We start from the raw sequence: 55,567 nt of genomic DNA on the forward strand, positions 1-55,567 counted from the left end.
CGTGGCCCAGGAGGCCGAGGACCGGCAGAACATCGACTCGACCGCGACCCCGGTTACCCCGGCTACAGTCCCGGGCACAACACCGGCACCTGCCCCGGCTGCAACGACCCCGGCGCCAACGCCGGCCACCCAAGCCCCGGCGACTCAACCCGCAAGGCCCGCGGCCAAACCGCCTGTCTCCACGCCGGCCACCGCGCCAGCCACCAGGGGAGCACGAGAATAATGAGCAGTACACATTCCGGTAACGGCTGGATGGTCTGGCTGACGTTCGCCATCGGCCTGTTGCTCAGCGTTTCGCCGCTGCCACAATTCATGGAAATCCTGCGCCCGCTGTGGCTGGCGCTGCTGCTGGCATTCTGGGCGCTGGCGCTGCCGCACAAGGTCGGCATGGTCACCGCCTGGTGCCTGGGGCTGGCTGAAGACGTGCTTTATGGCACGTTGCTGGGGCAGAACGCGCTGATCCTGACGCTGATCACGTTCCTGGTGCTATCGCTGCAACAACGCCTGCGGATGTTCCCCATGTGGCAGCAGTGCCTGGTGATCCTGGTGATTTTCGGCCTGGCGCAGCTGGTGCAGCTGTGGCTCAGCGCGCTGACCGGCAATCGCCAGCCGACCCTGGCGCTGGTGTTGCCGGCACTGGTCAGTGCCTTGCTCTGGCCGTGGGTCAGCTTCGGTTTGCGTGGCTTGCGCCTGCGTTTCAAAATCAACTGATTCGGTCAGGCATTGGCCCGCACCTTGAGAGGGAGATGTCTTGATGAAACCGCTTTACCTCGCCTCGGGCTCGCCGCGTCGGCGTGAGTTGCTCACGCAGATCGGTGTGCCATTCACCGCCGTCAGCGCAGACATCGACGAAACTCCCCTGGATGACGAAACCCCTTCGGCCTATGTCGAACGTCTGGCGCGCGGCAAGGCTGAGGCCGGGCGACGTGCTTTGCCCGCAGGCATGGACGGCTGCGTGCTGGGTGCCGACACCGCCGTGGTGCTGGACGGGCGGATTCTGGGCAAGCCGCTGGATCAGGCCGACTCAATGGCGATGCTTTTGAGCCTGTCCGGTCGTGACCATGAGGTGCTGACCGCCATTGCGGTACTGGACGGACAACGTTGTGAATCCTGTGTGGTGCGCAGCCGGGTCAGCTTTCGCTCCATCACTGAGCAACAAGCGCTAGCCTATTGGAACAGCGGTGAGCCCCGGGACAAGGCCGGCGGCTATGGTATTCAGGGCTTGGGGGCGGTATTCGTCGCCGGGCTTGAAGGCAGCTATTCAGCTGTGGTCGGCCTGCCGCTGTGCGAAACCTCGGAGCTGTTGGGCCATTTCGGCATACCCTGTTGGCAAACCCTGAGCGCGCGCTGAGCGCCGTCTGACTTGATGCGGCCATTATCGTGAACACGCCTGAACGAGACCCTGCCATGAGTGAAGAGATCCTGATCAACATCACGCCGATGGAATCGCGCGTGGCGGTGGTTGAAAACGGTGTTCTGCAAGAAGTTCACGTCGAGCGCACGCAAAAACGTGGCATCGTCGGCAATATCTATAAAGGCAAGGTGGTGCGGGTGTTGCCGGGCATGCAGGCGGCGTTCGTCGATATTGGCCTGGATCGTGCGGCGTTCATTCATGCCTCGGAAATATCCATGCGTGAAGGCCCGGCCGTGGAGAGCATCAGTGCCCTGGTTCATGAAGGCCAGAGCCTGGTGGTCCAGGTCACCAAGGACCCCATCGGTTCCAAGGGCGCGCGCTTGACCACGCAGCTGTCGATTCCGTCGCGCTACCTGGTGTACATGCCGCGTACCGCTCACGTCGGCATTTCCCTGAAGATCGAAGATGAAGCCGAGCGCGAGCGCCTCAAGCAGGTGGTCAGCGATTGCGTGGAGAAAGAGGGCATCAAGGAAGCTGGAGGTTTCATCCTGCGCACCGCCGCCGAAGGGGCCGGGGCCGATGAAATTCTCATGGACATCCGCTATTTGCGCCGGCTCTGGGACCAGATTGCCGATCAGATCAAGACCATCGCCACCCCCAGCGTGATCTACGAAGACCTCGGTCTGGCATTGCGGACCCTGCGGGACCTGGTCAGCCCCAAGATTGAGAAAATCCGCATCGATTCCCGGGAAACCTTCCAGAAAACCACCCAGTTTGTGGCGGAGCTGATGCCGGAAATCGCTGATCGTCTCGAGCATTACCCCGGCGAGCGGCCGATTTTCGACCTGTACGGCGTCGAAGACGAAATCCAGAAGGCCCTGGAGCGTAAGGTGCCGCTCAAGTCCGGCGGCTACCTGGTGGTGGACCCGGCCGAGGCCATGAGCACCATTGACGTCAACACCGGGGCGTTCGTCGGCCATCGCAACCTCGAAGAAACCATCTTCAAGACCAACCTGGAAGCGGCCACCGCCATCGCTCGTCAGCTGCGCCTGCGCAACCTGGGCGGAATCATCATCATCGACTTCATCGACATGGAGCATGAAGAGCACCAGCGCCAGGTGCTGCGGACCCTGGAGAAACAACTCGAGCGCGACCACGCCAAGACCAACATCATCGGGATCACCGAACTGGGCCTGGTGCAGATGACCCGCAAGCGCACTCGCGAGAGCCTTGAGCAGGTGCTGTGCGAACCGTGCAGCAGTTGCCAGGGCCGGGGCAAGCTCAAGACCCCGGAAACCGTGTGTTACGAAATCTTCCGGGAAATCCTCCGGGAGGCACGCGCTTACCAGGCCACAGGTTATAGAGTGTTGGCGAACCAGAAAGTGGTGGATCGCCTGCTCGATGAAGAGTCAGGGAACGTTGCGGAACTGGAGGCCTTTATCGGTCGCACGATTCGCTTTCAGGTGGAAACCATGTATTCCCAGGAACAATACGACGTGGTGCTGCTCTGAAGTGGCTTCATGAGCGGCAGCCCCGCGGATTTGAATACTTTTGCCAGGGGAGCCCGCTGACATGGAGCGTCTGACACGCATTTTGGCCGCGCTGACCCGTTGGGGCCTGGGCCTGTGCGCGCTGCTGTTGGTGCTGGTGGCACTGTATGTCAGCCTCGGGCGAGAACTGGCTCCGCTGGTGGCCGAATACCGCGCCGAGGTCCAGACCCGCGCCAGCGAAGCGTTGGGCATCCCCGTGCATATCGGCAGCCTGGACGGTAGCTGGAGCGCCCTGGCCCCCATCCTGCTGGCCCACGACGTGATGGTCGGCGAGGGCGCCAATGCCTTGCATCTGGATCAGGTGCGGGCCGTGCCGGACTTGTGGGGCAGCCTGGTGGCGCGTCAGGTGCGCATTGCTCACCTGGAAGTCAGCGGCCTGAAGATCAGCCTCAAGGAAGGCGCCGACGGCAAGTGGGCCCTGGAGGGGCTGCCAGTGCAGGACGATCAGCCCTTGGATCCCCAGCAACTGCTCGAGCGCATGCAGATGATCTCGAAGCTGTCGGTGCTCGACAGCCAGGTGACCTTGCAGCCGCTGGAACAACCACCGCTGACCCTGACCTATGTTGGCCTGAGCCTGCGCACTGGTGTTGCCCGTCAGCGTCTGGATGCCCGACTGACCCTGCCTGACGGCCAACCCGTCGCGATCAACCTGCGCACCCGTATCCGTGCCAGCGACTGGCAGAACGGCCAGGCTGATGTCTACCTGAGTCTGCCGCAAAGCGATTGGTCCACATGGCTGCCGGAACGCCTGACCCGACAATGGCATTTTTCCCGGATCAAGGCTGGCGCAGAGTTCTGGCTGAGCTGGGGCGCGGGCACCGTGCAAAGCGCGGCCATTCGACTGAACGCGCCGGACATCCAGGGCGCCTATGCCGAGCGCAAGCCGGTGCAGATCCATAACCTGGCGCTCAACGGGTATTTCCAGCGCAGCGACCAGGGATTCAGCGCAACCTTCGATTCCCTGGCAATGAGCCTGGGCGAAACCCGTTGGGAATCGCGCCTGCAGTTGCAACAGAACAACGCCACCGAAAAAACCGAAGAACTCTGGCACGTGCAGGCTGATCGCCTCGACCTCACGCCGCTGACGCCGTTGCTCCATGCCCTGGCGCCGTTGCCCGAAGGCGTTGCCACGGCAATCGACCGGCTCAAGTTCACGGGCGGCCTGCGCAACGTGCTGGTGGACTACCGCCCGCAGAACAGCGGTGATCAGAAAGTCAGCTTCGCCACCAACCTGGACACCGTAGGCTTTGATGCCTATCGCGGCGCCCCGGCGGCGCGCAACGTGTCCGGGAGCCTGAGCGGCGACCTGGGCGGCGGTGAGCTGCGCATGGACAGCAAGGATTTTTCCCTGCACCTGGACCCGATCTTCGCCAAGCCCTGGCAATACTTGCAGGCTAACGCCCGGCTGACCTGGAAATTGGACAAGCAGGGTTTCACGCTGATTGCGCCGTACCTGAAGGTACTGGGGGAGGAGGGCCGGATTGCCGGTGACTTCCTGATTCGCCTGCATTTCGACCACAGCCAGGAAGACTACATGGACCTGCGGGTCGGCCTGGTGGATGGCGACGGTCGCTATACCGCCAAGTATCTGCCTGCTGTCCTGAGCCCTGCGCTGGATGAGTGGCTGCGCACGGCAATCGTCAAGGGCGCGGTGGATCAGGGTTTTTTCCAGTATCAAGGTTCGCTGAACCACGGTGCCGAAGACGCGGCACGCAGCATCAGCCTGTTTTTCAAGGTGCATGATGCCGAGCTGGCCTTCCAGCCGGGGTGGCCTTCGGTGAGCAAGGTCAGCGGGGATGTTTTCGTCGAAGACAGCGGCGTGCGCATCTTTGCCAGCCAGGGGCAGTTGCTGGACACCCAGGTCAGGAATGTTTCGGTGAACATCCCCCATGTGCCCAGCGGCCAGAATTCCCATCTGCTGTTGGACGGCGAGTTCGCCGGTGGCTTGGGCGACGGTTTGAAGATCCTGCAGACGGCGCCGATCGGTACGGCGCAGACATTCGCCGGCTGGGAAGGCGAGGGCGACCTGCAAGGCAGTGTGAAGCTGGATATTCCTTTGGCGAAAGGCGAGCAACCGAAGATTCTGGTGGACTTCAAGACCGACAAGGCCCGGCTCAAGCTCAGCGAGCCGGTGCTGGAGCTGACGCAGCTCAAGGGCGATTTCCGCTTCGACAGCAACAAAGGACTGAGCGGCAAGAATATCGCGGCCCGAGCGTTCGACCGGCCCGTGACCGCGCAGATTTTTGCCGAAGGCCGTGCCGGTGAACTGACTACGCGGGTGGCCGCCTCCGGACAGGTGGAGGTCAAGAAACTCACTGACTGGCTGAAGGTTACACAACCATTGCCGGTGACTGGCGTGGTGCCGTATCAGTTGCAGGTGATCCTCGACGGTGCCGACAGCCAACTGTCGGTCAGTTCCAGTCTCAAGGGCGTGGCCGTGGATCTGCCCGCGCCCTTCGGGTTGGCTCCCGATGCCGGGCGTGACACGGTGTTTCGCATGACCTTGCAAGGCGCGGAGCGCCGTTACTGGGTGGATTATGGCGACCTGGCCAGCTTCACCTACGCGGCGCCGAACGGACAGGTTGCAGACGGTCGCGGTGAACTCTTGCTCGGTAACGGTGATGCGATTCTGCCGGGAGGCAAGGGCCTGCGCCTGCGCGGGACGCTGTCGCAGTTGGATGTGAGTCCGTGGCAGGAGCTGGTGGGCAAGTATGCGGGGCAGGATCCGGGCGGTAGCGCCAAACAACTGCTTAGCAGCGTCGATCTGAACATCGGCAAGCTCACCGCCATGGGCACGACCCTGGACCGGGCTTCGGTGCAACTGGACCGCAAGCCTGACGCCTGGGCTTTGCGACTTGCCAGCGAGCAGGCCAAGGGCACCGCCAGTCTGCCGGACGCGAAGGCCGCACCGATCGGTATCAAGCTTGACTACATTCGCCTGCCGGCCGCCGACCCGACGGTCCAGACCGACGAAAACGCGCCGGACCCGCTGGCTTCGGTCGATCCTCGCAACATTCCGGCCATGGATATTGTCATTGACCAGTTGTTCCAGGGGCCCGACCTCATTGGTGCCTGGTCGTTGAAGGTGCGTCCGACAGGCAAGGGCATTGCCTTGAACAACCTGGACATGGGCCTCAAGGGCATGGTCTTGAGCGGCAACGGTGGCTGGGAAGGCGTCCCCGGCTCCACCAGCAGTTGGTACAAAGGCCGCATCGGTGGCAAGAACCTGGCCGATGTGCTCAAGGGCTGGGGCTATGCGCCGAGCGTGACCAGCGAGAAATTCCGCCTGGACGTCGATGGTCGCTGGCCTGGCTCGCCAGCGTGGGTCGCCACGAAGCGCTTCTCCGGGAGTCTGGATGCGTCGCTGAGCAAGGGCCAGTTCGTCGAGTTGGAAGGCGGCGCCCAGGCGCTGCGGGTATTTGGCTTGCTGAACTTCAACTCCATCGGCCGCCGATTGCGCCTGGACTTCTCTGACCTGTTCGGCAAAGGCTTGAGTTACGATCGGGTCAAGGGGCTGCTGGTGGCGAGCGACGGTGTTTACGTGACCCGTGAACCCATCACCCTGACGGGACCGTCGAGCAACCTGGAGCTCAACGGCACACTGGACATGGTGGCCGATCGGGTCGACGCCAAGTTGCAGGTGACGCTGCCGGTGACCAACAACCTGCCGATTGCTGCGCTGATTGTCGGCGCGCCAGCGGTGGGTGGGGCGCTGTTTCTGATCGACAAACTGATTGGCGACCGTGTGGCGCGCTTTGCCAGCGTAAGATACGACGTCAAGGGGCCGTGGAAAGAACCGAAGATAACCTTCGACAAGCCGTTCTGACAGGCGATGACATCCCCCTTGTGGGAGCGAGCCTGTGGGAGCAAAGCTTGCTCGCGATTGCGGTGTATCAGCCAGCCTATATGTTGGATGTAACTGCCTCATCGCGAGCAAGCTTTGCTCCCACAGCCGCCTCGAGCGAGGATAAAAAAGAGGGAAGCACCATGCCAGTGGCAGTGATTCAGATGGTCAGTCAAAGCGATGTGCTCGCCAATCTGGCCCGCGCTCGTGTGCTGCTGGAACAGGCTGCCGCTGGCGGCGCAAGGCTGGCGGTGCTGCCTGAAAACTTCGCGGCCATGGGCCGGCGGGATGTGGCGGACATCGGTCGTGCCGAGGCCTTTGGTCAGGGACCGATCCTGCCCTGGTTGAAACAGACCGCCCGTGACCTCAAGTTATGGATTGTGGCCGGCACGTTGCCGTTGCCGCCGATGGAACAACCGGACGCCAGGGTGCATGCCTGTTCGTTGCTGATCGATGATCAGGGCCAGATTGTCGCGCGCTACGACAAGCTGCACCTGTTCGATGTGGACGTGGCAGACAATCGCGGTCGTTATCGCGAGTCTGATGACTATGCTTATGGCTACAACGTGGTAGTGGCCGATACACCTGTAGGGCGGGTTGGTCTGACGGTTTGTTATGACTTGCGTTTCCCGGAACTCTATAGCGAGCTGCGCGCCGCCGGGGCTGAATTGATCACCGCGCCTTCGGCGTTTACCGCAGTGACGGGCGCTGCCCATTGGGAGGTGTTGATTCGCGCCCGGGCCATCGAGACCCAGTGTTATGTGCTGGCAGCCGCTCAGGGCGGGCTGCATCCAGGGCCACGGGAAACCTTTGGCCATGCAGCGATAGTCGATCCATGGGGCCGCGTGCTGGCGCAACAGGATCAAGGCGAGGCCGTTTTGCTGGCCGAGCGCGACAGCAGCGAACAGGCGTCCATCCGGGCGCGTATGCCGGTGGCTAGCCATCGGCGCTTTTTCTCGCAGGGCGCTCGACAGCGGCCTGTCCAAGACGACGAATTCAAGGCGTAGAACATATGAGCGGGTTGTTATCCTCAGTCAGTGAACACCTTTTAGCCCCCGGTGGCGTCACCCTCGAAAGCCTGCAAGGGGTGCTGGGCGACTTGGCCGGCCCGGGCATCGATGCAGCCGACCTGTATTTCCAAGGGATGATCTCCGAGTCCTGGTCGCTGGAAGACGGCATCGTCAAGGAAGGCAGTTTCAACCTTGACCAGGGTGTGGGTGTGCGTGCCCAGTCCGGGGAAAAAACCGGCTTTGCCTACAGCAACGCCATCACCCTTGAAGCACTGGGCGCCGCAGCCCGTGCCGCTCGTTCGATTTCCCGGGCCGGGCAGAACGGCAAGGTACAGGCCTTCAGCAGCCGGGACGTGACGCAGTTGTATGCGCCGGACAACCCGCTGGAAGTCATGAGCCGCGCCGAAAAGGTCGAGCTGCTCAAGCGCATCGACGTCGCCACTCGCGCCCTTGATCCACGCATCCAGCAAGTATCGGTGAGCATGGCCGGGGTCTGGGAGCGGATCCTGGTGGCGTCCACCGACGGCGGTCTGGCGGCGGACGTCCGGCCGCTGGTGCGTTTCAATGTCAGTGTGATCGTCGAGCAGAACGGTCGTCGCGAGCGCGGCGGCCATGGTGGCGGCGGACGCACCGATTACCGTTATTTCCTCAGCGAAGATCGCGCCATGGGTTACGCCCGCGAAGCGCTGCGCCAGGCCCTGGTCAACCTTGAAGCGATCCCGGCGCCGGCCGGCACATTGCCGGTGGTGCTGGGCTCCGGCTGGTCCGGTGTGCTGCTGCACGAAGCGGTGGGGCACGGTCTGGAAGGCGATTTCAACCGTAAGGGCAGCTCGGCCTACAGCGGCCGCATGGGCGAAATGGTCGCTTCGAAACTCTGCACCATCGTCGATGATGGCACCCTGGCCGGGCGTCGCGGCTCCCTGAGCGTCGACGATGAAGGCACCCCGACCGAATGCACCACCCTGATCGAGAACGGCGTGCTCAAGGGCTATATGCAAGACAAGCTCAACGCCCGCCTGATGGGCGTGGCCCGTACCGGCAATGGTCGCCGCGAGTCTTACGCGCATCTGCCGATGCCGCGCATGACCAACACCTACATGCTGGGCGGTCAGAGCGATCCGGCGGAAATCATCGCTTCGGTGAAAAAGGGTATTTACTGCGCCAACCTCGGCGGCGGCCAGGTGGATATCACCAGCGGCAAATTCGTGTTTTCCACCAGTGAGGCTTACCTGATCGAAGACGGCAAGATCACTGCGCCGGTCAAGGGCGCGACCCTGATCGGCAACGGGCCGGAGGCGATGAGCAAGGTGTCGATGGTCGGTAACGATCTGGCGCTGGACAGCGGCGTGGGGACGTGCGGCAAGGATGGGCAGTCAGTACCGGTGGGTGTCGGTCAGCCGACCCTGAAGATTGATGCGATTACCGTGGGTGGCACGGGCGCATGACGGGAGCGCTGGGTGGAGTGCGAGGCCTCCACCCACGGTCGTTACTCAGCGCAGGCCGCGTTGAGTTTCGTCCAGCTCACGAATGTATTTGAAGATTTTACGGCTCGAGGCCGGTGGCTTGTTTTGCGCCAACTCGTGCTGGGCCTGACGGATCAGGGAGCGCAGTTGCTGACGGTCAGCCTCCGGGTAGTCGATGACGAATTTTTCCAGTACGCCGTCATCGCCTGCGATCAGGCGATCGCGCCAGCGCTCCAGGTTATGGAAGCGTTCGTTGTACTGCCGGGTAGAGGCATCGAGTTGATCGAGCAGAACCAGGATGGCGTCAGTGTCCTGGTCGCGCATCAGTTTGCCGATGAATTGCAGGTGCCGTTTACGCGCGATATTCGCGGTGTGCTTGGGCGCATCGGCCAGGGCCCGGCGCAAGGCGTCGGTCAGAGGCAGTTTGGCCAGCAAGTCAGGCTTGAGTGTTGTCAGGCGCTCGCCGAGGTCAACCAGAGCATGCAGCTCGCGTTTGACCTGGGATTTGCTTTTTTCACCCTCGTAGAGGGAGTCGTCGTAAGAATCAACCATGGTGGCAGTCCGCAAAGAAACGCCGCCATGATAACCAGTCGGGGGCCGCTTGTCCGGCCCGGTCGCTCGAAGGCCTCAGGTTTGTACGCAAAGTCGCGAAGGCACTATTCGTACAAACCCTGACCGAAAGCAGAATTTGAGTGGAGATACACCATGAGTGCAGTTCAGAGCGTCGGCCCGCAAGCATTGCCGGCACTGCAGGAACAAGTCGAGCAGATCCTTGCCGAAGCCAAGCGACAGGGCGCCAGCGCGTGTGAGGTGGCGGTCTCTCTGGAACAAGGTTTGTCGACATCGGTACGCCAGCGCGAGGTGGAGACCGTCGAATTCAATCGCGACCAGGGGTTTGGCATCACGTTGTACGCCGGCCAGCGCAAGGGCTCGGCCAGCACGTCGGCCAGTGGTCCTGACGCCATTCGTGAAACCGTTGCCGCTGCGCTGGCGATCGCCCAGCACACCTCCGAGGACGAAGCTTCGGGCCTGGCCGATGCTGCGCTGATGTGCAAGGAACTGCGAGACTTCGACCTGTTCCACGCCTGGGACATCACCCCGGAACAAGCCATCGAGCAGGCGTTGCGCTGTGAAGCGGCGGCTTTCGACGCCGACCCGCGAATCAAAAACGCCGACGGCACGACCCTCAATACCCATCAGGGCTGCCGTGTATACGGTAACAGCCACGGTTTTATCGGTGGTTATGCGTCGACCCGGCACAGCCTCAGTTGCGTCATGATCGCCGAAGCCAACGGCCAGATGCAGCGCGACTACTGGTATGACGTGAACCGCCAGGGCAATCGTCTGGCAGATCCGGTGAGTATTGGCCGCAAAGCCGCGCAGCGGGCGGCCAGCCGCTTGGGTGCGCGGCCGGTGCCGACCTGTGAAGTGCCGGTGCTGTTTGCCGCCGAACTGGCCGGCGGGTTGTTTGGCAGCTTTTTGTCGGCGGTCTCCGGCGGCAATTTGTATCGCAAATCATCGTTTCTCGAAGGGGCACTCGGCCAGAAACTGTTCCCGGAGTGGATGACCATCGATGAGCGTCCGCACCTGATGCAGGCCATGGGCAGCTCGGCCTTCGACGGCGATGGCCTGGCCACCTACGCCAAGCCATTCGTGGAGAATGGCGAACTGGTGTCCTATATTCTCGGCACCTATTCCGGTCGCAAGCTTGGCATGCCCAGCACCGCCAATGCCGGTGGCGTGCATAACCTGTTCGTGACCCATGGCGAAGAGGACCAGGCAGCCTTGCTGCGTCGCATGGGCCGTGGCCTGCTGGTGACGGAACTGATGGGGCATGGCCTGAACATGGTCACCGGGGACTATTCTCGCGGCGCGGCGGGGTTCTGGGTCGAGAACGGCGAGATTCAGTTTGCCGTCCAGGAAGTCACCATCGCCGGTAACATGCGCGATATGTTCAAGCAGATCCTGGCGGTGGGTAACGACCTGGAACTGCGCAGCAACATCCGCACCGGCTCGGTGTTGATCGAGCGAATGACGGTAGCGGGTAGCTGACCTTCAGCGCAGTAAAAAAGGCGCGTCATCCAAGTGGATGACGCGCCTTTTTATATTTAGAGGAACCTTGTGGCGAGGGGATTTATCCCCGTTGGGGTGCGAAGCGCCCCATTCAAACTGCCTGACTCATCGCCGTGTCAGGTTTTGGGGCTGCTTCGCACCCCAGCCGGGATAAATCCCCTCGCCACAATGAATCTGCTTCAGAGCTTAAGGCTATTCGCCTTCATCGAAGTAGTTGTTGATCAGCCCCACCAACGCATCCAGCGCCTCCTGCTCCTGTTCACCTTCGGTTCGCAGATGGATTTTGGTGCCTTGGCCGGCTGCCAGCATCATCATGGCCATGATGCTTTTGCCATTGATCATTTTCTCGGGGTCACGGCCCACGAGTATCTCGCAAGGAAACTGACCTGCCACACCGACGAACTTGGCTGACGCGCGGGCATGCAAGCCCAGCTTGTTGATGATTTCAATTTCCAGAGCGGGCATCGCGATGTGAATCCTTTAGCTGAGGTCGCGGTGGCGAACCTGGACGTTCTTCAGGGACTGTTGCAGGAGCTGACCCAATCGTTCGGTCAGGTAGACGGAGCGGTGATGGCCACCGGTACAGCCAATGGCAATCGTGACGTAGGCGCGGTTGCTCGCGGCAAAGCGCGGCAGCCATTTGAGCAGGTAGCTGGAGATGTCCTGGTACATTTCCTCGACATCCGGCTGGGCGGCCAGGTAGTCGATCACCGGCTGGTCGAGCCCCGATTGTTCGCGCAGCTCCGGTTTCCAATAAGGATTGGGCAGGCAGCGCACATCGAACACCAGGTCGGCGTCTACCGGCATTCCGCGCTTGAAACCGAACGACTCCACCAGAAATGCCGTGCCTGGCTCCGGCTGGTTCAGCAGACGCAACTTGATGGTGTCGCGCAGTTGATACAGGTTCAGGTGGGTGGTATTGACCTTCAGGTCCGCCAGGTCGGCGATCGGCCCCAGCAGCTGACTCTCGTCATGAATGGCTTCGGCCAGGGAGCGGCTTGCGTTGCTCAGGGGATGACGCCGACGGGTTTCGGAGAAACGCTTGAGCAGCGTCTCCTCATCGGCATCCAGATACAGCACATCGCACTGGATGTGCCGATTGCGCACTTCCGCGAGCAGCTCCGGGAACCGCGACAGGTGGCTCGGCAGATTACGTGCATCGATGGAGACCGCCACCAGCGGTTGCGCCAGTTCGGTGTGGATCAGGGCGCGCTCGGCCAGTTCCGGCAGCAGGCCGGCCGGCAGGTTGTCGATGCAGTAGTAGCCGCTGTCCTCAAGCACGTTAAGCGCCGTGCTTTTACCGGAGCCGGAGCGTCCGCTGACAATGATCATGCGCATGTTTAATGACCGTTCTGCTCGTCCAGGACAACCTGATACAAGGCTTCGTTGCTCGGCGCGCTGCGCAATTTCTCGCGCACTTCCTTGCGGTCCAGCATGCTGGCGATCTGGCGCAGCAGCTCAAGGTGCGCATCGGTCGCCGCTTCCGGTACCAGCAGTACAAACAGCAGGTCGACCGGTGCGCCGTCGATGGCGTCGAAATCTATGGGGGCTTCAAGGTGCAGCAGCGCACTGATCGGCGCTGTACAGGCCTTGAGGCGGCAATGGGGAATGGCGATACCGTTGCCAAAGCCGGTGGAGCCCAGTTTTTCACGGGCAAACAGGGCCTCGAAGACATCCTGCATTTCCAGATCCGGTACCTCTCGGTGGATCAGGTTGGCAATTTGTTCGAGGGCTTTCTTTTTACTGCCACCCGGCACGTTCACCTGGGAACGGCCGGGGGTCAGGATGGATTCTAGTCGGATCATGGATTAGGGGGGTTAACGACCGGTCGCGCCCTGGAGGAGGCTCTGGGTCTTTTCCTTATGCTTTTTGAGTTGGCGATCCAGCTTGTCGGTCAGCAGGTCAATCGCGGCATACATGTCTTCATGCGCAGCATTGGCAACCACCTCTCCGCCGGGGATATGCAACGTGGCTTCGATTTTCTGCAGCAGCTTCTCGACGTTCATCGTGACTTGCACGTTGGTGATCTTGTCGAAATGCCTCTCCAATCGTTCGAGTTTTTCGCCGATGTATTCGCGAAGAGGTTCGGTCACTTCCAGTTGGTGTCCACTGATGTTGACTTGCATACAGCTTCTCCTTCGTTGCCAGTGCATAAAGCGGCAGGCAGAAATGCCTGCCACTGGAACGCTGTGGCGTGGCCTGTTACATCAACCGCTTGCGTTCGCTCGAAGGTGCGATCCCGAGGGATTCACGGTATTTGGCGACGGTACGGCGGGCCACCTGAATGCCTTGTGCCTCCAGTAAACCAGCGATCTTGCTGTCACTCAACGGCTTTTTCTGATTTTCCGCGGCCACCAGTTTTTTGATGATCGCGCGGATGGCTGTGGACGAGCATTCACCGCCTTCGGAGGTGCTGACGTGGCTGGAGAAAAAGTATTTCAGTTCATATATGCCCCGGGGGGTATGCATGAATTTCTGGGTGGTCACCCGCGAAATCGTCGACTCGTGCATGCCCACTGCCTCGGCAATGTCGTGCAGGACCAACGGCTTCATGGCTTCGTCGCCGTACTCCAGGAAGCCGCGCTGATGCTCGACGATCTGGGTGGCTACTTTCATCAGGGTTTCGTTGCGGCTTTGCAGGCTCTTGATGAACCAGCGCGCTTCCTGCAACTGGTTGCGCATGAAGGTGTTGTCGGCGCTGGTGTCCGCGCGCTTTACGAAACCGGCGTACTGGGCGTTGACCCGCAGCTTGGGCACCGATTCCTGGTTCAGTTCCACCAGCCAGCGGTCGTTGTGCTTGCGCACGATCACATCGGGAACCACGTATTCGGGTTCGGTGGACTCGATCTGTGAACCTGGGCGCGGGTTGAGGCTCTGGACCAGCTCGATCACCTGGCGCAGTTCATCTTCCTTGAGCTTCATGCGACGCATCAACTGGCTGTAGTCGCGACCGCCCAGCAAGTCGATGTAATCGGTGACCAGTCGCTTGGCTTCGGCCAGCCAAGGCGTCTTGGCGGGTAACTGACGCAGTTGCAACAGCAGACACTCGCCCAGGTTGCGAGCACCGATGCCGGCGGGTTCGAACTGCTGGATGCGGTGCAGGACAGCTTCGATTTCGTCCAGCTCAATGTCCAGCTCGGGGTCAAAGGCCTCGAGGATTTCTTCAAGCGTCTCGTCCAGGTAGCCCTGATTGTTGATGCAGTCGATCAGGGTCACGGCAATCAGACGATCGGTATCGGACATCGGCGCCAGGTTCAGTTGCCACAGCAAGTGGCTCTGCAGGCTTTCGCCGGTGGAGGTGCGGGTAGTGAAGTCCCACTCGTCGTCATCGCTGCTGGGCAGGCTGCTGGCGCTGGTCTGGTAGACGTCTTCCCAGGCAGTATCCACGGGCAGATCGTTGGGGATGCGTTCATTCCATTCGCCATCCTCAAGGTTATCCACCGTCGGGGCGGTTTCCTGATAGGACGGTTCCGGGATTTCGGTGTTGGTCTTTTGCTCGACGTTATCGGCCAGCGGATCGGTGTTGTCGAAGTCGTCGCCTTCTTCCTGGCGTTCGAGCATCGGATTGGACTCCAGGGCCTCCTGGATTTCCTGTTGCAGGTCCAGGGTCGACAATTGGAGCAGGCGGATGGCCTGTTGCAGCTGCGGTGTCATCGTCAGCTGCTGGCCCATTCTCAAGACTAGCGATGGTTTCATGGCTGGGGCTTAACACCTTATTCGCCGGCGCACATGCGCCATCCACTACAGGGCGCCGAAGCGCCAAACTTAAGCAAATTATATGCCTGAAACTGAAGTGTTTGCCTAGGGCGTCACGTAATAAAATTAGCGACGCCGAGGTGATTGACCAGACACTTTTCGCTTACAGGCGGAACTCATGGCCCAAATACACTTCCTTGACCAGTTCATTGGCCAGGATGGTCGCGGAGTCGCCTTCGGCAATCAACTGGCCATCATTGACGATATAGGCGGTTTCACAGATATCCAGCGTCTCGCGAACGTTGTGGTCGGTGATCAATACGCCGATGCCCTTGGCCTTGAGATGGTGGATGATCTGCTTGATGTCGCCGACCGAAATCGGGTCCACGCCAGCGAATGGTTCGTCCAGCAGGATGAATTTCGGTGCGGTGGCCAGGGCGCGAGCGATTTCCACGCGGCGCCGTTCGCCACCGGACAGGCTCATGCCCAGGTTGTCGCGGATGTGGCTGATGTGGAATTCCTGCAGCAGGCTTTCCAGTTCCTGGCGGCGACCGGCTTTGTCGAGTTCCTTGCGGGTCTCGAGGATCGCCATGATGTTGTCGGCAACCGACAGTTTGCGGAAGATCGACGCTTCTTGCGGCAGATAGCCGATACCGGCCTTCGCCCGGCCATGCATCGGCTGGTGGCTGACGTCCAGGTCGTCGATCAGGACGCGGCCTTGATCGGCCTGAACCAGGCCGACGATCATGTAGAAGCAGGTGGTCTTGCCCGCGCCGTTGGGGCCGAGCAGGCCGACGATCTGGCCGCTGTCGATGGACAGGCTGACATCACGCACGACTTGGCGGCTCTTGTAGCTCTTGGCCAGGTGCTGAGCTTTCAGAGTTGCCATTACTGGGCCTTCTGCTCGTCGGTTTTCTTTTTCGGCTGGATGACCATGTCGATCCGTGGACGCTGCTCGGTGACCTTGCTGCCAGTGGCGCGACCGGCGCTGGCCAGCTTTTTGTTCGTGTCGTAGACGATTTTCTCGCCCTGGGTGGTGTTGCCGTCCTTGTCGATGACCTTGGCGCGATCGATCAGCACCACGCGGTCTTTGGCGGCGTGGTACTGAATGGTTACCCCGTAGCCTTGAACCGGCTTGGTGTCGCCCGCGGTTTGCATCTGCTCGAAGTAGGCCAGGTTGCCCACCGAGGTGACGACGTCGATGTCGCCGGACTGGGTGCGGGTGATGGTCACGGTGTTGCCGGTGACCTTCATCGAACCCTGGGTGATGATCACGTCACCTTTATAGGTGGCTACACCGTTCTTGTCGTCCAGTTGGGCGTCGTCGGCCTGGATGCGGATAGGCTGGTCGCGGTCGGTGGGGAGGGCCCAGGCGCTCGCGCTTCCCAGTGCTGCGCCCAGACTGAGCAAAATAGGGAGGGTTTTAGCGAGCTTCATACTGTCCTCTTACGTTCGATAGCAGGTGTATCCTGCTTTCCTTCAAATACGCTTTCATTCCCGTGCCGGTCGACACACCACCGGCGCCGTCGATTCTAACGGGTTGCTCGGTCTGCGCATATTCTCGCTGCGGGAAGACTGTCATACGACTGCTGGTAATGATGGTCGTACGGTTCTTCTCATCGGTCCGGGCGATGCGTACCGAATCAATCAGTTCCACTTCGGTGCCGTCGGGATTGACCTCGGCGCGTTCGCTCTGCACGTGCCACGGAAACTCGGTGCCCCTGAACATATTCAGGTCTGGCTTGGTGACCAGTGTGATTTCGCTGGCCTTGACGTGGTCGACTTTGTCGGACGTCATTTCATACTGCACTTTGCCATCGGGCAGGTATTGCAGGGTATGCGTGTTGGTCGCATACCAGTCGATATCATTTTCCTGGACCTTGACCGCAGGGCGGTCGAGGAAGCGTTCCGGGCTGATGTTCCAATAGCCGACCGCCGCGAAAATCGCTGCGATGCAGCCGAACACCACGATGGTGCGAATTTTCTTGCTTAGCATAAATGGCTCACAGATACGCGGCGTTGGCCGCCTCGAGGCGGCCTTGGGCGCGCAGGATCAGTTCACAGAATTCACGAGCGGCCCCTTCGCCGCCTCGCGCCGTGGTGATGCCGTGGGCGTGCTCGCGCACGAAGCCGGCCGCGTTTGCCACCGCCATGCCCAGGCCGACCCGACGAATCACCGGCAGGTCCGGCAGGTCGTCACCGAGGTAGGCGACCTGTTCATAGCTTAGGTTGAGTTGCCCCAGAAGCTCGTCCAGCACCACCAGTTTATCTTCTCGTCCCTGATACAGGTGGGGGATGCCGAGGTTCTTCGCGCGCCGCTCGACCACTGGGGTCTTGCGGCCACTGATGATGGCGGTCTGCACGCCGGCGGCCATCAGCATCTTGATGCCCTGGCCGTCGAGGGTGTTGAAGGTCTTGAATTCGCTGCCGTCTTCGAGGAAATAAAGGCGGCCGTCGGTCAGGACGCCGTCCACGTCGAACACGGCCAGTTTGATCGCTTTGCCACGTTGCAGCAGGTCTGTGTTCATTTACATGACTCCCGCACGCAGCAAGTCGTGCATGTTCAGGGCGCCCACTGGGCGGTCTTCGTCGTCGACCACCACCAGGGCGCTGATCTTATGGTCTTCCATGATTTTCAAGGCCTCGGCGGCGAGCATCTCGGCGCGGGCAGTCTTGCCGTGGGGGGTCATGACCTGCTCGATGGTCGCACTGTGAATGTCGATCGAGTGGTCCAGGGTGCGACGCAGGTCGCCGTCGGTGAAGATCCCGGCGAGTTTGCCGTCAGTTTCGAGAATGACCGTCATGCCCAGACCCTTGCGGGTCATTTCCATGAGTGCATCCTTGAGCAGCGTGCCGCGTGGCACCTGTGGCAGCTCCTGACCTGCGTGCATCACGTTTTCCACTTTCAACAGCAGGCGACGGCCCAGGGCGCCGCCGGGGTGGGAGAACGCGAAGTCTTCAGCGGTAAACCCCCTGGCTTCCAGCAACGCCACGGCCAGGGCATCACCCATGACCAGGGTGGCGGTGGTGGAAGAGGTCGGCGCCAGGTTCAACGGGCAGGCTTCGTGCTCGACATGAACATTGAGATTGACCTCGGCGGCTTTGGCCAGGGGCGAATCCGGATTGCCAGTGACACTGATCAGTTGGATCCCCAGGCGCTTGATCAGCGGCAGCAGGGTGATGATCTCATTGGTCGAGCCAGAGTTGGACAGGGCCAGGATGATGTCTTCCCGGGTGATCATGCCCATGTCACCGTGGCTGGCTTCGGCCGGGTGGACAAAAAATGCCGGAGTGCCGGTGCTGGCCAGGGTGGCGGCGATCTTGTTGCCGATGTGTCCGGATTTTCCCATGCCGACCACGACCACCCGACCCTTGCTGGCCAGAATCATCTCGCAGGCACGTACGAAATCAGCGTCGATATGGGGCAGCAAGCCTTGTACGGCTTCGAGCTCGAGGCGGATGGTACGTTGTGCCGATTGAATCAGGTCGCTGGTTTGGTTCATGTCAGAGATCGCATGGCTCGATGAAAAGGCGGCGATTATAGCGGCAATGAACAATTCCCTCACGTTAGTTCGTCATGCTTTGTTCGAGCGATTCACATGGCTTGATACAAAGTCTCTTCTTTTAGCGGTATCCGGACTGAACGGGCGCGGGCTTGGGCCTTGGGCGCTTGGGTGTTGCAGTGATATAGTTCGCCGCCGGTTCGGGTGCCCGGCAGTCCGGCGTTTGTCGGTTGGCCAGGGCATTCGGATGTGAGGCTGCATCGCAAGGAGTTTAGATGAGTGCCGACAACGCCTACGCGGTCGAGCTGAAGGGATTGTCCTTCAAGCGAGGGGCGCGCAGCATTTTCAATGACATCGATATCCGCATTCCCCGTGGCAAGGTCACCGGCATCATGGGGCCTTCCGGGTGCGGCAAGACCACGCTGTTGCGGCTGATGGGTGCACAGTTGCGCCCCAGTGCCGGCGAAGTCTGGGTCAATGGGCAGAATCTTCCAAAGCTGTCGCGCAGCGATCTGTTCGATGCGCGCAAGCACATGGGCGTGCTGTTCCAGAGCGGGGCCCTGTTCACCGATCTCGACGTGTTCGAGAATGTGGCGTTCCCCTTGCGGGTCCATACCGACCTGCCGGAAGAGATGATTCGCGACATCGTCCTGCTCAAATTGCAGGCGGTCGGGCTGCGGGGTGCCCTGGACTTGATGCCGGACGAACTGTCCGGTGGCATGAAGCGCCGCGTCGCTCTGGCCCGGGCGATTGCCCTTGATCCGAAGATCCTCATGTATGACGAACCCTTCGTCGGCCAGGACCCGATCGCCATGGGCGTGCTGGTGCGCCTGATCCGTCTGCTCAACGATGCGCTGGGTATTACCAGTATTGTGGTGTCCCACGACCTGGCCGAAACCGCGAGCATTGCGGACTACATCTACGTGATCGGCGATGGCCAGGTGCTGGGGCAGGGTACGCCCCAGGAATTGAAGGCCTCGGACAGCCCGCGCATTCGTCAATTCATGAAGGGTGATCCGGACGGGCCTGTGGCGTTCCATTTTCCGGCCACGGATTACCGCACCGATCTGCTGGGGAAGCGCTGATGCGCAAGAAATCACTGATAGAAAGAGTTCGCCTGTTTGGTCGTTCCGGCATCGATGTGGTGGCAGTGCTGGGCCGTTCCTCGCTGTTTCTGATGCATGCCCTGCTGGGGCGCAACACGACGGGTGGCGGGTTTGGGCTGCTGGTGAAGCAACTGCACTCGGTGGGCGTGATGTCCCTGGTGATCATCGTGGTCTCCGGGATCTTCATCGGTATGGTCCTGGCGCTGCAGGGGTTCAACATCTTGTCCAGCTACGGTTCGGAGCAGGCGGTTGGACAGATGGTCGCGCTGACATTGTTGCGTGAGCTGGGACCTGTGGTGACCGCGCTGCTGTTTGCCGGGCGTGCCGGTTCGGCGCTGACGGCCGAAATCGGTAACATGAAGTCCACCGAACAGTTGTCCAGTCTGGAAATGATCGGTGTCGACCCGCTCAAGTACATCATTGCCCCGCGCCTGTGGGCCGGTTTCATTTCCCTGCCGGTGCTGGCGATCATTTTCAGCGTCGTGGGGATCTGGGGCGGCTCGTGGGTGGCTGTAGACTGGCTGGGGGTCTATGAAGGTTCCTACTGGTCCAACATGCAGAACAGTGTCGATTTTCTCGACGACGTGCTCAACGGCGTTATCAAAAGTGCCGTATTCGCTTTCGTGGTGACCTGGATCGCCGTGTTTCAAGGCTATGACTGTGAGCCCACGTCAGAGGGGATCAGCCGTGCCACAACCAAGACCGTGGTGTACGCCTCGCTGGCGGTCCTGGGCCTTGACTTTATTCTGACCGCCTTGATGTTTGGAGATTTCTGATGCAAAACCGCACCCTGGAAATCGGTGTCGGCCTTTTCTTGCTGGCTGGCATCCTGGCTTTGCTGTTGTTGGCCCTGCGGGTCAGTGGCCTGGCGCCGACCGCAAGCACCGACACTTATAAACTTTATGCTTATTTTGACAATATCGCCGGTTTGACGGTCAGAGCCAAAGTGACCATGGCTGGTGTAACCATCGGCAAGGTCACGGCAATCGATCTGGACCGCGACAGTTTCACCGGTCGGGTGACGCTGCAGCTGGAAAAGCGCGTGGATAACCTGCCGACTGACTCCACTGCATCGATCCTCACTGCTGGGCTGCTGGGCGAGAAATACATCGGTATCAGCGTTGGCGGTGAAGAAGCTTTGCTCAAGGATGGCGGGACCATCCACGATACGCAGTCGTCGCTGGTGCTTGAGGACCTGATCGGTAAATTCCTGCTCAATACCGTTAGCAAAGACGCCAAATGAGGAGCTTTTGAATGATCTCTATCTTGCGACGTAGCCTGTTGGTGCTGCTCGCGGCGCTGCCGCTGATGGCCAACGCCGTGGCCGCGCCTTCGGCCCATGAAATCATCCAGGACACTACCACCCGGTTGCTGGCAGACCTGGCCGCCAACAAAGAGAAATACAAGCAGGATCCGGGGGCGTTCTACGACGCGCTGAACGGCATCGTCGGTCCCGTGGTGGATGCCGACGGTATTTCCCGAAGCATCATGACCGTCAAGTACTCGCGCAAGGCGACCCCGGCGCAGATGACGCGCTTCCAGGAAAACTTCAAGCGCAGCCTGATGCAGTTCTATGGCAACGCCTTGCTCGAATACAACAACCAGGGCATCACCGTTTCGCCGGCCAAGGACGAAAGCGGCAACCGCACCAGCGTCGATATGCAGGTCAAGGGCAATAACGGCGCGATCTACCCTGTGTCCTACACGCTCGAGAAAATCAACGGCGAGTGGAAGGTGCGTAACGTGATCATCAATGGCATCAACATCGGCAAGCTGTTCCGCGATCAGTTCGCTGATGCGATGCAGCAAAACGGCAATGATCTGGACAAAACCATCGACGGTTGGGCCGGTGAAGTCGCCAAGGCCAAGGAAGTTGCCCAGGATGCTCAAGAGAAGCAGGCGCAATGAGTGAGTTGGCGAGTGAGTCGGCCGTTCGTTTGGGCGAATCTGGCGAGCTGTTGCTCAGTGGCGTGCTGGACTATCGCACTGGCCCGGTCTTGCGCAAGCAGGGCCAGGCGCTGATCGGCTCTGCCGGCGCCGCAGAGCTGGTCATTGACTGCTCGGCGGTGCAGAAGTCCAGCAGTGTCGGCCTGTCCCTGCTGCTGTGCTTCATGCGTGACGCCAAAGCTGCCGGAAAAACCTGGAGCATCCGTGGGATGCCCGAAGACATGCGCGAAATAGCCCAGGTCAGCGAACTGACCGAGCTGTTGGTGCACTCCTGACCCACATCCCTGAAAAAGCCCCCCGTCAGAGTCCTGCTTCGCGGGGTTCGCAGGCGCGGGGCTTTTTTGTATGATGTGCGACCCGTGCGCACAGGGCGCCGATAGAGGTTGAGCATGCAGGCCGTAGAAGTGAAGAGCTTCCTTGAAGGAAAGCTGCCCGAAACTGTCATTGAAGTTGAGGGCGAAGGCTGCAACTTTCAGCTGAACGTGATCAGCGATGAACTGGCGGCGTTGAGCCCGGTGAAGCGTCAGCAGCAGATCTATGCCCATTTGAACCCGTGGATCGCCGATGGCAGCATCCATGCGGTCACTATGAAATTTTTCAGCCGCGCGGCCTGGGCCGAGCGCACCTGAGCCCAAGGGCGTCGAGATTCTTATGGATAAACTGATTATTACCGGCGGCGTTCGTCTTGATGGCGAAATCCGCATCTCCGGGGCAAAGAACTCCGCCCTGCCGATCCTGGCCGCGACGTTGCTGTGCGATGGCCCGGTGACCGTGGCGAACCTGCCGCACCTGCACGACATCACCACCATGATCGAGCTGTTCGGTCGCATGGGCATTGAACCGGTGATCGACGAAAAGCTCAGCGTCGAGATCGACCCCCGCACCATCAAGACCCTGATCGCCCCGTACGAACTGGTGAAGACCATGCGTGCGTCGATTCTGGTACTGGGACCGATGGTCGCCCGTTTTGGTGAAGCCGAAGTTGCCTTGCCGGGTGGTTGCGCCATCGGCTCGCGTCCGGTGGACCTGCATATCCGCGGCCTGGAAGCCATGGGTGCGGTGATCGACGTCGAGGGTGGCTACATCAAGGCCAAGGCGCCTGAAGGCGGCCTGCGCGGCGCTCACTTCTTCTTCGATACCGTCAGTGTGACCGGTACCGAGAACATCATGATGGCGGCCGCACTGGCCAAGGGCCGCAGCGTGCTGCAAAACGCCGCTCGCGAGCCTGAAGTGGTCGACCTGGCGAACTTCCTGATCGCCATGGGCGCCAAGATCAGCGGCGCCGGCACCGATACCATCACCATCGATGGTGTTGAGCGCCTGCATTCGGCCACTTACAAAGTGATGCCGGACCGGATCGAAACCGGCACCTATCTGGTGGCTGCTGCTGTCACCGGTGGCCGCGTCAAGGTCAAGGACACCGATCCGACCATTCTTGAAGCCGTCCTGGAGAAACTCAAGGAAGCCGGTGCCGAAGTCACCTGCGGCGAAGACTGGATCGAAGTGAACATGCACGGCAAGCGGCCTAAAGCCGTCAACGTGCGGACCGCCCCGTACCCGGCGTTCCCGACCGACATGCAGGCGCAGTTCATCTCCCTCAACGCCATTGCCGAAGGCACCGGTGCGGTGATCGAGACGATCTTCGAAAACCGTTTCATGCACGTCTACGAACTGCACCGCATGGGCGCCAAGATCCAGGTCGAAGGCAACACCGCCATCGTGACCGGTACCGAGAAACTCAAGGGCGCGCCAGTGATGGCCACCGACCTGCGGGCTTCGGCCAGTCTGGTGATTTCGGCCCTGGTTGCCGAAGGCGACACCCTGATCGACCGTATCTACCACATCGACCGTGGTTACGAGTGCATCGAAGAGAAACTGCAGATGCTCGGCGCCAAGATCCGTCGCGTACCGGGCTAGGTCCGGCTGCATGGGCGCAGGGACGCGCCTGTTGATTTCGTTTCAGGTCGAGGGTGGTAACACCCTCGATGTGTGTCCGGCGCCGCTTGCGACCGGGCATGAGTACCTTGATAAGGACTGACGTTTCCCATGTTGACCATTGCACTGTCCAAGGGCCGCATCCTTGATGACACCTTGCCGCTTCTGGCTGAAGCGGGCATCGTGCCGACCGAGAATCCGGACAAGAGCCGCAAGCTGATCATTCCTACGACTCAAGCCGATGTGCGCTTGCTGATCGTGCGCGCCACCGATGTTCCGACTTACGTTGAACATGGTGCCGCCGACCTGGGCGTTGCCGGTAAGGACGTGCTGATGGAGTACGGCGGCCAGGGCCTGTACGAGCCCCTGGACCTGCGGATCGCCCGCTGCAAGCTGATGACCGCCGGCAAAGTCGGTGCGCCAGAGCCCAAGGGCCGTTTGCGGGTGGCGACCAAGTTCGTCAACATTGCCAAGCGTTATTACGCCGAGCAGGGCCGTCAGGTCGATATCATCAAGTTGTACGGTTCGATGGAGCTGGCGCCGCTGATCGGCCTGGCGGACAAGATCATCGATGTGGTCGACACCGGCAACACCCTGCGGGCCAATGGCCTGGAGCCCCAGGATTTCATTGCCGACATCACCTCCCGGCTGATCGTCAACAAGGCTTCGATGAAAATGCAGCACGCCCGTATCCAGGCTCTGATCGATACCCTGCGCAAGGCAGTGGAATCGCGACACCGCGGCTGATTCACCTGCGCGACCTTGAGTCGCGCCCGTCTATCCGTGTCATAGCCAATTTTCTCAGGTGCCCACGCGAATGGACTGGTAGCTTAGGGCGCCTGAGCATTTGCCATTAATGAGGCCCTCGCTATGACCGCTCCCACTTCGATTCGCCGACTCAACGCTGCCGACCCGGATTTCGCACATCATCTGGATCATCTGCTGAGCTGGGAAAGTGTGTCTGACGACTCGGTCAATCAGCGGGTGCTGGACATCATCAAGGCTGTGCGCGAGCGTGGCGATGCAGCTTTGGTGGAATTCACCCAAAAATTCGATGGCCTGCAAGTGGCATCCATGGCTGATCTGATCCTGCCGCGCGAGCGCCTGGAACTGGCCCTGACCCGGATCACGGTGCCGCAGCGCGAAGCCCTGGAAAAAGCCGCATCGCGGGTGCGCGACTATCACGAGAGGCAGAAACAGGACTCCTGGAGCTACACCGAAGCCGACGGCACGGTGCTGGGCCAGAAGGTCACGCCGCTGGACCGCGCCGGCCTGTACGTGCCGGGTGGCAAGGCATCGTATCCGTCCTCGGTGCTGATGAACGCGATTCCGGCCAAGGTTGCCGGCGTGACCGAAGTGGTCATGGTGGTGCCGACCCCGCGCGGCGAAATCAATGAACTGGTGCTGGCCGCTGCCTGCATCGCCGGGGTGGACCGGGTGTTCACCATTGGTGGCGCCCAGGCCGTGGCTGCGCTGGCCTATGGCACCGAGAGCGTGCCGCGGGTCGACAAGGTGGTGGGGCCTGGCAACATCTATGTCGCCACCGCCAAACGCCACGTGTTTGGCCAGGTCGGCATCGACATGATCGCCGGGCCTTCGGAAATTCTCGTGGTGTGCGACGGCCAGACCGACCCGGACTGGATCGCCATGGACCTGTTTTCCCAGGCCGAGCACGACGAAGACGCCCAGGCGATCCTGGTCAGCCCGGACGCCGAGTTCCTCGACAAAGTGGCTGCCAGCATCGACAAGCTGCTGCCGACCATGGACCGCGCCGAGATCATCAACACCTCGATCAACGGCCGTGGCGCGCTGATCAAGGTCGAGAACATGGAACAGGCCATCGAGGTCGCCAACCGCATCGCGCCGGAGCACCTGGAGTTGTCGGTCGCTGACCCGCAGGCCTGGCTGCCGCAGATCCGCCACGCCGGTGCGATCTTCATGGGCCGCCACACCAGCGAAGCCCTGGGTGACTATTGCGCAGGTCCCAACCACGTCTTGCCGACTTCCGGTACGGCGCGTTTCTCGTCGCCGCTGGGGGTGTATGACTTCCAGAAACGTTCGTCGATCATCTTCTGCTCCGAGCAAGGTGCGTCCGAACTGGGCAAGACCGCTTCGGTGCTGGCCCGTGGCGAGTCGCTGAGCGCCCACGCCCGCAGTGCCGAATACCGCATCCTTGATGAGCGCTCCATTGAAGGGCAGGGGAAACTGAAATGAGTAAATTCTGGAGCCCGTTCGTCAAGAACCTGGTGCCTTACGTGCCGGGCGAACAGCCGAAGCTGACCCGCCTGGTCAAGCTCAACACCAACGAGAACCCCTACGGCCCGTCGCCCAAGGCCCTGGCGGCGATGCAAACCGAGCTGAACGACAACCTGCGCCTGTACCCGGATCCCAACAGCGACCTGCTGAAAAATGCCGTGGCCCGCTATTACGGCGTGCAGAGCAACCAGGTGTTCCTGGGTAACGGTTCGGACGAAGTGCTGGCGCACATTTTCCACGGGCTGCTGCAGCACGATCAGCCGCTGTTGTTCCCGGACATCAGTTACAGCTTTTATCCGGTGTATTGCGGGCTGTACGGCATCCAGTTCGACGCAGTGCCGCTGGACGCGCAGTTCCAGATCGACCCGGCGGACTATGCCAAACCAAACGGCGGGATCATCTTCCCCAATCCGAACGCTCCCACCGGCTGCCTGCTGGCCCTGGAAGCGGTCGAGCAGATCCTCAAGGCCAGCCCGGACTCGGTGGTGGTGGTTGATGAAGCCTATATCGACTTCGGCGGCGAGACCGCCATCAGTCTGGTGGACCGCTATCCGAACCTGCTGGTGACCCAGACCCTGTCCAAGTCCCGCTCATTGGCAGGATTGCGGGTGGGCCTGGCGGTGGGCCATCCGGACCTGATCGAAGCGCTGGAGCGGATCAAGAACAGCTTCAACTCCTACCCCCTGGATCGCCTGGCGAATGTCGGGGGCGCGGCGGCGTTCGACGATCGGGAGTATTTCGAGCAGACCTGCCGGTTGGTCATCGAGCACCGTGAATGGGTGGTGGCGCAGTTGCAGGCCAAGGGCTTTGACGTGTTGCCTTCGGCGGCCAACTTCATCTTCGCCCGTCACCCCCGGCACGATGCGGCAGGGCTGGCGGCGAAATTGCGCGAACAAGGCGTGATCGTGCGGCACTTCAAGCAGGAGCGGATTGCCCAGTTCCTACGAATCAGCATCGGCACGCCGGAGCAGAACCAGGCGCTGATCGAAGCCCTGGGTGAACTCTAAAGTTAGGAAGGGGGCTGATGGCCTTATCGCGAGCAGGCTCGCTCCCACAGTAGAGTCGTTGCGAATACAAATTTTGTAACCAGCAGAGGCACCCTGTGGGAGCGAGCCTGCTCGCGATGGCGTAGTGTCAGTCAACATCCATCTGGCTGATCCACCGCCATCGCGAGCAGACTCGCTCCCACAGTTGTTGGGCCTTACTCGTGATGCTCTTCACCCAGGAAGGTCAGCGAGGTGAACACCCCGCGCGTGGCCACGTCCTTGTTGTCCTTGAGCGCAATTTCCATCTGCGCGGCGATCACATTCAACCCTTCGTTACGCACCAGCACCTTGGCCCGGCCTTCGGCGTCGGTTTCTGCTGATACGGTGTCCGGTGCGCTGCGGTAATCACCCACCAGCTTCACCCCGGCGGCCGGTTTCCCGTCCAGCAGCACCCGTACCGGCAGTGACTGGCCCGGGCCTACGGTCAGCGGGTCGACTTCCGGCAGGATCAGGAACTTGACCTGATCAAGTTTCGGCAACTTCGCTCCCGGCTCGTAGATCGCCAGGCTGTACTTGAAGGTGTGGGTCGATTCAATCGCCCCGGGCACCTTCGTGCGGCCTTCGTTGATCCATTTCTTGTCAGCGGTCTGGGACCACATGCCATTGTCCAGTTCCACGGCCATCACGGCCGGTGGCTTGAGGGGTTGCAAGCGAGCATGGTCGGGCAAGCGTTCGACGGTGACCGGGATCATCTTGCCGCCCAGGTCATAGGCCCACGCACCGCTGATTTTCTGCGCCTTGAAGGCATTGTCCTCGGCGCCGTGGCCGTAGATCACTTCGATGTTGCCGCGCCGTTGTTCGGTCCACAGGCCATGGGCCGAGGCTTGTGTGGCCAGGAACAGGCTGAGAAGGGCGAAGGTCTTGGGGTATTTCATTGATTTTCCTTTTTACAGATCAAGGGTGAGGCTGACGGTAAAGTTGCGTGGCTCGCCGGGGTTGACCCAGTAGTTGCTGTACGAGCGCTCGTAGTATTTTTCGTCGAAGACGTTGTTCAGGTTCAGGCCCACGGTGACGTTGTCGCTGGCTTTGTAATGGGCCAGCAGATCCACGGTGTGGTAGGCCGGCAGTTCGAAGTCCTTGCCGGCTTCGCCGGAGCGATCTCCGACGTATGTGAATGCCGCACCCACGTCGGAGCCGCGCAGGTGGCCGTCCTGGAATTCGTAGACGCCGAGCAGGCTGCCGCTGTGCTTGGCGACGCCAAGAATCCGGCTGCCAGTGGGAATGGTTTCGTCACCCTTGGTCACTTCGGCATCGATGTAGGCGAAGGCGCCGATCACCCGGATGGCGTCAGTTACCTGCCCGGTGACCTGCAGATCGAGTCCCTGGCTGCGGGCCTTGCCCATGGCGCGGTTGGAGTCTGTGGCCGGGTCCCGCGCCAGGACGTTTTCCTTTTCGATATGGAACGCCGCCAGGGTGGTGCTCAGGCGATCATCGAACAGCTCGCTCTTGATCCCCACTTCATAGCCAACGCCTTCCTCCGGATCGAAGGTATTGCCCCCGGCATCCAGGCCATTGTTGGGCTTGAACGAGGTGGAGGCGTTGGCGAACAGTCCGACCTCGGGTGTCAGTTGGTACAGCAGGCCGGCCCGTTGCGTGAAGGTGTCATGACGCTGGCGGCTGGTGAGCTGCGTGGTGTGGTCGTCAATGCTCTGCTCGAAATGCTCATAACGCACGCCGAGCATGCCCCGCAGTTTGTCGGTGAAGACGATCTGGTCCTGAAGATTCAGCGCACGGCTTTTCACACGCTCGAAAAAATCGGTGCCGGTACGTTGACCATCAGGTTTCGGCTGGCCATAGACCGGTTGATAGATGTCGATGGGGTAAGTGCCACCGTTGATCGTGGTCACGCGCTCGTTCTTGCGATAGTCCTCGTATTCGGTGCCGATCAGCAATTCGTGCTGCCAGGGCCCGAGGTCAAACAGCCCGCGTAATTCAAGTTGGGTAATGCTGTCGTGCCAATTGTTGTCGCGCTCGCGGTAGCGGCGGTTCACCGTACGACCGTCGGCGTTCAGCGGCCGCGCTTCGGAGGCGAATCCCCAGAGTTCGCCCTGTTTGTAATGGCTGGCCAGGCGCAGTTGCCAGGCGTCGTTGAGCTGATGTTCGAGGGCCGCCTGGAGCATGTTGTTGTGGTTGTCGATGTCGCCGTCGTTGGGTTCGCCCAAAAAGGTCGAGCGGGAAACACCGCTCCAACGGTTGTTCGGCGCCACGATGCCGCGATCGAACGTTGAGCTGTGACGCACGATTTCACTTTCCACCAGCAGGCGCGTATCGGGGCTCAGTTGCCAACTGAGGGAGGGGGCGACGAAGACGCGCTTGCTCTGGACGTGATCGCGAAAGCTGTGATTGTCCTCGATCGCCAAGTTGACCCGCGACAGCAGATTGCCCTCAGCGTCCAGTGGTGTGTTGACGTCCAGCGCGGTGCGGTAGCGATCCCAACTGCCGGCGCTGGTTTGCAGGGTGGTGAAGGCTTCGGGCTGGGGCTTCTTGGTGACGATGTTCACCGTACCGCCGGGGTCGCCGCGCCCGTACAGGCTGGCCGCCGGTCCTTTAAGCACCTCGATGCGTTCAATGTTGGCCGCATCCGGCGTACTCGGATAACCGCGGTTGGCGCTGAAGCCGTCCTTGTAGAACTCCGAAGTGGTAAAGCCACGCACGCTGTATTCGTAGAGTGTCAGGCCGCCGAAGTTGTTTTGCTTTGACACGCCGCCGGCATATTCCAGGGCCCGTTCGACGTTGGTGCTGCCCAGATCATTGAGGACGCTGGCGGGGATCACACTGATCGATTGCGGGATGTCCCGCAGGGCGGTGTCGGTTTTGGTGGCGCTGGCGGAGCGAGTGGCGCGATAGCCCGTCACCGGCCCGGTAGGGGATTCGTAGTCGGCAGAGACGTTGATGGCGTCCAGTTCCATCGGCTGGATTTCCTCGGCGATCACCGGGTCACCCAGCAGACCCAAGGCCAGGCTGGCGAGGGAAATCCGTTTTAGAGATGACATGTTATCTTGTTCCAATTTTTAGTATTGAAACAATATAACACTACTAATGAGAATTTATGCTATTCCTGGCCGACTAAAATAACCGCGGCGAACACGGTTTTTTGTGGCGAGGGAGCAAGCTCCCTCACCACAAGGGACTCTTGGCCAGCAAGGCCGTTGCTATCGCGCAGTTACTCTTCTTCCTTCACCACCACCGGTGCCGGCGGTGGGCGCAAACCGATTTCTGCGGTGAGCTTGAGCTCCTTGCCGTTGCGCATCACCTGGATGGCGACCTTGTCGGTGGGTTTGATCCGCGCCACCTGGTTCATCGAGCGACGGCCGTCACCGGCGGGTTCGCCGTCGATGCTCAGGATCACGTCGCCCAGTTGCAGGCCGGCCTTCTGGGCCGGGCCATCGCGGAAAATGCCTGCTACCACGATCCCGGGACGCCCGGACAGACCGAAGGACTCCGCCAGCTCCTGGGACAGCGGCTGCACTTCAATACCCAGCCAGCCGCGAATCACCTGGCCGTGTTCGATGATGGACTTCATCACTTCCATGGCCAGCTTCACCGGAATCGCAAAACCGATGCCCTGGCTGCCGCCGGACTTGGAGAAGATCGCCGTGTTGATCCCGGTCAGATTGCCGTTGGCATCCACCAGCGCGCCGCCGGAGTTCCCGGGGTTGATCGCGGCATCGGTCTGGATGAAGTCTTCGTAATTGTTCAGGCCCAACTGATTGCGCCCAGTGGCGCTGATGATGCCCATGGTCACGGTCTGGCCGACGCCGAAGGGGTTGCCGATGGCCAGGGTGACATCGCCGATGCGGATGCTGTCCGAACGCCCAATGGTGATGGCCGGCAGGTTCTTCAGGTCGATCTTCAGCACCGCGAGGTCGGTTTCCGGGTCGCTGCCGATCACCCGGGCCAGGGTTTCGCGACCATCCTTGAGCGCCACCACAATCTGGTCGGCGCCGCTGGTGACGTGGTTGTTGGTCAGGATATAACCTTCAGGGCTCATGATCACGCCCGAACCCAGGCTCGACTCCATGCGTTTCTGCTTGGGTGAGTTGTCGCCGAAGAAGCGCCGGAACTGCGGGTCTTCGAACAGGGGATGGCTGGATTTGTTGACGACCTTGGTGGTGTACAGGTTGACCACGGCCGGTGCCGCGATCGTCACGGCATCGGCGTAGGACACCGGCCCTTGTTGCAGTGCCTTGGTCTGTGGCGCCTGCTGCAGGTTGACGTCGAGGCTCGGTAGGCCGACCCACTCCGGATAACGCTGGATAATCAGTAGAGCGACAAGCACGCCGGCCAACAGAGGCCAGCCGGAAAAACGCAGCGCCTTGAGCATTAAGCACGTCCTACAAAGGTTGCAGGCGGTGTGAGACCGCCCATAATGTCGCGCATTATACGAGGCCGCGCGCGCCTCTGAACGGGATATTTAGGAGTCTTTTCATGGCCGTAGCCCTGAACACCCTGGTAGAAGAAGCGGATCGTTACCTGGCCGCCGCCAGGATTGCCGATTACTGCCCCAACGGTTTGCAGGTCGAAGGCGCCCCTCAGGTGACGCGCATTGTCAGCGGTGTCACCGCCAGCCAGGCATTGCTCGATGCTGCAGTGGAGGCTGACGCTGATCTGGTGCTGGTGCATCACGGGTATTTCTGGAAAGGCGAAAATCCGTGCGTCACCGGCATGAAGCAACGTCGCCTCAAAACCTTGCTCAAGCACGATATCAGTCTGCTGGCCTACCACTTGCCGCTGGATCTGCATGCCGAGGTGGGCAATAACGTGCAATTGGCTCGCCAGTTGGACATTACCGTCGAAGGGCCGCTGGACCCGGACAACCCCAAGGTCGTCGGCCTGGTGGGCTCCTTGTCCGAACCGATGACGCCTCGGGACTTCGCCCGTAAAGTGCAGGAAGTCATGGGCCGCGAACCTTTGTTGATCGAAGGCGAGCAGATGATCCGCCGGGTCGGCTGGTGCACGGGCGGAGGCCAGGGCTACATCGATCAGGCCGTGCTGGCCGGGGTTGATCTGTTTCTCAGTGGCGAGGCATCCGAGCAGACCTTTCACAGCGCCCGGGAAAACGGCATCAGCTTCATCGCCGCCGGGCACCATGCGACCGAGCGCTATGGTGTGCAGGCATTGGGCGATTACCTGGCGCGGCGCTTTGCTTTGGAGCATATCTTCATAGATTGCCCGAATCCCATTTGATCACGTGTAATCCCCTGTGGGAGCGAGCTTGCTCGCGATAGCGGAGGGTCAGTCAACTTCAATGCCGACTGATACACTGCTATCGCGAGCAAGCTCGCTCCCACAAAAGGCTGTTGCAACGCCCGAACCGGCAGGCATATCCATATGCTGTTTCGATCTAGTTGGCGCCCTGATTAGAAGAGGTCGCTGTGCTAGGATTCCCCGCTCGAACACGGCCCGCTGGCCGTTCATAAGAAAGTTTTCGTGAGTAGCCATGGTCGACAAACTGACGCATCTGAAACAGCTGGAGGCGGAAAGCATCCACATCATCCGCGAGGTGGCCGCCGAGTTCGATAACCCGGTGATGCTGTACTCCATCGGTAAAGACTCCGCCGTGATGCTGCACCTGGCACGCAAGGCGTTCTTCCCCGGCAAGCTGCCGTTTCCGGTGATGCATGTCGACACCCGCTGGAAATTCCAGGAAATGTACAAGTTCCGCGACCGCATGGTTGAAGAGCTGGGCCTGGACCTGATCACTCACGTGAACCCGGACGGCGTGGCGCAAGGCATCAACCCGTTTACTCACGGCAGCGCCAAGCACACCGACATCATGAAGACCGAAGGCCTGAAACAGGCTTTGGACAAGTATGGTTTCGACGCCGCTTTTGGTGGTGCCCGCCGCGATGAAGAGAAGTCCCGCGCCAAGGAGCGCGTGTACTCGTTCCGCGACAGCAAGCATCGCTGGGATCCGAAGAACCAGCGCCCCGAGCTGTGGAACGTCTACAACGGCAAGGTCAACAAAGGCGAGTCGATCCGCGTATTCCCGCTGTCGAACTGGACCGAGCTGGACATCTGGCAGTACATCTACCTCGAAGGTATCCCGATCGTGCCGCTGTACTTCGCCGCCGAGCGCGAAGTGATCGAGAAGAACGGCACGCTGATCATGATCGACGACGAGCGCATCCTCGAGCACCTGTCCGATGAAGACAAAGCCCGTATCGTCAAAAAGAAAGTGCGTTTCCGCACCCTTGGCTGCTACCCGTTGACGGGCGCGGTGGAGTCCGAGGCCGAAAGCCTGACGGACATCATTCAGGAAATGCTCCTGACGCGAACTTCCGAGCGCCAGGGCCGGGTCATCGACCACGATGGCGCAGGCTCGATGGAAGATAAGAAACGTCAGGGTTATTTCTAAGGGGTTGTCATGTCGCACCAATCTGATTTGATCAGCGAGGACATCCTCGCTTACCTGGGCCAGCACGAGCGCAAAGAGCTGCTGCGTTTTTTGACCTGCGGTAACGTCGACGACGGCAAGAGCACCCTGATCGGGCGCCTGCTGCACGACTCCAAGATGATCTACGAAGATCATCTGGAAGCCATTACCCGCGATTCGAAGAAAGTCGGCACCACCGGTGACGACATCGACCTGGCGTTGCTGGTCGATGGCTTGCAGGCCGAGCGCGAGCAAGGCATCACCATCGATGTCGCGTACCGCTATTTCTCCACGGCCAAGCGCAAATTCATCATCGCCGACACCCCGGGCCATGAGCAGTACACCCGCAACATGGCCACCGGTGCCTCCACCTGTGACCTGGCGATCATTCTGGTGGATGCCCGCTACGGCGTGCAGACCCAGACCCGTCGCCACAGCTTTATCGCCTCGTTGCTGGGCATCAAGCATATCGTCGTGGCCATCAACAAGATGGACCTCAAGGACTTCGACCAGGGCGTATTCGAGTCGATCAAGGCCGACTATCTGAAGTTCGCCGAAGGCTTGAAGATGAAGCCCACCAGCATGCACTTCGTGCCGATGTCGGCCCTCAAGGGCGACAACGTGGTGAACAAGTCCGAGCGCTCGCCGTGGTACACCGGCCAGTCGCTGATGGAAATCCTCGAGACCGTGGAAGTGGCGGGTGACCGCAACTTCACCGACCTACGTTTCCCGGTACAGTACGTCAACCGTCCGAACCTGAACTTCCGCGGTTTCGCCGGCACCCTGGCCAGCGGCATCGTGCACAAGGGCGACGAAGTGGTGGTGCTGCCTTCGGGCAAGAGCAGCCGCGTGAAGTCCATCGTCACTTTCGAAGGCGAGCTGGAACACGCCGGCCCTGGCCAGGCAGTGACGCTGACCATGGAAGATGAGATCGACATCTCCCGTGGCGACCTGCTGGTGCATGCCGACAGCGTGCCGCCGGTCACCGACAGCTTCGAAGCGATGTTGGTGTGGATGGCCGAAGAGCCGATGCTGCCGGGCAAGAAATACGACATCAAGCGCGCCACCAGTTATGTGCCGGGCTCGATTGCCAGCATCGTCAACAAGGTCGACGTGAACACCTTGGAAGAGGGACCGGCCAGCGCGTTGCAGCTCAACGAAATCGGCAAGGTGAAGATCGCCCTGGATGCGCCGATCGCCCTGGACGGTTACGAGAGCAACCGCACCACCGGCGCGTTCATCGTCATCGATCGCCTGACCAATGGCACTGTCGGCGCCGGCATGATCGTCGCCCAGCCGCTGGCTCACGGCAGCAGCACGCACCACGGCAAACTGGCTCATGTGTCGGTGGAAGAGCGCGCCCAACGCTTCGGCCAGCAACCGGCCACGGTGCTGTTCAGCGGCCTGTCGGGTGCTGGCAAAAGCACGCTGGCCTATGCGGTGGAACGCAAGCTGTTCGACATGGGTCGTGCGGTCTTCGTGCTCGATGGCCAGAACCTGCGTCATGACTTGAACAAGGGCTTGCCACAGGACCGTGCCGGACGTACCGAGAACTGGCGTCGTGCGGCCCACGTTGCCCGTCAGTTCAACGAAGCCGGGCTGCTGACCCTCGCCGCGTTCGTCGCGCCGAATGCAGAAGGGCGCGAGCAGGCCAAAGACCTGATCGGCAAGGAACGTCTGCTGACGGTCTATGTCCAGGCCTCGCCAATCGTCTGCGCCCAGCGTGATCCGCAAGGTTTGTACGCTGCTGCCGGCGACAACATCCCCGGTGAGTCCTTCCCGTATGACGTGCCGCTGGACGCCGATCTGGTGATCGACACCCAGTCGCTGTCGTTGGAAGAGAGCGTCAAGCAAGTGCTGGATCTGCTGCGCAAGCGTGGGGCGATCTAGGGAAGCCGCTGCAAGCTTCTAGCTTCAAGCGACAAGAAAAAGCCCGCAGATGAGCGATCATCTGCGGGCTTTTTCATTTCAAGGAACAACTCGGTCAACTGTGGGAGCGAGCCTGCTCGCGATAGCGGTGGGTCAGTCTCCATTTATCCAAGCTGAGACACCGCAATCGCGAGCAGGCTCGCTCCCACAAGGGATTCAATGGCGGTCTGGATACTCCCGATGCATCTGTTCCAGCAACGCATCCTTGTCCTGCCACAACTGATTGATCCAGCCCTGGAACTCCAGGCGATAGGCGCCGTCCTGGTCGTAGTTCCTGCCGATGAACTGCGGCGGAATCTTCAGTTCCTGGAAATGCACCACCACTTCGTCAACTTTTCCGCAGAGCAAATCCCAGTACCCCGGTCGGCCGCCGGGATAGTGGATGGTCACGTTGATGATCGACTCCAGCTGTTCGCCCATGGCATCGAGCACAAACGCAATCCCACCGGCCTTGGGTTTGAGCAGGTAGCGAAAGGGTGACTGTTGCTGGGCATGCTTGCCTTCGGTGAAGCGTGTGCCTTCGACGAAGTTGAAGATGCCCACGGGGTTGTTGCGAAATTTCGCGCAGGTCTTGCGGGTGGTTTCCAGGTCCTTGCCTTTCTTTTCCGGGTACTTCTCCAGGTAAGCCTTGGAGTAGCGCTTCATGAACGGGAACCCCAGGGCCCACCAAGCCAGGCCGATCACCGGTACCCAGATCAGTTCCTGCTTGAGAAAGAACTTCAATGGGCGAATGCGCCGGTTCAGCACGTACTGCAACACCATGATGTCGACCCAACTCTGGTGGTTGCTGGTGATCAGGTACGAGTGCTGGTAGTCCAGGCCTTCCAGGCCGCTGAGGTGCCAGCGGGTGCGGCGCAGCAAGTTCATCCAGGCCTTGTTGTTGCTGATCCAGGCTTCATGAATGTGGCCCATCAGCCAGTCGGTGAAACGCTGGGCGGCGGGGAAGGGCAGCAACAGCTTGAAGATTGCCACGATGAACAGCGGGGTGCAGCAGGCGATGGTGTTCAACGCCAACAGCAGCGAGGCAATGACGCCGCGCACAGGAGCAGGCAGGAAATCCAGCATTTAAATATCCATGGGTCGGTTGGCGGCCTGGATCGCGGTCAGGGCGATGGTGTACACGATGTCGTCGACCTGAGCGCCGCGGGGCAAGTCGTTTACGGGCTTGCGCAGGCCTTGCAGCATTGGCCCGAGGCTGACGCAATCGGCGCTGCGTTGCACGGCCTTGTGGGTGGTGTTGCCGGTGTTCAGGTCCGGGAAGATGAACACCGTCGCCCGGCCGGCCACCTGGCTATTGGGCGCCAGTTGTCGGGCCACGGTTTCGTTGGCGGCGGCGTCGTATTGCAGCGGCCCGTCGATCAGCAAGCCGTGTTGCGCCTCGTGGGCCAGCAGGGTGGCTTCGCGGACTTTCTCCACCTCTTCACCGCTGGCCGACTCGCCGCTGGAATAGCTGAGCATTGCCACCCGTGGCGTGATGCCGAACGCGGCAGCCGAGTCGGCGCTTTGCAGGGCAATCTCCGCCAGCTCCGCGGCGCTGGGATGCGGGTTCATCACGCAGTCGCCATAGACCAGCACTTCTTCGGGGAACAGCATGAAAAACACCGAAGACACCAGCGAACATCCCGGGGCGGTCTTGATCAGTTGCAAGGCCGGGCGGATGGTGTTGGCGGTGGAGTGGATAACACCGGATACCAGCCCGTCGACTTCATCGAGCGCCAGCATCATGGTGCCGATCACCACGGTGTCTTCCAGTTGCTGTTCGGCCATCGGCGCGTTCAGGCTTTTGCTCTTGCGCAGCCGCACCATCGGTTCGACGTAACGCTCACGAATCGAATCCGGGTCGAGGATCTCCAGCCCCGGCGGCAGTTCGATGCCCTGGGCTCGAGCCACTGCCTCGACGTCCGCCGGTTTGGCCAGTAGCACGCAGCGAGCGATGCCTCGGGCCTGGCAAATGGCGGCGGCCTGGACTGTCAGCGGTTCACTGCCCTCAGGCAGCACAATGCGTTTGTCGGCGGCCTGGGCGCGCTGGATCAATTGGTAGCGGAACACGGCCGGCGACAAGCGCATTTCCCGTGGCGTACCGCAACGCTGATGCAGCCATTTGGCATCCAGGTGGCTGGCGACAAAATCGGTGATGATCTCCGCACGTTCGCGGTCGTCGATCGGAATTTCCTTGTTCAAGCCATTGAGCAGGTTGGCGGTGTCGTAAGACCCGGTACTGACCGACAGCACCGGAAGCCCCGCCTGTAAGGCGCCTCGACACAGGTCCATGATGCGCGGGTCGGGCAGGGTGTCGCTGGTCAGCAGCAGGCCGGCCAACGGTACGCCGTTGAGCGCTGCCAGGCTCACGGCCAGGATGATGTCGTCGCGATCACCCGGGGTCACCACCAGCACGCCGGGCTTGAGCAGCTCCACGGTGTTGCGCATGGTGCGGGCGCAAATAATGATGTTGCTCATGCGCCGGGTTTCGTAATCGCCGGCATTGAGCACCTGCGCGCCCATCAGGTCGGCCACGTCACGGGTGCGTGGGGCGTTGAGTTCGGGGCGGAACGGGATGCAACCCAGCAGGCGGAAATCGCCGCTGCGCAACAGCGGCGAGTGCTCCTTGAGCCGCGCGGAGAAGGCCTCCATGCTTTCCTCGGTATGGACTTTGTTCAGGATCACGCCGAGGACTTTCGGGTCTTTGGGCCCGCCGAACAACTGCGCCTGCAGCTCGACGCGACCGGAAAGCTCGGTCAGCACTTCGTTCTCCGGCGCCGACACCAGGATGACCTCGGCGTCCAGGCTCTTGGCCAGGTGCAGGTTGACCCGCGCGGCATAGCTGGCGTTGCGGGTCGGGACCATGCCCTCGACGACCAGCACGTCCTTGCCGATGGCAGCCTGCTGGTAGAGGGTGATGATTTCTTCCAGCAACTCATCGAGCTGGCCGTCGCCGAGCATGCGTTCGACGTGCGCCAGGCCCAGTGGCTGCGGCGGCTTGAGGCCGTGGGTGCGGGCCACCAGTTCGGTGGAGCGTTCCGGTCCGGTATCGCCGGGATGGGGCTGGGCGATAGGTTTGAAAAAACCGACTTTCAGCCCGGCCCGTTCGAGTGTGCGCACCAGCCCGAGGCTGATGGAGGTCAGACCCACACCAAAATCGGTGGGCGCGATAAAAAAAGTTTGCATGCGGATTCTCTAAAGGTGCATGGCAAAGGCGAGGCTATAACTGCCGTCTACCGTCAATTCAGGCGCCAAGGTTATCGCTAACCGGGGCCTGTGCGCACCAGCCGCAGTCAAAGGACTGGCCTATTTTTTCAATACGTTGCGCCGGGTCCAGCACCCAGGCCCGGGACTGCCACGGCGGCAGGTGGCGCAGATGCTGGGTGTGGCCACAGGACAGCTCGGCCACCCAGTGCCCGTCCTCATCCTGATGAAAACCGGTGACCGTCGGTCTGTTCGAACAAGCCCGTTTGTCCGGGTTCCGTTCGCTTTCGGGCAAATCCTTGTTTAGACTTGTCCGTTCTTCATTCTTATGCAAAAGGTCTCGCCCCATGCTGATCGCCGCCAATAAGGCTGTCTCCATCGACTATACCCTGACCAACGACGCTGGTGAGGTCATCGACAGCTCTGCCGGCGGCGCTCCGCTGGTCTACCTGCATGGCGCAGGCAACATCATCCAGGGTCTGGAAAAAGCCCTGGAAGGTAAAACTTCCGGTGACGAGCTGAACGTTACCGTTGAGCCGGAAGATGCTTATGGCGAATACTCCGCCGAGCTGGTCAGCACCCTGAGCCGCAGCATGTTCGAGGGCGTGGATGAGCTGGAAGTAGGCATGCAGTTCCACGCTTCGGCCCCCGATGGCCAGATGCAGATCGTCACCATCCGCGACCTGGAAGGCGATGACGTCACCGTTGACGGCAACCACCCGTTGGCCGGTCAGCGCTTGAACTTCCAGGTCAAGATCGTCGACATTCGTGATGCCAGCCAGGAAGAAATCGCCCATGGTCACGTCCATGGCGAAGGTGGTCATCACCACTGATTTGTGCGCTACGCTCAAGTGAACTGGAAAGGCGCCTTACGGCGCCTTTTTAGTCTGTTGCTGTTAGCATCGTCCATGGCTGTTCGAAAAGATCCGCAAACCTGGAGTTCGTCATGAGTGCTTTCCACGACCTTAAACTTAAAGCCCTGGATGGTCAGGAACTTGATCTGGCGCCGTTCAAGGGGCAAGTCGTGCTGGTGGTCAACGTCGCCTCCAAATGTGGCCTGACACCTCAGTACGCTGCGTTGGAAAACCTCTATCAGCAATACAAGGCCAAGGGGTTCTGTGTGCTGGGCCTGCCTTGCAACCAGTTCGCCGGACAAGAGCCGGGGACGGAACAGGAAATCCAGGATTTCTGCAGCCTCAATTATGGTGTGACGTTCCCGTTGTCCAGCAAACTGGAAGTGAACGGGCACGACCGTCATCAGTTGTACCGTCTGCTGGCAGGCGAGGGGGCCGAGTTTCCGGGGGACATCACCTGGAACTTCGAGAAGTTCCTGCTGGGCAAGGACGGTCGGGTGCTGGCGCGTTTCTCACCGCGCACGGCGCCGGATGATCCGGCCGTGATCCAGGCTATCGAAAAAGCCTTGAGCTGAACCTCTGGAGCAACCATCACCCTGTTGTGTGCGGGCACACTCCTCTCGGCTTCCTTTTGATCCACAATCATTCAAATCAATAGTGCTACCCATTGCTTTCCACGGTCCATATTATCGCTGTCATATTCGACCTGCGACCCTGTTTCCGTGGAGTGTCCCATGCCTGTAAAAGCCTTGTTCAAACCCTTCCATCTCGGTGCGCTGGAGCTGCCGACCCGGGTCGTGATGGCGCCGATGACTCGCTCCTTTTCCCCAGGCGGCGTGCCGAACGCCAAGGTCGTGGAATATTACCGCCGTCGCGCGGCGGCCGGCGTCGGTCTGATCATTACCGAAGGCACGACCGTCGGGCATAAGGCCTCCAACGGTTATCCGAACGTGCCGCATTTTTACGGCGAGGCCGCGCTGGCCGGCTGGAAACAAGTGGTTGATGCCGTGCATGCCGAAGGCGGCAAGATCGTTCCGCAGCTCTGGCACGTAGGTAACGTGCGGCGCTTGGGGACCGAGCCGGACGCGAGCGTGCCGGGCTATGGTCCTTCGGAAAAACTCAAGGACGGCCAGGTCGTGGTTCACGGCATGACCCAGGCGGATATCGACGAAGTCATCGCAGCGTTCGCCCAGGCGGCGAAAGACGCCCAGAGCATCGGCATGGACGGCGTGGAGATCCACGGCGCCCATGGTTACCTGGTGGACCAGTTCTTCTGGGAGGGCAGCAACCAGCGCACCGACGGTTATGGTGGAAGTCTGGCCAACCGATCGCGCTTCGCCATCGAACTGATCCGCGCCGTGCGTGCTGCGGTAGGTGAAGGGTTCCCGATCATCTTCCGTTTCTCCCAATGGAAGCAGCAGGACTACACCGCGCGCCTGGTGCAAACGCCAGAGGCCTTGGGCGAATTCCTCAAGCCTTTGGCAGAGGCCGGTGTGGATATTTTCCATTGCTCGACACGTCGCTTCTGGGAGCCTGAATTCGAAGGCTCCGAGCTGAATCTGGCGGGCTGGACCCGCAAGCTGACCGGCAAGCCAACCATCACCGTCGGCAGCGTTGGCCTGGATGGCGAGTTCCTGCAGTTTATGGTCAACACCGACAAAGTCGCGCAGCCGGCCAGCCTGGAGAAACTGCTGGAGCGCCTGAACAATGATGAGTTCGACCTGGTGGCGGTGGGGCGAGCCCTGCTGGTAGACCCGGATTGGGCGCAAAAAGTGCGTGAAGGCCGGGAGCAGGAGATCTTGCCGTTCAGCCGTGAGGCGTTGATGACACTGGTTTAAGCGGCGCCTGCCATCGCGAGCAGGCTCGCTCCCACACCGGATTTGGGTTGTTCACCGAACGTGTGATCAACACAACACCCTGTGGGAGCGAGCCTGCTCGCGATGGCGGCCCCAGCATCACTGAAAAAATCAGCGCACCGTCGGCGCAGCTGGCATCACCTGTTCACCGACACAAACCCCGCGCAACTGCGTCTCGAACTGCTCGATCACCGATGGCCAGCCCTGGCGACTGGCATGCTGGCGCGCATTGAGCCGCACACAACGCAAGGTTTCACGCTCTTCCAGCAGCCACCGGGCCGCGTCGCAGAACGCCTCTTCATCCCCCGGCATGGCCAGCACGCCGTTGTGACCGTGACGGATGTGTTGCGCCGCCGCGGCCTGATCATAGGCCACCACACCCAACCCGGACGCCAGCGCCTCCAGCACGACATTGCCGAAGGTTTCGGTCAGGCTCGGAAAGACGAATACATCCCCGGACGCATAGTGGCAGGCCAGCGATTCGCCACGCTGGGCCCCACAAAAGATCGCGTCGGGCAGTTCCTGTTGCAGCGCGGCCCGTTGTGGACCGTCGCCTACTACCACCAGTTTCAGCCGCCGCTCCGGGAAAGCGCTGCACAGTGTGTTGAAACTGCGTTTGAGCAGACCCAGGTTCTTCTCCGACGCCAGACGCCCGACGTGGATCAGCGCAATATCGTCATCGCCCAAGCCCCAGGCCTCACGCAGGGTTGTCGAGCGTTTGATCGGATGGAACAGTTGGCTGTCCACACCGCGGGACAACAGCGCCACGCGCTCGAAATGCCGGCGTTCCAGCTCCATGCGCTGGCTGAGGCTCGGCACCAGGGTCAGGCTGGAGCTGTTGTGGAACCAGCGCAGGTAATGGGTGAGGACACGACTCAACAACCCGAGGCCATACTGCTGGGTGTATTGCTGGAAATTGGTGTGGAAGCCACTGACCACCGAGATGCCCAGGCGCCGGGCCGCCCGCAATGCCGATAAACCCAGCGGCCCTTCCGTGGCGATATACAGCACGTCCGGGCGATGACGTTTCCAGCGCCGCAGCAGCTTGTGCATCGAAGCCTGGCCCCACTGCAAGCCCGGATACCCCGGTAGCGGCCAGCCTCGGCACAGCAACAACTGCTCGTCGCTGGCCTGGCGTTGGTCGCCAGCCTGACGGGGCCGTATCAATTCCACCTGATGCCCGCGAGCGCGCAAGCCGTCGCACAGGCGGCCCAGGGTATTGGCCACGCCATTGATTTCCGGCGGGAAGGTTTCGGTGATGAGGGTGATATGCAGGTGTGTGCTCATGACCCCAGTGTCGACCGGGGCCATTTCGCCATTGTGACGCTTGAATGATGGATTTGTGACGGGTCAGCCTTGGCGGGCCAACGCGGTCTCGGCGCCTTGCTCGCGCACCCAGAACAAGGTCGCGCCGGCTACCGCTGCCGGCATCATCAGGATGTTGACCACCGGGATCAGCAGCACCAGGTACACGCTGCCGCCAAAACCCAGGCTCTGCCAGCGTTTTTCCCGCAGCCAGGCGAGCATTTCGTTCCAGCCCAGCTTGTGGTTGTCCGCCGGGTAGTCGATGTACTGGATCGCCATCATCCACACCCCGAACAGCAGCCATAACGGCGCGGCGACGATATTGATCACCGGAATGAAGGACAGCACCAGCAGGCCCAGGGCGCGGGGCAGAAAGTAGCCGAGCTTGCGTGCCTCCCGGGCCAAGGTGCGAGGGATCATGGCGATCAACTCGCCCCAGCTGAAGGCCGGGAAGTCGTCGGTGCCACGGATCACCACTTCGACTTTCTCCGCGAGAAAACCGTTGAACGGCGCGGCGATGACATTGGCGAGCATGGTGAAGGTGAAAAACACCATCAGCACCACAAGCACCACGAACAGCGGCCACAGGACATAGTTGAGAAAGCTCAGCCAATCCGGTAACGACGGCATCAGCGTGTCGACCCAAAGGCTGAACTGATGGCCGGCCAGGTAGATCAATCCGACGAACAGCACCAGGTTGATCACCAATGGCAACAGCACAAACAAGCGCAGACCCGGGCTTAAGACCAGTTTGAGTCCTTCTCGCAAATATTGCGGGCCGGACAGGACGGGGGCGGGCATAAGAGGCTCCGAGCGAAGATGAACGCGCCGACCATACCGGCTTTGCCGGGCTCGGGAAAGCATCGACATGGCGTGTAACAACGTTTGCCGAGTTTATTGAACTGACTGATCTGGATAGAGCTCACCTATGAGCTGGATTGTTAAACCGTATTTCCTTAATCTTCGCTCCCTCGATACGCTGCACCCATTCTTTTCAGGACTGTCGAACCCAAGCCTTCCCCAAGTGCGTCAACAGTCCCTTTTATTCGCGCCGCTCACCCGGCGTTCCGGCCCGCAAGGGCCGGTCAACAGGAGCAGGTCATGTCTGAAGTGCGTCATTCGCGAGTGATTATTCTCGGTTCCGGCCCTGCCGGTTACAGCGCTGCGGTGTATGCCGCCCGTGCCAACCTCAAGCCGTTGCTGATTACCGGCATGCAAGCCGGCGGTCAATTGACTACCACCACCGAAGTCGACAACTGGCCGGGCGACGTCCACGGTCTGACCGGCCCGGTGTTGATGGAGCGTATGAAAGAGCACGCCGAGCGCTTCGAGACCGAGATCGTTTTCGACCACATCAATGCCGTGGATTTCGCCGCCAAGCCGTACACCCTGACCGGTGACAGCGCGACCTACACCTGTGATGCCCTGATCATTGCAACCGGCGCCAGCGCTCGTTACCTGGGCCTGCCATCGGAAGAAGCCTTCATGGGCAAAGGCGTTTCCGCCTGCGCCACTTGCGACGGCTTCTTCTACCGCAACAAGCCAGTGGCTGTGGTGGGTGGCGGTAACACCGCCGTCGAGGAAGCCCTGTACCTGGCCAACATCGCCAGCACGGTCACCCTGATCCACCGTCGCGAAACCTTCCGCGCCGAGAAGATCCTGATCGATAAGCTCAATGCTCGTGTGGCTGAAGGCAAGATCATCCTCAAGCTCAACGCCACCCTGGATGAAGTGCTGGGCGACAACATGGGCGTGACCGGTGCCCGGCTGAAGAACAACGACGGCAGCTTTGACGAGATCAAAGTCGACGGTGTGTTCATCGCCATCGGCCACACTCCGAACACCTCGTTGTTCGAAGGCCAGCTGGAACTCAAGGACGGCTACCTGGTGGTCAAGGGCGGCCGCGACGGCAACGCCACCGCCACCAGCGTCGAAGGTATCTTCGCGGCCGGCGACGTGGCGGACCACGTCTACCGTCAGGCGATTACCTCGGCGGGTGCCGGTTGCATGGCAGCCCTGGACACCGAGCGTTACCTGGATGGTCTGCAGAACGCTTCGTTCTGATTCAACAGGTACAAAAAAACCGGCTTCGGCCGGTTTTTTTATGCGCGGGATTTTTCTGTTCAGTGGACAAGATGTTTTGTTCACCACAACCCCCTGTGGGAGCGAGCCTGCTCGCGATGGCGCCGGGTCAGCTTGCATCAGTGTTGGATGTGCCACCGAATCGCGAGCAGGCTCGCTCCCACAGGTTTTTGTGTGGTCAGGGGAATCTGTATTTCAAGACAGCTTCGCCAAGCACGTCTCCAGAATATCCAACCCTTCCTCCAACACCGCCGCCTCGGTCGTCAACGGCGCCAGCAGCCGAATGATGTGCCGCGATTTACCGCTGGGCATCAGCAGCAAACCAGACTCCCGCGCCAAGGCCAGCAATTGCGTCAATTGTGCCGAAGCCGGGCTGCCGTCGGCATGGGCCAGTTCGATGCCGCGCATTGCCCCGACGCCAGTCAGGCGGCCCAGGTAAGGGGACAGCCCGCGACTGCGCCATGACGCGTAGCGGCTGACTATCGCCTCTTCCTGTTGCGTGCCCCAGGCTTGCAGGTTTGCGTCGGTCATTTCCTCCAGGGTTGCCAATGCGGCGGCGCAGGCGATGGGATTGCCTGAGTAAGTGCCGCCCAAGCCACCTTTGGGCAGATTGTCCAGCAGCGCCTTGCGCCCCACCACGGCGCCCAGGGGGACGCCGCCGGCAATGCTTTTACCCAGCAGGATCAGGTCCGGCTCGATGCCCAGTCGCGAGAACGCAAAGCGCTGGCCGGTGCGACCGAAGCCGGACTGGATTTCATCGATGATCAGCACGATGCCTTTCTCGTTGCAGAACTGTCGGAGGGCCTGGGCAAAGGCAATATCCATCGGCAGGAAACCGGCTTCGCCCTGCACCGGTTCGACGATGAAACACGCCACGTCATTCACGTCGATTTCGACGCTGAACAACCGCTCCATGGCCTTCAACGCTTCTTCGCAGGTGACGCCGTTGTCCTTGCTGGGGTAGGGCAGGTGATAGACCGGTCCGGGCAGTACGCCGACTTTCTGTTTGTAGGGCGCGACCTTGCCGTTGAGATTGAGAGTGGCCAGGGTTCTGCCGTGGAAGCCGCCATCAAAGGCGATGACGGCCGTGCGCCCCGTGGCACCGCGCACGATCTTCAAGGCGTTTTCCGCGGCTTCGGCGCCGCTGTTGGTGAGCATGCCGCTGACCGGGTAATCCACCGGGATAAATGCTGCCAGACGCTCCATCAATTCGATGTAGGGTGCGTGCGGGGCGGCGTTGAAGGCGTAGTGCGTCAGCCGGGTTGCCTGTTCGCGGATGGCTTCGACGACACGGGGATGGCAGTGGCCAAGGTTCAACACGCCGATGCCGCCCACGAAATCGATGTAGCGTTTGCCGTCGGTGTCCCAGACCTCGGCATTTTTGCCGTGGCTGAGGCTGACAGGGTGCACGGTGGAAATCGATTGGCTGATGGTTTCACTGCTCATGGATGACGGCTCGGGGGAAGGAGAGATTCCCTTTATCTAAGCCGCGAGCAGAGGTGGCCGGCAAACGAAATAAAGTTGCCGGGTCAATCTTAAAAGTCGGGATGTGAGATCAGTGAGTCTGGCGAGAACTGTTTCTGTGGCGAGGGAGCTTGCTCCCGCTGGACTGCGCAGCAGTCCCAAATCAGCACGCCTGGAGCATCAGTTCACATGCCGGGGCCGTCTGGGGGCTACTTCGTAGCCCAGCGGGAGCAAGCTCCCTCGCCACAGAAAAGCGGACCTCGGCACAGAGGGGAGGCGCGTTGGGTCAGCGCCGCCGCAACGGCTGTGTTTCGAACTTCACACCCGCCAAGCCATGGGCCATCAGCGCCCGGATATTGCCGTGGTCGCTGCCCTCAGGCGTGGCCAGTACCGACCGGTAATGTTCGCCGAACGCCAGCAGCGCTTCTTCATCGCTCAAGCCTTCGAGCAGCGCCAGGCCCAGGGTCTTGCAGGAACCTTCGTTCTGCCCGGCGGCGTTGTCGACGTCACCGTTTTTAAAAGGCTGAGGCTGGTAGTCGTAGCCATTGGCGATAAACGCCAGGGTGTCGGCAAAAATGTGTTCGCCGCTCTTGAGGCTGGCGCGCAGGGTGTTCAGGTCAGGCATCGGATTTTCCTTTGGCGAACGCCGCTTGCTGTTCGGCGCTGGCTTCTTGCTGGTATTGGGCTTTCCACTCGGCGTAGGGCATGCCGTAAACCACTTCGCGGGCGTCATCGAGGCTGACCTCGATCTGGCGTTCATCGGCAGCTGCCTTGTACCACTTGGACAGGCAGTTACGGCAGAAGCCGGCGAGGTTCATCAGGTCGATATTCTGCACATCCTTGCGGCTGTCCAGGTGGGCAACCAGCCGACGGAAAGCGGCGGCTTCAAGTTCGAGGCGTTGTTGGTCGTTCATGGTGGTCTCTGCGAGACAGCTTCAAGTGGCAAGCTTCAAGCTGCAAGTGGGTTTGCGGTCATCAGGCTTGAAGCTTACAGCTTGTAGCTTTTAGCGGCTACGAAGTAGCCCGGCTGGCGGCGAGCGTAATCGATACCGACTCGGCAAATCGCAAGGCGTGGGGCTTGTCGACTTCGACTTCGGCATACAGCACCGATTCGTTGGCCATGACCAGATCGAGCAGTTCCTGGGTCAGGCGTTCGAGCAGGGCGAAACGGTTGCCTTCCACGTGGGCGATGATCGCCTTGGTGATGGTGCGGTAGTTCAGAGCGTGGTCGATGTCGTTGTCGCGCACCGCATCCTGGGCCGCGTAGAGGATGGTCAGGTTGATCAACACATCCTGTTTGTTGAGGATTTCGTCCTCGTTGATGCCAATGAACGTGCGCAAGCGCAAGTCCTTGACCTTGATGCGCGCCATGGCGGGTTGAAGTTGTGGCATTTACTTGCTCCGTCGAATCAATTGCAGGAACTCCTGGCGGGTGGTGCTGGATTCGCGAAAGACGCCGAGCATCACCGAGGTGTTCATGGTCGAGTTCTGTTTTTCGACACCGCGCATCATCATGCACATGTGCTGGGCTTCGATCACCACCGCAACGCCGGCGGCCTGGGTGACCTGCTGCACCGCGTCGGCAATTTGCCGGGTGAGGTTTTCCTGGATTTGCAGGCGGCGGGCGAACATGTCCACCAGCCGGGCGATCTTCGACAGCCCCAGGACCTTGCCCGTAGGAATATAAGCCACATGAGCCTTGCCAATGAAGGGCAGCAGATGATGTTCGCACAGGGAATAGAGTTCGATGTCGGCGACGATCACCATTTCATCGCTGTCGGAGGCGAACAGGGCGCCGTTGACGATCTGTTCGACGCTTTGTTCATAGCCGTGACAAAGGTACTGCATGGCCTTGGCCGCGCGCACCGGAGTATCCAACAGGCCTTCGCGTTCCGGGTCTTCACCCAGGCCGATGAGGATCTCGCGATAGTTCTGGGGCGATAGCGCCATGGTGCATCCTCGAAGCAAGGCTATTTGACGTGCCGGCCGCCGTTGACGGTCAGGGTCGTGCCGGTGACGTAGGGGTTGTCCAGCAGATAACGCAGGCTCTGATAGATCACTTCGCTGCCGGGCTCGATGCCCAGCGCGGACTTGGCCAGGGCCTTGGCACGGTAGGCCGCGTCGTCTTCGGGATTGAACAGTAGCAGGGCCGGGGCAATTGCGTTGACCTTGATGTGTGGCGCGTATTTCGCCGCGAACGACAGGGTCAGGCTTTCGAGCCCGGCCTTGGTGGCGCAATAGGCGATATGCCGGCTGCTGCCCTTGCGCGTGACGTCATCGCTGATGTGCACGATATCCGCCGGGGTTGAGCGTTGCAGCAGCTCGGCACACTGCAGGTTGATCAGGTAGGGGGCGAGCATGTGCACGGCGAACATGGCGTTGAACGCAGCGGCTTCGTGGCCGGGCGTCTCGGTCATCCATGCCGAGGCGTTGTGGACAATGGCGCGCAATCGGTCGGTGTGCTGCTTGAGCTGATCAATGAAGGCCGAAATCCCGGTTTCATTGGAAAAGTCAGCGAACAGCACGATCGCCCCCAGATCCCGCAACGCCTGCACGCCCGGGCGCTCGGTGCGGAAAGTGGCGATTACCGGATGACCGTCTTCGAGCAATCGACGGGCGCAGTGCAAACCGACGCGCTGGGCTGCGCCAGTGATCAGGATCGGAGCGGTGGCGCTGGGCATAGGAAGGCTCGGTTCACGGCAATCGCAAAACTATAACAGCGACGCAAGGTGGCGACGACTCTGTGGGAGCAAGCCCTCTCCCACAGTGACCCTTGTTGAACGCGAACGCTGCGGCCGACGAGAGCGGCCCGGCATCACTGATTCTGCGTAGCCGGCTTGGCTGGCAGTGCTTTGGGCGCTGCACCGTTCAACCAACCCGCCAGCAGGTGAGTCGACATCGGAATAAACAGATAGACCATCAATGGCGTCAGAATGAGTGTGCTGATCAGCACGCGGCTCATCATTCCCAGCTCACTGAGCAATGGCCCCAGCAGAAAGTTGAACAGCAGCGACACCGGAAAGAACGCGAGCCAGATGGCCACGGCCTGTTTCCAGCGCGGTGGCCGTTGATCGCCGGCGCCAAACCAACCGTCGATACCGCGCACCCTGTGTTCCGAAGGGTGGGCAAACAGCTCGCTGCCTCGCGCCAGCCACGCCGTGCGCGAGGCCGAGTGCTCCCAGGCATGCAGGGTCTGCTCGTCGGCAAAGCGGAAAATAATCTGGAATTCATCGCTCTGAGGCGGTGGCGCGAGTACACCGGAACCCAGGTAGCCGGGAAAGTCGGTGGCCAATTGTTCGCCTTCGCGCAACCAGACGATCAGGTCCTGATAGCGCCCATTGGCGACACGACGGGCCACCATCAAGGTGACGGGTGAGGTAGACATTATGTATCTCCGTAAAACAGGTGCGGTACTCCGGGTAGGAGATTCGCGGGAACGCCCCAGGGTGGTGGGGCGCGTCCGTTCGCCAAAAAGCACGCAAGGTTTATTCCTTCTTGAGTGAAAAGCAACAAAATCGCGCATCAGTGGTGTTTGTTCTTGTCATCCTATGACTCAGAGGGAGTACACTGGGATCCAATTTGCCAGCCGGATTTGTCTGCCAAAATGAGCGTAATCACAGAGGATAACTTCGTTTTCCAGGCATCCACTGCCTTGAGACAGGAGGAACTGTTCCCCATTCGCGAAGTTGCGCGGTTGACCGGCGTGAACCCCGTGACCTTGCGCGCGTGGGAGCGTCGCTACGGTCTGATCCAGCCCACGCGCACTGAAAGCGGGCATCGCTTGTACTCCGTCGGCGATATCGAAAAGGTGCGCAGCATCCTCGCCTGGATTGAGCGCGGGGTGGCCGTGAGCAAAGTGGGAAAGATCCTGACCAAGACCGAATCGGTGCAACCGGTTTCCGCGCTTATTTCCTCAGATCTGGTGAAAGCCGACTATGCCCAGTGGCAACAACAGGTGGCTGGCGCGGTTGGCAACTTTGACGATATAGAGCTGGACCGTATCTACGGGCAGATATTTTCCACCTACGCCGTGCCGATCGTATTTCAGGACATCCTGATGCCGGTCTGGCGGCAGTTGCAGCAACGCCAGCAGGAGTTCGGACAAACCAGCGAATGGGTGTTTTTCGATGGGTTCCTGCGCTCACGCATTATCCAGCGACTCCTGCTCAAGCGCGAAGCCCAGTCGCGACGGGTGTTGGTCGTGGGCATTGTCGGTCAATGTCGAGAGCTGGAGTTGCTGGTCACGGCGCTGTTCGTCTCCAAGGCGGAAGTCGGCGTCAGGGTGTTGACCATTGGGCTGCCATTCGACGAACTGACCCTGGTGTGCCAAAAGGTCCAGCCGTTGGCGTTGGTGCTGGTTTCCAACCATGCACCGCCTGCCGAGTTACCTAAGCGCCTGAACAAGTTGGCGATGGGCCTGGACTGCCCGCTGATGCTGGCCGGTGACGCGTCCGATCTGCTTCAGGACAGCCTCGCCGGGTCGTCGATCGGTTGCTTGGGCAGTGAAGGGACCTTGATACATCAGCGGTTGCGACAGCTATTGGCGGGAAATCTGGATACCTGATAACCGGCAGGTCAAGCCGTGCATCAGATGTGCATGGCCGGATGGGTCAGACGGTGTTGCTGAAGGATGTATTGGCGCAGGCGTTCGGTCTCATCCTCGTCATTCTGGCTCAGGTGGTAGGCGTATAAGCCCTGATCGGTTTCCCGTTCCAGTGTGCCGCGCAAGGAAATCCTTTCATAACCTGACGGGCTGAACCACAAGGCAAATTGCTTTGGCGGCTTGGTCCGACTGCGGTTTTGCAACAGGATTCCTTTGCAGGACACCTCATGGGCCCAGAGCGGCCCGGGCAGGCCTTTGGCATTTTCCAGCGCCACCGGCTCGTCAAGCGTGAGGCGCCATGGCCGAATTTTCGGCCCATCTTCGTAGATGCTGGGCACACCCAGACGCAGGTGCATTGCGTGGAATTCGTCTTCCACCAGGTGCAACGGAAAAGTCATTTGCTGGTTTTCGAAGTTGGCTTGCAGCGTCACCTGTTCGTTGGCCGCCAGACGCGTCAGCAAGTCACGAATCTGCGACCCGCCGTTTACCAGCAAGCTCGACGTTACATCCCGCTCGTTGAGTTGCGGGTTGTGCTGCATGGTCCGGATGAAATCCAATTCATCCTGCGTCAGTAGGGCGTCGCGCTGCATGATGTGCTCGAAAAGAGGATTTACACTTTCACTGGTGATTGTAGTGACTGACCGCTAATTCGCCGGTTTGTTTGCGCCGTTCGTCGCTTCGAGTCGGGCAATGGTTGCTCGTGCTTCGGCCAGCTCCTTTTCCAGCTGGGCGACGCGTTGCTGAGCCTTGACCTGAGCGGTCACGTCTTTTTGCACGCCCACGAAATAAGTGCGTCCGTCAGCCTCGTTTTTCACCGTCGACAGAGACAACTCATTCCAGAAAGGGCTGCCGTCCTTGCGGTAGTTGCGCAGAATTTCCCGGCAGGCACCGTTCTGCTTGAGGGCCGTGCGAATCTGCTCCAGGGCCGGCTGGTCGCGATCACCTGACTGCAGGAATCGGCAATCCTGATAAAGAATCTCTTCACTGCTGTAGCCGGTCAGCCGTTCGAAAGCCGGGTTTACATAGATCAGGATATTGTCTTCATCGCCTTCTTTTTCAGCGATGACAATGCCGTCGTTCGAGGCGTTGATGACCAGTTGCATCAGTTGAGCATTAATCATGGGCGACATCCCTTGAACATCCCTGTGTGCGCTGCATTTTAGAAGAACCTACCGCGATGTCTACTGGCCATTATTGGATGTTGAGAGTCAATCGCAGCGTTGCGTCTGAGCCTGCTACTATCGCCGCTCTTTTTTATTCAGGTTCAGGATCAGATTGATGAAAGTCGCCATCCTTTCGGGTTCCGTCTACGGGACCGCCGAAGAAGTCGCTCGGCACGCCGCCAAACTGCTCGGTGAAGCGGGTTTTGAAACGCTGCACAACCCGCGCGCAAGCCTTGCGGACATTCAGGCGTTTGGCCCGGCGGCCTTGCTGGCCGTGACTTCCACGACGGGCATGGGAGAGTTGCCGGACAACTTGATGCCCTTATATTCGACGATTCGCGACCAATTGCCAGCCTCTTTTCGTGACCTGCCGGGTGCCGTGATAGGCCTGGGAGACGCCAGTTATGGCGATACCTTCTGCGGCGGTGGCGAGCAGATGCGCGAGTTGTTCGCCGAGCTGGGCGTGCGCGAGGTATTGCCCATGTTGCGTCTGGATGCCAGCGAAAGCGTCACCCCGGAAACCGATGCCGAACCTTGGCTGGAGGCGTTGATCGACGCGCTGCGTCGCTAACGCAATGTGAGGTGAACGGCCACCCCCGGATGACTCGCTCGGCCAGTAAGCTGGCTGCCAATGCAACTACCGACCTCGCGGGAGCTGACTAGACTGGTTAGCTTGTTCATGACTGTTTCAGAACAAGCATCTATAACTAGAAAGCAGAGGTCAGAGCCGTGAGCGTAGCGCCCGTCCCATCGACACTCAGCATCAAGGATCAGGTCAGTGCCGCCGAATGGCAAACCCGCGTCGATCTGGCCGCCTGTTACCGGCTAGTCGCCCTGTATGGCTGGGATGACCTGATTTTCACGCATATATCCGCCAAGGTGCCCGGGACCGATGATTTTTTGATCAACCCGTTCGGGTTGATGTTTCATGAGGTCACCGCCTCGAGCCTGGTCAAGGTCGATCAGGCCGGCAACAAGCTGATGGACAGCCCCTACGAGATCAATCCGGCCGGTTATACCATCCACAGTGCGGTGCATGAGGTGCGGCACGATGTGGTGTGTGTGCTGCATACCCACACGGCGGCCGGCGTTGCTGTGTCGGCACAGAAGCAGGGTGTGTTGCCTATCAGCCAGCAATCGTTGTTCGTATTGTCGAGTCTGGCGTATCACGCCTATGAAGGCGTGGCCCTCAATCACGAAGAGAAGGCCCGCCTGCAGGCGGATCTGGGCGCCAATAATTTCCTGATGCTGCACAATCACGGTCTGCTGACCTGCGGCGGCACCATTGCCGACACCTTCCTGATGATGTTCACCTTCCAGCGAGCCTGTGACATCCAGGTCCTGGCGCTCAACGGTGGGGCTGAACTGATCGCCATCGAGCCGCAGATACTGGCCGGCGCCCGGGCGATGATTGCCGGGGTGACCAAAAGCGCCCAAGGCATGGGAGGCGCGCTGGCATGGCCGGCGTTGCTGCGCAAGCTGGATCAACAAGATTCGGGTTATAGATGCTGATGCCTCTGGTCCAGATTCCCCTGCGTATTTGGCGCCAGCGCGGCCAGACATTGATGTTCCGTGGCCACGCTATCCGGTATTGGGTGGCGGGGCACGGCGAGCCGTTGTTGCTGATCCATGGTTTCCCCACCGCCAGTTGGGACTGGCATTACCTGTGGCAGCCGCTGGCACAGCGTTATCGGGTGATCGCCTGTGACATGCTCGGTTTTGGCGACTCGGCCAAGCCGACGGATCATGTCTACAGCCTGTTGGAGCAGGCTGACCTGCAGCAGGCTTTGCTGGCGCATTTGAATGTGAAGCAAGCTGTGCATGTACTGGCCCATGATTATGGTGACAGCGTGGCCCAGGAACTGATCGCCCGTCACTACGAGGCGCGCATCGAACTCGCCAGTTGTGTCTTTCTCAACGGCGGTCTGTTTCCCGAAACCCATCGTCCGGTGCTGATGCAAAAACTGTTGCTCAGCCCCTTGGGCTGGCTACTGGGCCGAGCTTTTTCCCGAGAAGGCCTGGTCAAGAGTTTTCGCCAGATATTCGGCCCCAGGACTGGCCCGACCGAAAGCGAGCTGGACGATTACTGGAGCCTGGTCGAAACCCATAATGGACCGCGGATCATGCACAAACTCATTGCCTACATTCCCGAACGGCGTGTGCAGCGTGACCGCTGGGTGCAGGCCATGCAGCGCGGCGAGGTGGCGCTGCGGGTGATCGACGGCGCGGTCGATCCGATTTCCGGTGAACACATGGTGGCGCGCTACGAGGCGCTGATCCCCAGCCCCGACACCGTACTGCTGCCCGACATCGGCCACTACCCGCACACCGAAGCCCCGGTGCAGGTACTCAAGCATTACCTGGAGTTTCGCGAAAACATGGCCGCACCGGTCAGGCAGGTGGTCTGCTCATAAGTGTTGAAGGTTGGAGCACTATCGCGAGCAGGCTCGCTCCCACGGAGAGGCGAGTCTACGCAGGCCTGTGTGGGAGCGAGCCTGCTCGCGATGGCAGCGACTCGGTCCCGCCTCTGGTGAGGGTCGCGGAGCCCACAGCAGATCCGGCTCGTATCATCCCCTCACCTTATTGGCCACCATTCACTTGCAACCCTGTTGATTGTGACCAACCGCCCTGTGCCCGACACTCGGGGCATTGTCCTATTGCCTGCTGGAGTTCTGCCCATGAGTGAATCTGTGCGCTTCGAAGATAAAGTCGTGATCGTCACGGGAGCCGGCGGTGGCCTGGGGCGGGCCCATGCCCTGTTGTTCGCCAGGCAGGGGGCCAAAGTGCTGGTCAACGACCTCGGCGGCTCCGCCCAGGGAGAAGGGGCCAACGCCTCGGCGGCGGATCGGGTGGTCGCTGAAATTCGCCAAGCCGGCGGAATTGCCGAAGCGAACCACGACTCCGTCACCGATGGCGACAAGCTTGTTCAAAACGCGCTCGACGTGTTTGGCCGGGTCGATGTAGTGGTCAACAACGCCGGGATCCTGCGGGACAAGACCTTCCACAAAATGGAGGACGCCGACTGGGATCTGGTCTACCGCGTCCATGTCGAGGGCGCCTACAAAGTCACCCGCGCCGCCTGGCCATACCTGCGTGAGCAGAATTACGGGCGGGTGATCTTTACGGCCTCCACGTCCGGCATCTACGGCAACTTCGGTCAATCCAACTACGGCATGGCTAAGCTCGGCCTTTATGGCCTGACGCGCACCCTGGCCATCGAAGGTCGCAAGAACAATATTCTGGTCAATGCCATCGCGCCCACCGGTGGCACCCGCATGACCGAAGGCCTGATCCCGCCGCAGGTGTTCGAACAGCTCAAGCCTGAACTCGTCAGCCCGCTGGTGGTGTACCTGGCCAGCGAGACCTGCCAGGAAACCTCCGGGTTGTTTGAAGTGGGCGGCGGCTGGATGGGCAAGGTGCGTTGGGAGCGCAGCCTGGGTGCCGGCTTCGATCCAAGCAAAGGTTTCTCGCCCGAAGACGTCGCGACCCACTGGCAGCAGATCTGTGATTTCGAGGGGGCGGTACACCCCAATGACAACCTTGAAGCGTTGAAGGAAATGATGGCGAACTTGCAGCGCTACACCGTTTGACCTTGCGGCCTCGACCCGTTGCCGTCACGCGCGGCAACGGTGGTCAGGGGACGTATTTCTTCACCAGCGCCGCCAGATTCGCGGCAGTCTCGATGTCCATCACACCGTCGTATTTCGCTGGACGAAAGTGCAGCTGAAAGGCTCGCACCAAACGCTGAAAACCCGCACTTGTGGCGGCTGCCGACGTGTCATACCCATATTTGCGGAACAAGCCGAGCAGTTGCTCGCGAGTCGGCAGGCCGTTGCATTGGTAGGCGCGGGTGTAAGCTTTCTGCGTGGGTTCATCGAACCATGCGCCGATGCCCTTCAGATACAGCGTATGCCAAGGGAACATCGGGCCGGGATCGCTTTTCCTGCCAGCGGCAATATCCGAGTGCCC

General features: G+C 60.6%; 59 protein-coding genes (2 of these 59 running past the window's edge). 30 read left to right on the forward strand and 29 right to left on the reverse strand.

Annotation, left to right across the window (positions count from 1 at the left end):
* The 7 genes from mreC to tldD form a co-directional block, all read left to right on the forward strand.
* Positions 1-223: the 3' end of a rod shape-determining protein MreC gene (mreC, locus tag HQ912_RS05530; RefSeq protein WP_076383560.1), read on the forward strand. It extends 851 nt beyond the left edge of the window; 223 of the gene's 1,074 nt are visible here — the last part of the coding sequence; its start codon lies beyond the left edge, outside the window; the stop codon is at positions 221-223.
* Positions 223-711, forward strand: a complete 489-nt coding sequence (gene mreD / locus HQ912_RS05535) for a rod shape-determining protein MreD (protein WP_047228679.1) — start codon at positions 223-225, stop codon at positions 709-711. Before mreC ends, mreD begins: the two co-directional genes overlap by 1 nt.
* Before the next feature lie 43 nt (positions 712-754).
* Positions 755-1,351 carry a Maf family protein gene (locus HQ912_RS05540; RefSeq protein ID WP_047228678.1) on the forward strand — a complete coding sequence of 199 codons (597 nt, stop codon included), beginning with the start codon at positions 755-757 and terminating at the stop codon, positions 1,349-1,351.
* A 56-nt stretch (positions 1,352-1,407) separates the two neighbouring features.
* Complete coding sequence (rng, locus tag HQ912_RS05545; protein ID WP_047228677.1) at positions 1,408-2,865, forward strand: ribonuclease G; 1,458 nt, start codon at positions 1,408-1,410, stop codon at positions 2,863-2,865.
* A 61-nt stretch (positions 2,866-2,926) separates the two neighbouring features.
* A complete protein-coding gene (locus tag HQ912_RS05550) occupies positions 2,927-6,730 on the forward strand; it encodes a YhdP family protein (protein ID WP_173406563.1) in 3,804 nt (1,267 codons plus the stop codon).
* A 161-nt stretch (positions 6,731-6,891) separates the two neighbouring features.
* Positions 6,892-7,755 (forward strand): carbon-nitrogen hydrolase family protein, encoded by an 864-nt coding sequence (locus HQ912_RS05555; protein ID WP_047228675.1) that lies wholly within the window; start codon positions 6,892-6,894, stop codon positions 7,753-7,755.
* 5 nt (positions 7,756-7,760) lie between these two features.
* Entirely contained in the window at positions 7,761-9,203 is a 1,443-nt protein-coding gene (tldD, locus tag HQ912_RS05560; protein WP_173406564.1) for a metalloprotease TldD, read from the forward strand.
* 45 nt (positions 9,204-9,248) lie between these two features.
* On the opposite strand, the gene yjgA is transcribed toward tldD, so the two are convergent.
* The gene (gene yjgA, locus HQ912_RS05565) at positions 9,249-9,773 is read right to left on the reverse strand and encodes a ribosome biogenesis factor YjgA (RefSeq protein WP_003197830.1); all 525 of its coding nucleotides are present in this window, start codon (positions 9,771-9,773) and stop codon (positions 9,249-9,251) included.
* 153 nt (positions 9,774-9,926) lie between these two features.
* On the opposite strand from yjgA, the gene pmbA reads away from it, so the two are divergent.
* Positions 9,927-11,273 carry a metalloprotease PmbA gene (gene pmbA, locus HQ912_RS05570; protein ID WP_047228673.1) on the forward strand — a complete coding sequence of 449 codons (1,347 nt, stop codon included), beginning with the start codon at positions 9,927-9,929 and terminating at the stop codon, positions 11,271-11,273.
* Between the two features lie 213 nt (positions 11,274-11,486).
* On the opposite strand, the gene HQ912_RS05575 is transcribed toward pmbA, so the two are convergent.
* From HQ912_RS05575 to HQ912_RS05620, 10 genes are all read right to left on the reverse strand, one after another.
* The gene (locus HQ912_RS05575) at positions 11,487-11,759 is read right to left on the reverse strand and encodes an HPr family phosphocarrier protein (protein ID WP_047228672.1); all 273 of its coding nucleotides are present in this window, start codon (positions 11,757-11,759) and stop codon (positions 11,487-11,489) included.
* A 15-nt stretch (positions 11,760-11,774) separates the two neighbouring features.
* A complete protein-coding gene (gene rapZ / locus HQ912_RS05580) occupies positions 11,775-12,632 on the reverse strand; it encodes an RNase adapter RapZ (protein ID WP_047228671.1) in 858 nt (285 codons plus the stop codon).
* 2 nt (positions 12,633-12,634) lie between these two features.
* Positions 12,635-13,099, reverse strand: a complete 465-nt coding sequence (gene ptsN, locus HQ912_RS05585) for a PTS IIA-like nitrogen regulatory protein PtsN (protein ID WP_047228670.1) — start codon at positions 13,097-13,099, stop codon at positions 12,635-12,637.
* 12 nt (positions 13,100-13,111) lie between these two features.
* Entirely contained in the window at positions 13,112-13,420 is a 309-nt protein-coding gene (hpf, locus tag HQ912_RS05590) for a ribosome hibernation-promoting factor, HPF/YfiA family (RefSeq protein WP_047228669.1), read from the reverse strand.
* 76 nt (positions 13,421-13,496) lie between these two features.
* On the reverse strand, positions 13,497-14,990 hold the full coding sequence (locus HQ912_RS05595; protein WP_047228668.1) for an RNA polymerase factor sigma-54: 1,494 nt from the start codon (positions 14,988-14,990) through the stop codon (positions 13,497-13,499).
* A gap of 163 nt (positions 14,991-15,153) precedes the next feature.
* A complete protein-coding gene (lptB, locus tag HQ912_RS05600; RefSeq protein WP_047228667.1) occupies positions 15,154-15,879 on the reverse strand; it encodes an LPS export ABC transporter ATP-binding protein in 726 nt (241 codons plus the stop codon).
* Positions 15,879-16,427: a lipopolysaccharide transport periplasmic protein LptA gene (lptA, locus tag HQ912_RS05605; RefSeq protein ID WP_047228666.1), complete on the reverse strand. Its 549-nt coding sequence runs from the start codon at positions 16,425-16,427 to the stop codon at positions 15,879-15,881. The genes lptB and lptA overlap by 1 nt, the downstream gene beginning before the upstream one ends.
* Entirely contained in the window at positions 16,414-16,986 is a 573-nt protein-coding gene (gene lptC / locus HQ912_RS05610; RefSeq protein WP_047228665.1) for an LPS export ABC transporter periplasmic protein LptC, read from the reverse strand. The genes lptA and lptC overlap by 14 nt, the downstream gene beginning before the upstream one ends.
* 7 nt (positions 16,987-16,993) lie before the next feature.
* Positions 16,994-17,518: a KdsC family phosphatase gene (locus HQ912_RS05615; protein ID WP_047228664.1), complete on the reverse strand. Its 525-nt coding sequence runs from the start codon at positions 17,516-17,518 to the stop codon at positions 16,994-16,996.
* The gene (locus HQ912_RS05620) at positions 17,519-18,493 is read right to left on the reverse strand and encodes a KpsF/GutQ family sugar-phosphate isomerase (RefSeq protein WP_047228663.1); all 975 of its coding nucleotides are present in this window, start codon (positions 18,491-18,493) and stop codon (positions 17,519-17,521) included. It abuts the gene before it with no gap.
* 275 nt (positions 18,494-18,768) lie between these two features.
* On the opposite strand from HQ912_RS05620, the gene HQ912_RS05625 reads away from it, so the two are divergent.
* The 10 genes from HQ912_RS05625 to hisC all read left to right on the forward strand — a co-directional run bounded on the left by HQ912_RS05625 (position 18,769) and on the right by hisC (position 26,744).
* The gene (locus HQ912_RS05625) at positions 18,769-19,578 is read left to right on the forward strand and encodes an ATP-binding cassette domain-containing protein (protein WP_047228662.1); all 810 of its coding nucleotides are present in this window, start codon (positions 18,769-18,771) and stop codon (positions 19,576-19,578) included.
* Complete coding sequence (gene mlaE / locus HQ912_RS05630; protein ID WP_047228661.1) at positions 19,578-20,375, forward strand: lipid asymmetry maintenance ABC transporter permease subunit MlaE; 798 nt, start codon at positions 19,578-19,580, stop codon at positions 20,373-20,375. The genes HQ912_RS05625 and mlaE overlap by 1 nt, the downstream gene beginning before the upstream one ends.
* A complete protein-coding gene (mlaD, locus tag HQ912_RS05635) occupies positions 20,375-20,842 on the forward strand; it encodes an outer membrane lipid asymmetry maintenance protein MlaD (protein WP_047228660.1) in 468 nt (155 codons plus the stop codon). Before mlaE ends, mlaD begins: the two co-directional genes overlap by 1 nt.
* An 11-nt stretch (positions 20,843-20,853) precedes the next feature.
* On the forward strand, positions 20,854-21,507 hold the full coding sequence (locus tag HQ912_RS05640) for a phospholipid-binding protein MlaC (protein ID WP_047228659.1): 654 nt from the start codon (positions 20,854-20,856) through the stop codon (positions 21,505-21,507).
* Positions 21,504-21,821, forward strand: coding sequence for a lipid asymmetry maintenance protein MlaB (locus tag HQ912_RS05645; RefSeq protein WP_047228658.1), 318 nt, complete (start codon positions 21,504-21,506; stop codon positions 21,819-21,821). Before HQ912_RS05640 ends, HQ912_RS05645 begins: the two co-directional genes overlap by 4 nt.
* 114 nt (positions 21,822-21,935) lie before the next feature.
* Positions 21,936-22,175 (forward strand): BolA family protein, encoded by a 240-nt coding sequence (locus HQ912_RS05650; RefSeq protein WP_047228657.1) that lies wholly within the window; start codon positions 21,936-21,938, stop codon positions 22,173-22,175.
* Positions 22,176-22,197: 22 nt separating this feature from the next.
* The gene (gene murA, locus HQ912_RS05655; RefSeq protein WP_018614024.1) at positions 22,198-23,463 is read left to right on the forward strand and encodes a UDP-N-acetylglucosamine 1-carboxyvinyltransferase; all 1,266 of its coding nucleotides are present in this window, start codon (positions 22,198-22,200) and stop codon (positions 23,461-23,463) included.
* Between the two features lie 129 nt (positions 23,464-23,592).
* The gene (hisG, locus tag HQ912_RS05660; RefSeq protein WP_047228656.1) at positions 23,593-24,228 is read left to right on the forward strand and encodes an ATP phosphoribosyltransferase; all 636 of its coding nucleotides are present in this window, start codon (positions 23,593-23,595) and stop codon (positions 24,226-24,228) included.
* A 123-nt stretch (positions 24,229-24,351) separates the two neighbouring features.
* Positions 24,352-25,695 carry a histidinol dehydrogenase gene (hisD, locus tag HQ912_RS05665; RefSeq protein ID WP_047228655.1) on the forward strand — a complete coding sequence of 448 codons (1,344 nt, stop codon included), beginning with the start codon at positions 24,352-24,354 and terminating at the stop codon, positions 25,693-25,695.
* On the forward strand, positions 25,692-26,744 hold the full coding sequence (hisC, locus tag HQ912_RS05670; RefSeq protein ID WP_047228654.1) for a histidinol-phosphate transaminase: 1,053 nt from the start codon (positions 25,692-25,694) through the stop codon (positions 26,742-26,744). Before hisD ends, hisC begins: the two co-directional genes overlap by 4 nt.
* Before the next feature lie 194 nt (positions 26,745-26,938).
* On the opposite strand, the gene HQ912_RS05675 is transcribed toward hisC, so the two are convergent.
* From HQ912_RS05675 to algW, 3 genes are all read right to left on the reverse strand, one after another.
* Complete coding sequence (locus tag HQ912_RS05675) at positions 26,939-27,658, reverse strand: DUF4198 domain-containing protein (protein WP_047228653.1); 720 nt, start codon at positions 27,656-27,658, stop codon at positions 26,939-26,941.
* A gap of 12 nt (positions 27,659-27,670) precedes the next feature.
* The gene (locus HQ912_RS05680) at positions 27,671-29,776 is read right to left on the reverse strand and encodes a TonB-dependent siderophore receptor (RefSeq protein WP_173406565.1); all 2,106 of its coding nucleotides are present in this window, start codon (positions 29,774-29,776) and stop codon (positions 27,671-27,673) included.
* A gap of 170 nt (positions 29,777-29,946) precedes the next feature.
* Entirely contained in the window at positions 29,947-31,107 is a 1,161-nt protein-coding gene (algW, locus tag HQ912_RS05685) for a Do family serine endopeptidase AlgW (RefSeq protein WP_047228651.1), read from the reverse strand.
* Between the two features lie 104 nt (positions 31,108-31,211).
* Between algW and HQ912_RS05690 the strand changes: the two genes are divergently transcribed.
* The 3 genes from HQ912_RS05690 to cysN all read left to right on the forward strand — a co-directional run bounded on the left by HQ912_RS05690 (position 31,212) and on the right by cysN (position 35,049).
* Positions 31,212-31,970 (forward strand): Nif3-like dinuclear metal center hexameric protein, encoded by a 759-nt coding sequence (locus tag HQ912_RS05690; RefSeq protein WP_047228650.1) that lies wholly within the window; start codon positions 31,212-31,214, stop codon positions 31,968-31,970.
* Positions 31,971-32,223: 253 nt separating this feature from the next.
* Complete coding sequence (cysD, locus tag HQ912_RS05695; RefSeq protein WP_003178041.1) at positions 32,224-33,141, forward strand: sulfate adenylyltransferase subunit CysD; 918 nt, start codon at positions 32,224-32,226, stop codon at positions 33,139-33,141.
* 9 nt (positions 33,142-33,150) lie between these two features.
* Positions 33,151-35,049, forward strand: coding sequence for a sulfate adenylyltransferase subunit CysN (cysN, locus tag HQ912_RS05700; protein ID WP_173406566.1), 1,899 nt, complete (start codon positions 33,151-33,153; stop codon positions 35,047-35,049).
* A 195-nt stretch (positions 35,050-35,244) separates the two neighbouring features.
* Here the strand turns inward: cysN and HQ912_RS05705 are convergent, their stop codons facing one another.
* From HQ912_RS05705 to HQ912_RS05715, 3 genes are read right to left on the reverse strand one after another with little or no spacing between them, the layout of a single operon-like run.
* The gene (locus HQ912_RS05705) at positions 35,245-36,153 is read right to left on the reverse strand and encodes an acyltransferase (RefSeq protein WP_047228648.1); all 909 of its coding nucleotides are present in this window, start codon (positions 36,151-36,153) and stop codon (positions 35,245-35,247) included.
* Positions 36,154-38,253 carry a phosphate acetyltransferase gene (gene pta, locus HQ912_RS05710; RefSeq protein ID WP_047228647.1) on the reverse strand — a complete coding sequence of 700 codons (2,100 nt, stop codon included), beginning with the start codon at positions 38,251-38,253 and terminating at the stop codon, positions 36,154-36,156.
* A gap of 58 nt (positions 38,254-38,311) precedes the next feature.
* Positions 38,312-38,650: a DUF3565 domain-containing protein gene (locus HQ912_RS05715; protein ID WP_076383569.1), complete on the reverse strand. Its 339-nt coding sequence runs from the start codon at positions 38,648-38,650 to the stop codon at positions 38,312-38,314.
* Here HQ912_RS05715 and HQ912_RS05720 point away from each other — a divergent pair.
* The 3 genes from HQ912_RS05720 to HQ912_RS05730 all read left to right on the forward strand — a co-directional run bounded on the left by HQ912_RS05720 (position 38,619) and on the right by HQ912_RS05730 (position 40,963).
* Positions 38,619-39,104, forward strand: coding sequence for a peptidylprolyl isomerase (locus tag HQ912_RS05720; protein WP_047228645.1), 486 nt, complete (start codon positions 38,619-38,621; stop codon positions 39,102-39,104). The two genes, HQ912_RS05715 and HQ912_RS05720, sit on opposite strands and share 32 nt — an antisense overlap.
* Before the next feature lie 113 nt (positions 39,105-39,217).
* Positions 39,218-39,700 (forward strand): glutathione peroxidase, encoded by a 483-nt coding sequence (locus HQ912_RS05725; protein WP_047228644.1) that lies wholly within the window; start codon positions 39,218-39,220, stop codon positions 39,698-39,700.
* Between the two features lie 159 nt (positions 39,701-39,859).
* Entirely contained in the window at positions 39,860-40,963 is a 1,104-nt protein-coding gene (locus HQ912_RS05730) for an NADH:flavin oxidoreductase (protein ID WP_047228643.1), read from the forward strand.
* A 129-nt stretch (positions 40,964-41,092) separates the two neighbouring features.
* On the opposite strand, the gene HQ912_RS05735 is transcribed toward HQ912_RS05730, so the two are convergent.
* Positions 41,093-42,292: a glycosyltransferase family 4 protein gene (locus tag HQ912_RS05735; protein WP_173406567.1), complete on the reverse strand. Its 1,200-nt coding sequence runs from the start codon at positions 42,290-42,292 to the stop codon at positions 41,093-41,095.
* A gap of 39 nt (positions 42,293-42,331) precedes the next feature.
* Positions 42,332-43,087, reverse strand: a complete 756-nt coding sequence (gene cysZ, locus HQ912_RS05740) for a sulfate transporter CysZ (RefSeq protein WP_047228641.1) — start codon at positions 43,085-43,087, stop codon at positions 42,332-42,334.
* 300 nt (positions 43,088-43,387) lie between these two features.
* On the opposite strand from cysZ, the gene trxB reads away from it, so the two are divergent.
* Positions 43,388-44,350 carry a thioredoxin-disulfide reductase gene (gene trxB / locus HQ912_RS05745; RefSeq protein WP_047228640.1) on the forward strand — a complete coding sequence of 321 codons (963 nt, stop codon included), beginning with the start codon at positions 43,388-43,390 and terminating at the stop codon, positions 44,348-44,350.
* A gap of 213 nt (positions 44,351-44,563) precedes the next feature.
* Here the strand turns inward: trxB and HQ912_RS05750 are convergent, their stop codons facing one another.
* The 7 genes from HQ912_RS05750 to HQ912_RS05780 all read right to left on the reverse strand — a co-directional run bounded on the left by HQ912_RS05750 (position 44,564) and on the right by HQ912_RS05780 (position 49,217).
* Positions 44,564-45,814 carry an aspartate aminotransferase family protein gene (locus HQ912_RS05750; RefSeq protein ID WP_047228639.1) on the reverse strand — a complete coding sequence of 417 codons (1,251 nt, stop codon included), beginning with the start codon at positions 45,812-45,814 and terminating at the stop codon, positions 44,564-44,566.
* Positions 45,815-46,118: 304 nt separating this feature from the next.
* Entirely contained in the window at positions 46,119-46,457 is a 339-nt protein-coding gene (locus tag HQ912_RS05755; protein WP_047228638.1) for a HopJ type III effector protein, read from the reverse strand.
* A complete protein-coding gene (locus HQ912_RS05760; RefSeq protein WP_047228637.1) occupies positions 46,450-46,746 on the reverse strand; it encodes a DUF1244 domain-containing protein in 297 nt (98 codons plus the stop codon). The genes HQ912_RS05755 and HQ912_RS05760 overlap by 8 nt, the downstream gene beginning before the upstream one ends.
* A 97-nt stretch (positions 46,747-46,843) precedes the next feature.
* Positions 46,844-47,224, reverse strand: coding sequence for a dihydroneopterin triphosphate 2'-epimerase (gene folX, locus HQ912_RS05765; RefSeq protein ID WP_047228636.1), 381 nt, complete (start codon positions 47,222-47,224; stop codon positions 46,844-46,846).
* Positions 47,225-47,782, reverse strand: a complete 558-nt coding sequence (gene folE, locus HQ912_RS05770; RefSeq protein WP_047228635.1) for a GTP cyclohydrolase I FolE — start codon at positions 47,780-47,782, stop codon at positions 47,225-47,227.
* Between the two features lie 20 nt (positions 47,783-47,802).
* Complete coding sequence (folM, locus tag HQ912_RS05775) at positions 47,803-48,513, reverse strand: dihydromonapterin reductase (protein WP_047228634.1); 711 nt, start codon at positions 48,511-48,513, stop codon at positions 47,803-47,805.
* A gap of 134 nt (positions 48,514-48,647) precedes the next feature.
* Entirely contained in the window at positions 48,648-49,217 is a 570-nt protein-coding gene (locus HQ912_RS05780) for an antibiotic biosynthesis monooxygenase (protein ID WP_047228633.1), read from the reverse strand.
* 219 nt (positions 49,218-49,436) lie between these two features.
* Here HQ912_RS05780 and HQ912_RS05785 point away from each other — a divergent pair, with 219 nt between their 5' ends.
* Entirely contained in the window at positions 49,437-50,396 is a 960-nt protein-coding gene (locus tag HQ912_RS05785) for a MerR family transcriptional regulator (RefSeq protein ID WP_047228632.1), read from the forward strand.
* A 23-nt stretch (positions 50,397-50,419) separates the two neighbouring features.
* Here HQ912_RS05785 and HQ912_RS05790 read toward each other — a convergent pair whose 3' ends face one another.
* A complete protein-coding gene (locus HQ912_RS05790; protein WP_047228631.1) occupies positions 50,420-51,025 on the reverse strand; it encodes a hypothetical protein in 606 nt (201 codons plus the stop codon).
* Positions 51,026-51,079: 54 nt separating this feature from the next.
* On the reverse strand, positions 51,080-51,556 hold the full coding sequence (locus tag HQ912_RS05795; protein ID WP_047228630.1) for a PAS domain-containing protein: 477 nt from the start codon (positions 51,554-51,556) through the stop codon (positions 51,080-51,082).
* A 157-nt stretch (positions 51,557-51,713) separates the two neighbouring features.
* On the opposite strand from HQ912_RS05795, the gene HQ912_RS05800 reads away from it, so the two are divergent.
* From HQ912_RS05800 to HQ912_RS05815, 4 genes are all read left to right on the forward strand, one after another.
* Positions 51,714-52,169 (forward strand): flavodoxin, encoded by a 456-nt coding sequence (locus HQ912_RS05800; RefSeq protein ID WP_047228629.1) that lies wholly within the window; start codon positions 51,714-51,716, stop codon positions 52,167-52,169.
* Between the two features lie 158 nt (positions 52,170-52,327).
* Positions 52,328-53,110 (forward strand): class II aldolase/adducin family protein, encoded by a 783-nt coding sequence (locus HQ912_RS05805; protein WP_047228628.1) that lies wholly within the window; start codon positions 52,328-52,330, stop codon positions 53,108-53,110.
* Positions 53,110-54,012, forward strand: a complete 903-nt coding sequence (locus HQ912_RS05810; RefSeq protein ID WP_047228692.1) for an alpha/beta fold hydrolase — start codon at positions 53,110-53,112, stop codon at positions 54,010-54,012. The genes HQ912_RS05805 and HQ912_RS05810 overlap by 1 nt, the downstream gene beginning before the upstream one ends.
* A 264-nt stretch (positions 54,013-54,276) precedes the next feature.
* The gene (locus HQ912_RS05815; RefSeq protein ID WP_047228627.1) at positions 54,277-55,188 is read left to right on the forward strand and encodes an SDR family oxidoreductase; all 912 of its coding nucleotides are present in this window, start codon (positions 54,277-54,279) and stop codon (positions 55,186-55,188) included.
* Positions 55,189-55,231: 43 nt separating this feature from the next.
* Here the strand turns inward: HQ912_RS05815 and HQ912_RS05820 are convergent, their stop codons facing one another.
* On the reverse strand, positions 55,232-55,567 hold the 3' portion of the coding sequence (locus tag HQ912_RS05820; protein WP_047228626.1) for an N-acetylmuramoyl-L-alanine amidase. 432 nt of this gene lie beyond the right edge of the window; the window shows 336 of its 768 coding nt (coding positions 433-768); the start codon falls outside the window, past its right edge — the gene reads right to left on this strand; its stop codon occupies positions 55,232-55,234.

It is taken from the genome of Pseudomonas sp. MPDS, assembly GCF_013283895.1.
Taxonomy (GTDB): Bacteria; Pseudomonadota; Gammaproteobacteria; order Pseudomonadales; family Pseudomonadaceae; genus Aquipseudomonas; species Aquipseudomonas rhizophila.

Coding starts and splice junctions, on each gene's coding strand:
- HQ912_RS05680 (WP_173406565.1), bottom strand. CDS start 29,776: ATGTCATCTCTAAAACGGATTTCCCTCGCCAGCCTGGCCTTGGGTCTG.
- HQ912_RS05750 (WP_047228639.1), bottom strand. CDS start 45,814: ATGAGCAGTGAAACCATCAGCCAATCGATTTCCACCGTGCACCCTGTC.
- ptsN (WP_047228670.1), bottom strand. CDS start 13,099: ATGATCCGACTAGAATCCATCCTGACCCCCGGCCGTTCCCAGGTGAAC.
- hpf (WP_047228669.1), bottom strand. CDS start 13,420: ATGCAAGTCAACATCAGTGGACACCAACTGGAAGTGACCGAACCTCTT.
- trxB (WP_047228640.1), top strand. CDS start 43,388: ATGTCTGAAGTGCGTCATTCGCGAGTGATTATTCTCGGTTCCGGCCCT.
- HQ912_RS05575 (WP_047228672.1), bottom strand. CDS start 11,759: ATGCCCGCTCTGGAAATTGAAATCATCAACAAGCTGGGCTTGCATGCC.
- HQ912_RS05595 (WP_047228668.1), bottom strand. CDS start 14,990: ATGAAACCATCGCTAGTCTTGAGAATGGGCCAGCAGCTGACGATGACA.
- rapZ (WP_047228671.1), bottom strand. CDS start 12,632: ATGCGCATGATCATTGTCAGCGGACGCTCCGGCTCCGGTAAAAGCACG.
- HQ912_RS05555 (WP_047228675.1), top strand. CDS start 6,892: ATGCCAGTGGCAGTGATTCAGATGGTCAGTCAAAGCGATGTGCTCGCC.
- hisC (WP_047228654.1), top strand. CDS start 25,692: ATGAGTAAATTCTGGAGCCCGTTCGTCAAGAACCTGGTGCCTTACGTG.
- hisD (WP_047228655.1), top strand. CDS start 24,352: ATGACCGCTCCCACTTCGATTCGCCGACTCAACGCTGCCGACCCGGAT.
- HQ912_RS05800 (WP_047228629.1), top strand. CDS start 51,714: ATGAAAGTCGCCATCCTTTCGGGTTCCGTCTACGGGACCGCCGAAGAA.
- cysN (WP_173406566.1), top strand. CDS start 33,151: ATGTCGCACCAATCTGATTTGATCAGCGAGGACATCCTCGCTTACCTG.
- HQ912_RS05755 (WP_047228638.1), bottom strand. CDS start 46,457: ATGCCTGACCTGAACACCCTGCGCGCCAGCCTCAAGAGCGGCGAACAC.
- rng (WP_047228677.1), top strand. CDS start 1,408: ATGAGTGAAGAGATCCTGATCAACATCACGCCGATGGAATCGCGCGTG.
- HQ912_RS05690 (WP_047228650.1), top strand. CDS start 31,212: ATGGCCGTAGCCCTGAACACCCTGGTAGAAGAAGCGGATCGTTACCTG.
- HQ912_RS05790 (WP_047228631.1), bottom strand. CDS start 51,025: ATGCAGCGCGACGCCCTACTGACGCAGGATGAATTGGATTTCATCCGG.
- cysD (WP_003178041.1), top strand. CDS start 32,224: ATGGTCGACAAACTGACGCATCTGAAACAGCTGGAGGCGGAAAGCATC.
- folX (WP_047228636.1), bottom strand. CDS start 47,224: ATGCCACAACTTCAACCCGCCATGGCGCGCATCAAGGTCAAGGACTTG.
- mreD (WP_047228679.1), top strand. CDS start 223: ATGAGCAGTACACATTCCGGTAACGGCTGGATGGTCTGGCTGACGTTC.
- cysZ (WP_047228641.1), bottom strand. CDS start 43,087: ATGCCCGCCCCCGTCCTGTCCGGCCCGCAATATTTGCGAGAAGGACTC.
- pmbA (WP_047228673.1), top strand. CDS start 9,927: ATGAGTGCAGTTCAGAGCGTCGGCCCGCAAGCATTGCCGGCACTGCAG.
- HQ912_RS05735 (WP_173406567.1), bottom strand. CDS start 42,292: ATGGCCCCGGTCGACACTGGGGTCATGAGCACACACCTGCATATCACC.
- HQ912_RS05640 (WP_047228659.1), top strand. CDS start 20,854: ATGATCTCTATCTTGCGACGTAGCCTGTTGGTGCTGCTCGCGGCGCTG.
- HQ912_RS05650 (WP_047228657.1), top strand. CDS start 21,936: ATGCAGGCCGTAGAAGTGAAGAGCTTCCTTGAAGGAAAGCTGCCCGAA.
- HQ912_RS05645 (WP_047228658.1), top strand. CDS start 21,504: ATGAGTGAGTTGGCGAGTGAGTCGGCCGTTCGTTTGGGCGAATCTGGC.
- mlaE (WP_047228661.1), top strand. CDS start 19,578: ATGCGCAAGAAATCACTGATAGAAAGAGTTCGCCTGTTTGGTCGTTCC.
- HQ912_RS05760 (WP_047228637.1), bottom strand. CDS start 46,746: ATGAACGACCAACAACGCCTCGAACTTGAAGCCGCCGCTTTCCGTCGG.
- HQ912_RS05615 (WP_047228664.1), bottom strand. CDS start 17,518: ATGAACACAGACCTGCTGCAACGTGGCAAAGCGATCAAACTGGCCGTG.
- HQ912_RS05730 (WP_047228643.1), top strand. CDS start 39,860: ATGCCTGTAAAAGCCTTGTTCAAACCCTTCCATCTCGGTGCGCTGGAG.
- HQ912_RS05780 (WP_047228633.1), bottom strand. CDS start 49,217: ATGTCTACCTCACCCGTCACCTTGATGGTGGCCCGTCGTGTCGCCAAT.
- HQ912_RS05715 (WP_076383569.1), bottom strand. CDS start 38,650: ATGGAGACAGCCTTATTGGCGGCGATCAGCATGGGGCGAGACCTTTTG.
- yjgA (WP_003197830.1), bottom strand. CDS start 9,773: ATGGTTGATTCTTACGACGACTCCCTCTACGAGGGTGAAAAAAGCAAA.
- lptC (WP_047228665.1), bottom strand. CDS start 16,986: ATGCTAAGCAAGAAAATTCGCACCATCGTGGTGTTCGGCTGCATCGCA.
- folM (WP_047228634.1), bottom strand. CDS start 48,513: ATGCCCAGCGCCACCGCTCCGATCCTGATCACTGGCGCAGCCCAGCGC.
- HQ912_RS05550 (WP_173406563.1), top strand. CDS start 2,927: ATGGAGCGTCTGACACGCATTTTGGCCGCGCTGACCCGTTGGGGCCTG.
- HQ912_RS05725 (WP_047228644.1), top strand. CDS start 39,218: ATGAGTGCTTTCCACGACCTTAAACTTAAAGCCCTGGATGGTCAGGAA.
- algW (WP_047228651.1), bottom strand. CDS start 31,107: ATGCTCAAGGCGCTGCGTTTTTCCGGCTGGCCTCTGTTGGCCGGCGTG.
- folE (WP_047228635.1), bottom strand. CDS start 47,782: ATGGCGCTATCGCCCCAGAACTATCGCGAGATCCTCATCGGCCTGGGT.
- HQ912_RS05540 (WP_047228678.1), top strand. CDS start 755: ATGAAACCGCTTTACCTCGCCTCGGGCTCGCCGCGTCGGCGTGAGTTG.
- HQ912_RS05675 (WP_047228653.1), bottom strand. CDS start 27,658: ATGAAATACCCCAAGACCTTCGCCCTTCTCAGCCTGTTCCTGGCCACA.
- tldD (WP_173406564.1), top strand. CDS start 7,761: ATGAGCGGGTTGTTATCCTCAGTCAGTGAACACCTTTTAGCCCCCGGT.
- lptA (WP_047228666.1), bottom strand. CDS start 16,427: ATGAAGCTCGCTAAAACCCTCCCTATTTTGCTCAGTCTGGGCGCAGCA.
- HQ912_RS05785 (WP_047228632.1), top strand. CDS start 49,437: ATGAGCGTAATCACAGAGGATAACTTCGTTTTCCAGGCATCCACTGCC.
- HQ912_RS05625 (WP_047228662.1), top strand. CDS start 18,769: ATGAGTGCCGACAACGCCTACGCGGTCGAGCTGAAGGGATTGTCCTTC.
- HQ912_RS05810 (WP_047228692.1), top strand. CDS start 53,110: ATGCCTCTGGTCCAGATTCCCCTGCGTATTTGGCGCCAGCGCGGCCAG.
- pta (WP_047228647.1), bottom strand. CDS start 38,253: ATGCAAACTTTTTTTATCGCGCCCACCGATTTTGGTGTGGGTCTGACC.
- HQ912_RS05795 (WP_047228630.1), bottom strand. CDS start 51,556: ATGATTAATGCTCAACTGATGCAACTGGTCATCAACGCCTCGAACGAC.
- murA (WP_018614024.1), top strand. CDS start 22,198: ATGGATAAACTGATTATTACCGGCGGCGTTCGTCTTGATGGCGAAATC.
- HQ912_RS05705 (WP_047228648.1), bottom strand. CDS start 36,153: ATGCTGGATTTCCTGCCTGCTCCTGTGCGCGGCGTCATTGCCTCGCTG.
- lptB (WP_047228667.1), bottom strand. CDS start 15,879: ATGGCAACTCTGAAAGCTCAGCACCTGGCCAAGAGCTACAAGAGCCGC.
- hisG (WP_047228656.1), top strand. CDS start 23,593: ATGTTGACCATTGCACTGTCCAAGGGCCGCATCCTTGATGACACCTTG.
- mlaD (WP_047228660.1), top strand. CDS start 20,375: ATGCAAAACCGCACCCTGGAAATCGGTGTCGGCCTTTTCTTGCTGGCT.
- HQ912_RS05815 (WP_047228627.1), top strand. CDS start 54,277: ATGAGTGAATCTGTGCGCTTCGAAGATAAAGTCGTGATCGTCACGGGA.
- HQ912_RS05720 (WP_047228645.1), top strand. CDS start 38,619: ATGCTGATCGCCGCCAATAAGGCTGTCTCCATCGACTATACCCTGACC.
- HQ912_RS05620 (WP_047228663.1), bottom strand. CDS start 18,493: ATGAACCAAACCAGCGACCTGATTCAATCGGCACAACGTACCATCCGC.